Raw genomic sequence first — 45,279 nt, 5'->3', positions numbered from 1 at the left:
TGGACAACTGACACAATTCACCAAAGATTCAACCAAATGAATTTAGATCAAATACGATGTCTAACTCGAACTCGGATTCCTTACCTACCGTTCGTTTCGTTATGTGCAGCTTTAAGCTTTTAAAAAAATAATGAAGAAGCTCATTTTGAAAATGTGGCTCTAATGACTCAAACGTATCTATAATACTGGTTATGCGCTTCTTAAACGTGGATGGATCAATATAAATAGAATCATTTTCTTTTTTATGTTTTAGCGCATCGGTTTCTTCAATCGTTTTTTCCAATTCTTGAATTTGTTTCACATACTGTTTGTTTTTTGCTTCATATATGAATTGGTCAATCGATTTTTTTTCTGCATATTCTTCATATAGGGTAAGACGATGTTGTTTTATTTTCTCGATTCTTTGTTCCAATTGAACGATGAAATCTTCCATTTTATTCGTTTCTTTTTGGTGGTGGGCGTGATGCTCCAGTCGTTCCGATAGAGCATTTGTATCAAGATCTATATGCGTTTTAAGTATTTCCGTTAGCTTTTGCAATACCCGATCATATTTGACGGACCCGTTACAGCAGTGCAAAATGTAGAAGGAATAACAGTTTTTTACACCATCTGATTTTCGAGTGTAATAGCTTTTCGTATGCTTTCTATACATCACCTTTCCGCAAGCACCGCACTTAATAAGTTTTGAAAGAGGATGTGCTCTTCTGTGCGAATCGGTAAGGTAGCTGACCTTATTATCCTGCAGCCTTTCTTGGACTCTATTAAACCTTTCTTCATTAACCAGTGATTCAGTCGATTCCACAATCGTCCATAGTTCTTTGGGCTGGAACTTAACTTTTCCGCCTCTCTTCTTTCTTTTGCCGAAAACCTGCATTCCTATATTTCTCTCATTTGATAAAATTCGTTTTATGGATGCTTTGGCCCACTTTCCCCCTTTAGGGGCTGGAATTTTCCTGCGGTTCAACTCATCAGCGATCTTTTGGAACCCGTACCGCTCTTCAAGATACAAATCATACATCAAGTGAATGACTTTCTTTTGTTCTTCATCCGGAATCAGTGTTTTCGTTTTTTGATCTACCTTCCATCCGTAAGGTATGGGGCCTCCAATATAAAAACCCCGCTCCGCCGCCTGTTGTCTTCCCGAGGTTAAGCGTTTCTTGATCGCTTGAAATTCCTCATGATAAAAAAAGAATTCAAAGCGCAGCATCTGCAGGTCGCTTTCGTTTTTTGGATCATACATGCGTGCAGGCGTTATGATTAATATTTCGTAATCCTCAATTATTTTATATAAAATACCTGCGTCTTGCTGGCTTCCGCGGGATAGGCGCGATATATCTTTAACAATAATGGCGTCGTATTTTTCTTTTTTTATCCCTTCAATGATTCGTTTCATCTCCCTGCGCTTTTCTAGACTTGATCCTGATGCAATTTCTTCAAAAGTGTGGTAAGGAAAGCCGGCCCTGGATAAAAACTTTTTCATAGCCATTCGCTGTGCTTCTAATGTATTTTCTCCAGTTCGCGCTTCAAGTTTAACATCCTGTCTTGATCGTCTCAGGTACAAAGCAGCGAGTTTCACTTTTGGGGTTAATTCCATGTGCCTCATCCTTTTATCGCTAGGTTATTGCATTATATACAGATAAACTGGCGAAAAGAATTTGAGGTAATGGGAATTACTATGAATCTAGGATTTTTTTTTATGTCTTAAAATAGGTTCTTAATCATACATAATATAAAACAGGTTGTATCTCATGGAAAGGAGTGAGACCTTTGATTTACAACTGGAGTTCATTCCAACACATATTGAATGAGTGGTTTGAAGCACATAAAGATATATCATTTGTATGGATTCCATCGAAATATCAAGACGATAAAATCATTTTTACTGTGAATGCACACAAGTTCATTGATGGGACGGAAATGGAAATTGGGGAAGTCCGTTTGGACGTCAGCAAAATGCATGTGAAAGAGACCGTGGCAGGGATGAAAATAACGTTTAGCTAAGGATTTAGCAGGATTGTTCTTCCTTTAGTTTTTCTATCGTTTCCGCTTCTTTTCTAACTTTTTCAGCTTCCTCTTGATCAATAAAATACATTTTTACAATTCTCCTTTAGGTGAGATGATGATGATTAAGGAAATTAAAGTAGTATTAAGCAAAGAGGAATATCAAGCTTTAGAAGAAATGGCAGTGATTATTAATTACTTGACAAGAGAATATGAGTACGGCATCGATGTACACATTCTTGCTCGGCGCGCCGTAACGGAGTATATTCGCATCCATCGCGTCAAGAGCCTCTCGAAGAAATATTCGGAGAGCCCCATAAGAAACAGGCTGGAAGAATTGCTGCGAAAGCGGCAAATCAAAAAAGGGGATTTTGCGAAAGAGATTGGAATCACTTCTGCAACTTTATCCAATATCTTAAGCGAAAAGACGGAGCCTACTCTCGATGTTGCGATGCGCATTGCTGATCGATTGGGATTGAACGTCACGGATATCTTTTATCGACAATAACCATGTTTTGGCATGGTTATTGTTAGTTTTGCGGATCATGTCGTTTTTATGCATGAAAATTGGACATGCAAAAAAGTATGAATTTTTATCGTATAACCAAAAAAACGAGAAGAAGCATAGGGGGATTTCAATCCGATTTGAAATGAAAAGGATTTTATTACAATGCATTTGAAAACTGTTTTATATCAAAAATCCGATTCATAAGCTTGATAAAGCGAAATCAAGCTTTTGTATTTCGCTTTATAGGCATGTACATAAAACTTTAAAGAGGAAGGGGCAAATCAGTAATGACCGCCCCTGTCATGGTTCATAGTCAAAAAGAAAACGCAATGCGGTTTTGGGCAGGAAATCGCAGATTATGCTCCTGGAAGTATACAAAAGCTTCTAATTTAACGGTTTGACTTGGCTCTTGCCTGAAAATCGTTAACTGAAAATGGAGGGATTCGCTTCCTTGGGGAGGAATTTGCATCGTTTCTATAGGTGAAATCCAAAACTCTCCTTTTTCAAGCCCCTTTTCAAGCCAATCTTCCTCGAGGTATTTCCACCCCTTTGATCCACCGGCACTTTGAACGCCCATCCTTTCAACCATATTGGGGGGAACCATCTGTCCTTGCAGCTTCATCCCAGCGGCAGGTGTGGCACGCAAACAAAGTACCGGATTGGAGAGAACTTCATTCCCGGTATTCTTGACGATTAATTTTCCGATTACCATAAATGGCCGGTCTTCTTTTACAGTTGCATGAACGGTATAGTCAAAAAAGGATTCTGCCTGCAGCAGTTGAACGGATGGTTTATTCTGAGGTTGCTCGAATTGTTCGGCTTGCTTTTTTTCTGTTTGCACCCGTTTAGAGGTTTCGGTATTGAATGGATTTAGTGCGCTATGAGGAAAAAAGGAGAGGGGGGAAACTTTTAGAGTCTTTTGGAAATATTCCAGAATGCCCTTAGCAAGAGCGACTCCCATTTTATCCATAAAAGAGAACTCCTGATGTTCCCCTTGTTTCGGAAATTTGCATTCAAGCCGAATAAAATGCTTGGGAAGAACCGATTCAAGGTCATCTTGGGTCTCGCAGTCTATTCCGGAATGATGCAATCCATTGGTTAAACAATGGAAAAGAAGATCATCTTCCGGATGATGCCGAAGGATAAGATGATGCTTTTCAAAAGCTCCGACCGCGAGATCCAGCTGAAGATACAAATCTCCAGCGTAAGGAGGATTGGGTTTCCCTTGAAGCTTTATCAGCTCTGCTCCCGAATCGGAAAGGAACAATTTCAGCTCTGAAAACAGGTCAGACGGATATTCCTCATCCGGCATCCTTTGGACAAAGAAAATCCGTTTCCCCTCCAAAGCTGGAGTCAGATGAACCGCACTCGCTCTATCATCCCATTGGGTTTGCAATCCTATTTCTTCACAATATAGGCGAAAAGCTGGCAATGAGGGATAAGGGATGCTGCTTAAGGCCTGATTCCTGAAATAAATGTTGATATGCACTCAACTCACTCCTTTTTGCCTACGAAATTCTTATTAGTTTATGTGGGCGGGACATAAAAATGAACAATGAAGAAATGATTTGATAGGCTGCAGCCCATTTTGGATGAAATGGGCATTTGCATTAGTCAAGATTCCTTTGCTTTCCATAGGATGTAGAGGTAACTAAATCAAACCAAATGAAAGGAAGGATTCTTATTATGAAAGACATTAAAGTGATCCAGGGTGCTCAAGTATTGCCTACTCCAACACCCGAGGCTTTACAGCCTGAGTGCATCCGTGTGCAAAAAGTTTATGACTGGGTTTATTTGACGAATCGCTACCAAAACAAAATCCAACTCTCCGAGGCGTGTAGACCGATTATAGAAGAAAGATTAGCTCTAGGACATCGTCTAACAGCAAGATGTTCCACGAATCCCGATAATTTTCTTCCTGTCTTCCCGCTGCTTCCTAAGCCTCAGCCAACGCCAACTCCTATCGTTTGTCCCGGTGCCCGTTGCGATTTTGACGTTGATGCAGCTACTGTGGTCAGATGTACGGCTCCTGATGGAAGCATTGTCACTCTCAATGCTATCCCATTCTTGTTCACTGTTTGCGTACGGGTGGACTTAATCGATGAAAATGCCGGCAATGAAGTAATATGCAGCGAAAATGTCTTTGTTCAGTTCGATGAGGAAGTGGCATTGTGCTGGCAGAGAGGATTGAATATCCAATGCCGCATTTTGGATGTTCTCTGTAATGCATCTTTCCGACAATTGGGTGCAGGTGCCTTTATGGAACCAGGCATTTTCCTTACTGTCAATGTCTGTAAGGAAATTCAAGTCGAAGCTGAAGTGAAATTGGAGGTCTTGGCCAGATTCTGTCAGCCTCGCGGTCCAGTGGATTGTGATGTTAATCCAATTGAAGATGTCTGCCCGGCCCTTCCGTCTAACCTCTTCCCTGCCCAATGTCCTGCCATTTTCCCTGGTACTAGATAATTCCAATAAAAAGTATATGGCTCTAGCTGTTGGGGATAACTCAACAGCTTTTTATTTCAATTAAAGGCATATGATTCCGGAATATGTCCATTTGACAATACTGCCTAAGTTTTTGACACCATTCCGTCTGATTTTTAATATGAATAGGATAAGAGATACTCCGGGAGGATTAACATAATGGCGGAAAAGAAACAGAATCATCAGAGGTCCTCCGAAGAAAGGATCAAACTTCTAAAGCGCAAGGTTGAGCAATTTAAAGAAAGGGAGATAGAGTATACCCAGGCCTTGAAACATAAGAATGAAACAATCAAAGGGCATCTAGAAACCGAAACTTTACTTAAGAATGAATTGGAAAAAGCTAAAAATAAATTATCGGATTATTTAGAATCGGAATCCAAGCTCCAAGCATCGTTGTTACAGTTAAACCAAGTAGTTTCAAACTGCCGGAAGAAGGAATCCAATTTAATTAAAGAAATAGCAGAAAAAAATAAGGCAATGGAAGATAGGGAAGCAGAGTTTCATGATACATTGAGCAAAAAGGAAGAAGAGATAGGAAACCTGAGGAAGAAGGAATCACAATCTCAGGAGATCGCAGCTCAGATTAAGGAAAAAAACTCCATTATTCAGACGAATTTGGCCCAAAGGGAGAAGGAAGTTTCGAGTCTCCAGCAGCGGATCCAGAAAATCCAACAGGAATTATCTGAAAAGAAAGATATACTGTCGAGATTAGGAGCTAAGGAACTGGAATTTGAAAAAGTTTTAGCTCAGCAGAAAGAAGAAATTTCAGGGTATCGAGGTGATCTGGCCCGCAAGGAAGAAGAAATCTCGAGTCTTCAAGAGCGAGTTCGGGAATTCCAGCAAGTAATGGCGGAAAAGAATGAGGAAGTGGCAACCCTGGAGGCTAAGGCTTCGGAATCGCATGCAGCTTTAGACAAGAAAACAGAGGAAGCCGCGAATCTTCAAAAACGAATTCAGGAGTTCCAGCAATCATTGGCGGAAAAGGAAGAAGCGATAGCAAGCCTGGAGGCGAAGGCGTCGGAATCGCAGGCAGCTTTAGACAAGAAAACGGAGGAAGCCAGGAGTCTTAAAAAGCGTGTTCAGGAGTTCCAGCATTCGTTGGCGGAAAAGGAAAAAGCGATAGCAAGCCTGGAGACGAATGAAACTGAATTACAGGAAGTCCTGGCCCAGCAGAATAAAGAAATCTCGGGTTACCGTGGAGATTTGGCCCGTAAAGAAGAAGAAGCCTCAAGTCTTCAAAAGCAGATACAGGGGTTCAAGCAATTAGTGGCGGAAAAAGAAGAGGCGCTAGCAAGCCTGGAGGTCAAGGAAACTGAATTACAGGAAGTCCTGACCCAGCAACATAAAGAAATCTCGGGTTACCGTGGAGATTTGGCACGCAAGGAAGAAGAAGTCTCAAGTCTTCAAAAGCAGATCCAGGAGTTTCAGCAATTAGTGGCGGAAAAGGAAAAGGAAGTAGCAAGCCTTGAGGCTAAGGCTTCGGAATCGCAAGCAGCTTTAGACAAGAAAACGGAGGAAGCCGCGAGTCTTCAAAAACGAATTAAGGAGTTCCAGCAATCGTTGGCGGAAAAGGAAAAAGCGATAGCAAGCCTGGAGGCGAAGGAAACGGAGTCCCAGGAAGCCTTGACCCAGCAGCTAAGAGAAACCTCAAGTCTTCAAGAAGGGGTTCGGGAATTCCAACAGGTAATGGCGGAAAAGGAAGAAGCGATAGCAAGCCTGGAGGTCAAGGAAACTGAATTACAGGAAGTCCTGGCCCAGCAGCGAAGAGAAATCTCAAGTCTTCAAGAGCGGGTTCGGGAATTCCAACAGGTAATGGCGGAAAAGAATGAGGAAGTAGCAACAATGGAGGCTAAGGTTTCGGAATCGCAAGCAGCTTTAGACAAGAAAACGGAGGAAGCCAGGAGTCTTAAAAAGCGTGTTCAGGAGTTCCAGCATTCGTTGGCGGAAAAGGAAAAAGCGATAGCAAGCCTGGAGACGAATGAAACTGAATTACAGGAAGTCCTGGCCCAGCAGAATAAAGAAATCTCGGGTTACCGTGGAGATTTGGCCCGTAAAGAAGAAGAAGCCTCAAGTCTTCAAAAGCAGATACAGGGGTTCAAGCAATTAGTGGCGGAAAAAGAAGAGGCGCTAGCAAGCCTGGAGGTCAAGGAAACTGAATTACAGGAAGTCCTGACCCAGCAACATAAAGAAATCTCGGGTTACCGTGGAGATTTGGCACGCAAGGAAGAAGAAGTCTCAAGTCTTCAAAAGCAGATCCAGGAGTTTCAGCAATTAGTGGCGGAAAAGGAAAAGGAAGTAGCAAGCCTTGAGGCTAAGGCTTCGGAATCGCAAGCAGCTTTAGACAAGAAAACGGAGGAAGCCGCGAGTCTTCAAAAACGAATTAAGGAGTTCCAGCAATCGTTGGCGGAAAAGGAAAAAGCGATAGCAAGCCTGGAGGCGAAGGAAACGGAGTCCCAGGAAGCCTTGACCCAGCAGCTAAGAGAAACCTCAAGTCTTCAAGAAGGGGTTCGGGAATTCCAACAGGTAATGGCGGAAAAGGAAGAAGCGATAGCAAGCCTGGAGGTCAAGGAAACTGAATTACAGGAAGTCCTGGCCCAGCAGCGAAGAGAAATCTCAAGTCTTCAAGAGCGGGTTCGGGAATTCCAACAGGTAATGGCGGAAAAGAATGAGGAAGTAGCAACAATGGAGGCTAAGGTTTCGGAATCGCAAGCAGCTTTAGACAAGAAAACGGAGGAAGCCAGGAGTCTTAAAAAGCGTGTTCAGGAATTCAAGCAATCGTTGGCGGAAAAGGAAGAAGTGATAGCAAGCCTGAAGGCGAAGGAAACGGAGTCCCAGGAATCCCTGGCTCAGCAGCGAAGAGAAGTTTCGAGTCTCCAAAAGAGGATCCAGCAGTTCCAGCAGGTATTGGCGGAAAAGGAGGAGGCATTAGCAAGCCTAGAGGCTAAGTCATTGGAATTCCAGGCAGCTTTAGACTTGAAAACGGAGGAAGCCGCGGGTCTTCAAAAGCGTGTTCAGGAGTTCCAGCAATCATTGGACGAAAAGGAAGAAGCGATAGCAAGCCTAAAGGCGAAGGAAACGGAGTCCCAGGCAGCCCTGACCCAGCAGCGTAGAGAATTTTCGAGTCTTCAAAAGCGGGTTAAGGAGTTGGATCAGGTATTAGCAGAAAATGAAGAAACAAGGGCAACCCTTGAGTTTATGGCATCGGAATCCCGGGTTGCTTTAAAAGTAAAAACGGAGGAAGTCTTGAATCTCCAAAAGAGGATCCAGGAGTTCCAGCAAGCATTAGCGGAAAAGGAAGAAGCAGTAGCGATGCTGGAGGTCAAGGAAACGGAGACTCAAGAAGTTGTGGCCCAGCAGCATGCAGAAATCTCAGGTTACCGTGAAGAACTAACTCGCATGAAAGAAGAAATTTCCAGCCTGCAAAATAGGGTTCAGGTAACCCAGTGGGAGTTGAGGGAAAAGGAACAAGAGTTAAGATTCCTGAATGAAAAGAAACGGGAACATCAGCAAGAATTGTTTGAAAAGCAAAAAGCACTTGCAGATTTTCAAATGCAAATAGAAGGGCTACAACAAGCATTAGCCGAGAAGGAAGAGATGATTACAAAGTACAAAGTCATGGAGAGTGAGTATCGGCGAATCCTGGAGGAAAAGGAGAAAGCGATGGAACAGAATCAACTGAAGGAGACTGAATACCAGGAAGCCATTGCACAAAAAGAAGAGATGATTGCAAGTTTCGAATCAAAAGAGATGGAATACAAGCAAGCATTGGCACAGAAAGAGGAAGCAATTTCCCTCCTTCATACAAAGGAAAAGGAATATAGGCAAGCTCTCGCTCAGAAGGAAGAAGCGATTTCCAGTTTCCGAATAAAAGAAATGAAATACCGTGAGGCCATAGCTCAGAAGGAAGAGGCGATTGTGAGTCTTCAAGCCAAGGAAATAGAATACCGGCAAGCCCTGGCCCAGCAGGAACAAGCGCTTCTGACCTACCTGGTTAAAGAAGCCGAGTATCGGCAAGCCTTGCTTCAGAAGGAAAAGATGACAGAGAAAGAGGTCCAACATCTTCAAGAAGACAATAATGATTCCAATGATGAAAAGCAGAAGGGAAAAGATCAGATATTTGAGCATGAAAAAGCATCCTATAGAGTTGTTCAAGCAATGCGCGCCCCTATTGCCCATCGCGGTGAGCCCAAGCAGGTCTTCATTCAGCCAAGTGTAAAGGGGGAAGAGCTTCCTTCATTCTTTAAATTAATGAATAATCCCCCTCAGCAGGAACATAGCCCCGCAAGTACAAGCAATCTGAAAAAAGCACCCGCTCTTGAAGAAAGCTTGCCTAAGAATGGAATCCATCCTGATGCAGGCGAGGAGGAAGAACGGAAGAATAACACAGCCCAAGAGCCCGCGGAACAAAACGAGATATCAAAACATCCGTTTTTGCGGCAGCATCCGGCTCCATTTCAGGCTGCTATTGATAAGAGCAAAAAAGACAAAAGGAATTAGCCCAATCTGGTTCCCTATAGTATCGATCAAGGAGGCAAAGGAATAAAGATAATATGAGTTGAATCCAGAAAGGAGTACGATAAAATGGCAAATGATCCGCAACCCAAAATCTACAAGGTAGAGTCCAAGAAAACAAAACGAAATCAAATGATTAGCCATGTTACTAGTACTACAAACCCCAATGAATTAAAGAGCATATTTCGCACTGGCTCAACGTCGCTGCAATCTAAAACAACAAGAGTCGGATGCTGTGGAAGAGCAAAAAAGCAAGGATAGCGGCGGGTTATTTTTTATTGAACAAAGCATCTGGACTAAGATGATTGCGCATTGTCAAAGCGAACAGCCGATGGAAGCGTGCGGCCTGCTGTCAGGAACAGGCGGCCATGCAGAAACGATATGGATGATGGAAAACGTTGAGAATAGCCCAACAGCCTTTGCTATGGATATGGAGCAGATTCGCCGGGTATTCCGGCAAATCGAGGAGAAAGGGGAACGGCTGGTTGGAATTTATCATTCTCACCCAACCGCTCCACCGGTTCCTTCAAGCCGGGATATCGAATTCGCCAATTATCCGGAAGCAGCCTATATTATTGTTTCGCTGGCTAAACGAATTCCGGAGATCGGCATATACCATATTTTAGAAAAACGGGTGACTCCTATTCTTTTTTATATCGTTTGATCGAATGAGTATATTCGGTAGCCTAAACGCCACGGAAAATCCGTGGTGCTTCTTTTGCCCTCAAGTTCGGATTGCCCGGAAAAACATAGGCACTAAGCAAGGGCATAAACATAGAATAAAAATGAGGGGGAAGGAAGTTTGATGGAGAAAGTCAGTGTCATTATACCGGTATATAACCATGAAAAGTTCATTGCGGAGACAATCGACAGCGTACTTGACCAGTCACACCGCAATACTGAAATCATTGTCGTAAACGATGGATCGACGGATGGAACTAAAGAGGTCTTGCATGGATATAAGGACAAAATTCTCATGATTGAGCAAGCAAATGCCGGTCCTTCCGCTGCAAGAAACCATGGATTGAGGAAGGCAACCGGTAAGTTTATTTGTTTTCTTGATTCTGATGACAAGTTCTATCCCTCCAAATTGGAGCGCCAGCTGCAGGTTTTTAGGCGAGTGCAAAAGGTTGGCCTTGTTCATGCAGGGGCAACTGTTACTAAAACAAACAACCAATTTTGGTACCGATATATTCCCAGGCCATTCCACTCCCATAAGCAGCAGATTGTCGAACTTCTCAGGTCCAATCATATTGTATGCTCTACAGTTATGGTTAGGAGAGAGCTGTTTTCAAGGGTTGGATACTTCAATGAAAGCTATCCTCGGCATCAGGATTATGACATGTGGCTAAGGCTGCTTGCGCATTGCCCATTCGGTTCCGTTCCGGAAGCGCTAATTCTGTATCGCTGGCATGAGCAGAATATCAGCAGGGAAACCGATAAAGCCGCTTTGCGCATAATGAAGGAAGAAGCGGCCAAGCGCTTCAGAGAACTAGGGAAGGAGTGAACGTATGGAGCAAAGCACCTCTCTCGTAACCTTGATTTTCCCGGCTAAAAATGAAGGGAAGTATGTTCGGACAACAATTGAATCTGCCCTCCGCGCCAAAACGGATCATCCATTTGAAATGATTGTTGTTGACGATGGCTCCACAGATCAAAGTTGTGATTTTATCGATACTTACGAGTGCGGCAAGCCGATCAAAAGACTCCGGACAGAAGGAGTGGGTTTAGCCAAGGCCAAAAATTTGGGAGCTGAGCATGCGCAGGGTGATTATCTGATCTTCTGCGACGCTCATTTATTTTTTGAGGATTTTTGGTTAGACCGCTTAATAGAGCCGATCCAGAAAGGATTGGCTGATGGCACGACTCCCGGGATTGCGTCAACCAACTCCCCGCAAATTATTGGGTACGGCCAGACGCTGAATCAAAATTTGGGTGTACAATGGAATGTCTGGAAAAGATTTGTCCCATCAGCTGTGCTTCCAGGCGGATGCTATGCCGTTTCCAAAAGCGTCTTCTCTGATATTGGGGGATTTGATCAGGAGTTCCGGGTTTGGGGGTACGAAGATGTGGAGATCTCGATTAAAATGTGGCTGTTCGGTTACCGTTGCTATGCCCAGCCAACAGTCAAGATCCTTCATTTGTTCAGGCAGGAGCACCCCTATACCGTCAGTTATGAGTATTTTTATTACAACATGATGCGCATGGCATACAGTCACTTTAACGAGGAGCGAATCGAAAAAAGCAAAAACATGATCAAGCATGCAGATCCGGAGCAAATCGTTGCCGCCGTGCTGGAAGACGGAGCATTGAAGCAGCGGGAGAAGTATAGGGCACGCAGAAAATATGATGACGACTGGTACATGAAGAAGTTTAGAATTCCTTTCTAAAAGAAGCAGCCAATACAATGAAGTGTATTGGCTGTTTTTTTCTACATAATGTTAAGAGAGATTCTGCTGCCATTTCTGCCGCACTCAGGCCCCTTGGTTTCGTTCGGGCTACAGTTCGGCTTGCAAAGGCATTCGGATTGGCCTCCCCTAGAAGGACGGCAGCAGTAATATAAGACGGTTTTAGTTAGGGTCTTGTTTTTTTTGGCTTTTTTGGAGGCAGCTCTCCATTGGGAACAAAAACATCCCATTTTGTGTTCACGCTCCTTTCTATCATTCCTAATATCACACTATTCATAGAGAAGCTAACTTGCTAGTATGATTGGCCTGATTCAATTATACAAAATTTATATAACGTACCCTTTGGAGCGGGGAGAAAGTCCAATCACGACCGGTGCTCGGATCATACAATATGGGAAAGATGACTGTGGAGGGGAGGAAGCACTTGAAAATACTTGTGATTTGGAAGCTGTTGACAGTAGGGGGAGTCAATGCTGGGTGGCGGAATCGTGCGATCCATTTTTCCAAAAGCAACGTGACCACGGATTTTCTTTATCTGCATGATAAGGGCGGCCTCCATATGCTGCAGGATGTCGCACGGGTATACCTTACACGGGATCCAAATCAAATCATCAAGATCCTCAAAAAAAATAAATATGACCTCATAGTCGTAGTAGATTCTTCGGAGGTCTATCCTTTAATCAAAAAGGCGAAGTTCAATGGCAAGCTAATCGTTGAAGCAAGGTCACCGAATAAGGAGAAAATTGCTCCCCACCTGCAGGATTTCAAAGGGCTGAATCCCGATGCCATTGTTGTCCCTTCTATATTCCAGAAGAGGGTAGTCTCCTCCATTCTAAATAAGAGAGTACCGATTAGAATCGTATACAATCCGATAGATACCGATTGTTTCAAACCTATCCCGAGCGGCAGAGACATGGACAGAGCCGGCGCTATATTGCCTCAAAACCAAAAAATCATCGGCTGGATCGGGCGCTTGGATGTACGGAAGAACTGGAGATTTCTCCTTGAGATTGCCAGGCATATAATACAGATCAGAAAAGATGTTCAGTTTTGGGTAATCGGAGGCAAGGCAAGCAGAGAAAGAGAGATTTTCTCCAAACAAATAAAAGAGTATAAATTGAAGGATTATATCCGTTGGTTTCCCGTAGTCCCTTATCAGATGATGCCTGAGTTCTACAGCCAAATTGCCGATTCAGGCGGCTGCACACTGTCTACTACGCTCATGGAATCCTTCGGGAATACCTTCATTGAGTCGATGGCATGCGGGTGCCCTGTCGTGGCGCCAGGCATATCATCCCTGCCGGAGATCATCGAACATGACCGGACGGGGAAGCTCTATCGGCCGGCTTCCTTAATGAAAGCCTTGAAGCATTTGAATAATATGCTGGATCATCATCAGCTTCGGGAAGAAATCAGGAAGAACGCCTTGAAAGAAGTAAAAGCAAGGTTTGCAATAGAAGTCTGCGCCGAACAATACCTTCAGATTATACGCGATATGGTTCCAGAATCCATAGCAACGGATGACAAGGTACTTCAGGCAAACGATTTTCAAGTACAGCCGGAACTGATGGTTGAGCCCTACAAGCATATTGCCTGGCCAACGGGACAAATCCAAAGCCAGCAAGCACCAATCATCCGTAATACTTTTCATAGAATAGAAAAAAGGCTCGGCAGAACGGAACTTTTTCATTCGAAACGGAATTTCTTGTAATCATCAATAGACCCCACGAAACATAAATCCGTGTTCAGGAGAGGTGGAGTTATGGAGCAGAAGCTTTACCCGGTGCGATTCGTAAAATCGCTCACGGGAAAATCCCGGCCCCAGCTCATTCTTTTTAGTGACGGATTTGAATATGTTGTCAAATTCAAGAATAACCGCCAGGGCACAAGGGTGCTCGTAAACGAGTTTGTGGTAGGACATTTAGCCCAATTGGTCGATCTTCCGATTATTCCCTTTAAGATTGCAGTGATACCGGAAGATTTCATCCGAGAAAACAAGAAGCTTCAACAACGGCAATTTGAACCTGGACATCAGTTTGCCAGCTTGTATTTGGACAACTGCAGGGGACTTTCGGAGGAATTTTCCCCCTCGAAAAGTGAAATTGCTAACGTACGCCAGCTCATGAACCTCATTGCCTTTGATCACTGGGTAAGCAATACGGACCGGGGAAAAAACAATATTCTGCTGGAGTGCTTTCCTCAGAGTCCACGGCAGGTTTATATCATTGATCACGCCAATTGCTTTCCGGGAGGTTTCAAGTGGACTGCGGAAACTTTAAAAGGCTCGAGCAAAAAAGTCCTGGACCGGTTCGTTCATCAATGGTGCTTCAAACTGATGGGGGATCCTGAAGAACTATTTCTATCCATTTATAAGATACTAGCCTTATCCGATCATGCCATATCCTCAGTCATTAATTCTGTCCCCGAGGATTGGGAGGTCTCAAAGGAAGAGAAGGAAGGACTGTTTTTCCATTTAATAGAAGCGAAGAAACGGCTGCCTGAGCTGATGGCAAAATATTTCATCAAACACTATATGACAAAGCACTATTTGATAAAACCCATAAAGAACTCTAAAAACAGGGGAGCCAAGGAGGGAATATGATATCGAATCTCGATCTCCAGATTATTGAAGAAATAAAAAAGCTGCGGGTTTACCACAGAAAACATGCGGATGTTAAAGTCACAAAAGCCTGCCCCTTCCCCATGATGGGAAGGGGCAGGCAAGGCGCAGTTTTCCAACTTGCAGAGGATAAGTGCGTCAAGGTTTACGCCCGGGAAAAGGATTGCGATAGGGAATATGAAGCATTGTTTCGCGGACAGCCTTTTCCCCTTTTTCCAAGGGTCTTCCTTAAAGGGCCCAACTATATCGTAATGGAGAGAATTCAAGGCATAACATTGAAGAAATTCCTGAAGAAAAATAAGCTAACAAAGGACATTTCCAGGAGTTTGCTTCACATGCTGAACGTGTTTAAAGACATTCAGTATGAGAGAATAGATCACCATGCAAAGCATATATTCATTCAACCGGAAGGCCGGTTAAGGGTTATTGATGTGGCTCGGATGGTTGGCCGGAAAACCCCTTATTCTTATCCATATCCCCATAAATTGCTTAAGAGTCTTGGAACCAGGAATCGGAAGATCTTTTTTAGCCATCTCAAAGAGTTGGACCCGGATTTATATGAAGGATGGGTAAAATTTGAAAAATAGAGCTCTTTCATTTCAAAAGCTAGAGATGGAAAAGGACTGCTTCGGACAGTCCTTTTCTAATTCTTTTAGGGCTTGACACTGTGCACACCCCATTAATACCAAACAACCCACGTTAGGTTAACGTGAGTTGTTTGGGAATATCCTGGGACATTGAGCAGGGAAAAGGTTACTTGGAAGTGGTGGGCAAACGTCTGTGAATGGCGTTCCCTCACACTCAACAGGTCTGCGGGGCTGGCAGAAACGCGCCGGAAGTTCCAGCTTCACTTCTGCTTCTACTTGGATTTCCTTACAGACATGGACGGTGAGAAAAATCCCAGGTTCAGCGAAGGCACCCAACTGTCGGAAAGAAGCGTTACAAATGACGTCAAGAATACGGCATTGAATGTTGAGTCCTCTCTCCCAGCACAGAGCCACCTCTTCACGGAACTGGACAAATACATCCTCACTGCAAATGACCTCATCACCTGCATTCGTATCGACCAGATCTATCCTTATGCAAACGGTGAACAAAAACGGAATGGCCTGTAGGGTCACGATCGTGCCGTCCGGTACCGTACATCTTACAGGTGCAGCGGCATCTAATTCAAAATCGCACCGTGCACCCGGGCAACCGATCGGAGTCAATGTTGGCTGGGGCTTCGGTAGCAACGGAAAGACGGGCAGGAATGCATCGGGGTTTGTTATGCATCTAGCGGAAAGCCGGTGCCCCAGCGCCAGCCGCTCTTCGATGATCGGCCGGCAAGCCTCGGAGAGCTGGATTTTATTTTGATAGCGATTCGTCAGATAGACCCAGTCAAACACCTTTTGCACCCGGATGCATTCGGGCTGCAAGGGTTCTATGGTTGGCCCAGGAGCGGGAGTAGGAGCGGGAGTAGGAGTAGGAGGAGGGGATGGAATCTGCAATATCTTCAATACAAATGCATCAAAATTTCCGGCGAGGGCTTCCTGAAAAGGGTTCTGCGTGGGGAAGTCGGGGGAGGCGGTTTGCCCTGTGACATAGGCGGCCCCGCTGCTGTCCACGGCGATGCCAGAGCCTATATCAGTGAGGCTTCCCCCAAGGTAGGTGGAATAAACCAGAGTATCCCCTGCAGGACTTAACTTGGTGACAAAGACATCGGATCCGCCCGCACGATCTGCCAGAATAGGATCCATTGTGGGGAAGTTGTCGGAGATGGTTTGCCCTGTGACATAGGCGGCCCCGTTGCTGTCCACGGCAATGCCAAAGCCTATATCTATATTGCTTCCCCCGAGGTAGGTGGAATAGACGAGTGAAGTGCCAGTGGGATCCAGCTTTGTAATAAAGGCATCGGAATTGCCGGCAAGGGCTCCCTGAAAAGGGTTCTGCATAGGGAAGTTCAACGAGGAAGTTTCCCCTGTGACATAGGCGGCCCCGCTGCTGTCCACGGCAATGCCAAAGCCTCTATCAAAGTTGCTTCCCCCGAGGTAAGTGGAATAGACGAGCGAAGTGCCGGTGGGATCCAGCTTTGTAATAAAGGCATCAGAATTGCCGGTAAGAGCTCCCTGAAAAGGGCTTTGCATGGGAAAGTCGAGAGAAGCCGTTTGCCCCGTGACATAGGCAGCCCCGCTGTTGTCCACGGCAATTGCGAATCCAAAATCAAAGTTGCTTCCCCCGAGGTAGGTAGAGTAGACGAGCAAAGTGCCGGTAGGATCCAGCTTTGCCACAAAGGCATCGGTGTCTCCGCCAAAATTCCCTTGAACAGGGATCTGCGTGGGGAAGTCGTCAGAGGATGCGGTTTCCCCCGTGACATAGGCGGCCCCGCTGCTGTCTACGGCGATGCCGTACCCTGCATCGAATTCACTTCCCCCGAGGTAGGTGGAGTAGATCAGGGTGTTTCCCGCTGGACTCAACTTCGTGACAAAGGCATCGGTGTCTCCTCCCAAATCCGCTTGAAAAGGGTTTTCCCTGGGGAAGTCAGGGGAGTTGGTTTGCCCCGTGACGTAGGCAGCCCCGCTGCTGTCCACATCGATGCCCAAGCCTTGATCGCTGCCGCTTCCCCCGAGGTAGGTTGAGTAGACAAGTGAAGTACCAGTGGGATCCAGCTTTGCTACAAAGGCATCCAAGACCCCGTTCAAAGCCACCTGAAAAGGGTTTTGCGTAGGGAAGATGGGGGAGTTAGTTATTCCTGTGACATAGGCGGCTCCGCTGCTGTCCACGGCAATGCCCGCGCCTGAATCAAAGCCGCTTCCCCCGAGGTAGGTGGAGTAGGCAAGAAGGGTAGGATCAATAATCAGCGGATAGCCGGGATCATACTCTTCTCCGATTTGAAAACCGTATACCCATTCCCCATTTGCATCCTCCATTACCTTAAAGGAACTGGCTACCGCTATCCGCTGGCCCTTCTTCTCTTGGTAACTGACAGGCCGTTCTTCCAGAAGGACCCCGATAGGAGTATGAATCTGGAGGTTTCCATTTTCATCTAACGATAGGCGTTCTGCCCCCTGGTATGAAAGCCGGATCAATGAAATCGGGGCACCCGGCTGAAGAATCAGCTCATATTTGCACGATCCCTGGTCTCCGCGAAAAAGAAGATCCACCCCCGGCCACAATTCGCGATAGACCACCTCATGGTAGGTAGGGAGATCGGTGAACCACTTCTCAGGGTGATTTCCGAGAAAGTAATTGACCTTTCCCGTCCCTTCCTTTCGCCCCTCCAATTGAACGGAGGGATTGGCGTGAAGAAAGCGCAATGATAAGGTGAAATCTTCCCGATCCAAAGCCGTAGGCCTCCTTTCTTCATCGGTTAGCGAGGGAAAGGATAGGCCTTGTGGAGAAAATCTTGAGTTTACCGGTTTTTGCCTAAATGCAAATACCGCTTCCCCGGGGGTGAAGTAGATCCCATAGCCCGATCTTTGCACATAATATTGTGCCTTTTCATACACCTGCCCTGCATTAGGGACAAACGCAAGGGGGAGCTTGGCATAGTTCTCCCACACTTTTTTATGGGTTTCCATTGTAATTGCCATAGATTTTGGTTCCTTCCTTTCTTAGTTCTTAAGCCAATACATTATGTTATGTTCGCGGATTTCCAATTGTATAGGCAGAAGGAGTAAGTGATGAAATAATTGGTGGAAATTGTAAGGGTTTGAATTCTTAGTTCGATTAAATCCTGCAAATGCAGCAAAAGTAAAACGGATAATAAAGCAATAATGAAAAATGCAGCTAGCCTCCTAGGGGGAGACAGCTGCATTTTTTGGAATTTATAATGAAAATTCGTTCTAAATCCTTTAGAGAACCTTAAAGGGCTGAAAAAACACTATTTTTATAGGGTTCGTTGATTAAACGGATTTTCAGAACGAATTGAAAGAATAGATGGAACCAATTTTTACACTCACAGGTTGATTGAAAAATCGTTGATGACCCTTTTATTTTGAAGCAAGATATAAAGCGTATTCCAGAGGCCTGATCCAAGAATAGTCCTGCTGCGGCGGATTCAACGTAAAAGGAAAGGGGAGCGGGTTTACTTCGAAAATCCACACATGGCCGTTTTCATCTACACCTAAATCAATCCCCAGATCCCCCATATGATATCCAAGCTTATCAAAAATGTAACAAATCCTATTACCTATGTTAGAGATTGACATTTCGCTTATCTTAAAATCGGGGTATGCCTTCCTTAAATCATTTATGGGGAAAACCATAACATCTACTGGTATGATATGACTGGAATTCGATGCAATCCGGAACAGCAAATTTGAAACTTCCCATTTACCTAGTCTGTTCTTACTCATATTAAGCCGTATATCAGTCGCTTTTCCACCGCATTTTACAGTTTGAATACCTTTCTGCAGAATATATTTATTAGGGATGAAAAATTGATCCTGCACTTCCCGGAAGGATTGAAATTGCTGATTTTTCATTTCTGATCCTTGCCGATAGAACATTTGAATACTTCCATCCTTCTGCAGCTGAACCCTAAAAATGCCTTGACTGCTATGCCCATGCAAAGAGGACATGGGTTTAATAAAAATATCCCGGTGACTATTTAAAAATATAGGGAAATCTGTTTTATTGATTAATCTTTGCGTAGCAGGAAGGTGATCGCGAAGCGGGATATCTTTAGAAAGGATTTCCCATCCCTTCCATTTATCAAAAATGAGATTATTAAAAACCTTCCTGCCTATAACACGCTCTAATTTTTTAATGACTTCAAGTTCAACGTGGCATTGGAGGTAAATTGAATCAGGTAAGGGGAAAAAACCTTGATCCTCATATATTACCCCCTTTTTTTTCTGGTAATGGTGAGCTTTTACACGCAAATTATTAAAATTCATATCCTTGATATGGAATTTAATGAGTCTAGCGTCGTTGGGGTATTTTTCCAATCGATTTTTTACAATTCCTCCAAGGCATGGTTTATCGTTAGAAACACATATACCTATGATAGGATGCGGTTTCTGAAACAAGTTCATATCCCCCTCACCTTCTAAAAAAATCACCTCTTGAAGAGGTGAATAGATAAACGAAGATCTCTTTTGGTGGGGCTATTCAGAGCTTACTGTCAAATCAACGGATACTACCCCCGCTATATCTTCATCTACGATGATATCGTCAAATGGGCAGGTACGAGTAAATGTCCCGATCGCAGCCCTTAATTGATCTATTACAGCTTGCGGAATTTGCGGGAAAAAGGTAGCAAGAATCGAGGCAACATCGATCGTAACTACACCGTTAGTTATTGGCAAATCAACACACACATCCGCAACTGTTATGGGTTCTAATCCCGTTACCGTAACAGTCCCATTTAAGCAAACGCGGCAAAATCCTATTCCTCCCAAAGTAATTCCTCCTTAAATTCCTAATATTAACTTTCTACACCCCCATTATATGGGCATTGGTTAATTGTGTTACTCAATATAAGGTTATTCATGCTAATCGATTAAAGCTTATCAAACGAACTAGGAAAAAGACTCGGACATTGAGGTGGGAAAAGATTGCTTGGAAGCGGCGGACAATCGTCTATGAACGGAGTTGCCGTACACTCTACTGGTCCGCGAGGTTGGCAGAAACGCGCCGGCAGTTCCAGCTTCACTTCTGCTACTACTTGGATTTCTTTGCATATATTTACAGTTAGAAAAATGCCAGGTTCAGCGAAGGCACCCAACTGTCGGAAAGAAGCGTTACAGATGACGTCAAGTGTGCGGCATTGAATGTTAAGTCCTCTCTCCCAACAAAGGGCCACTTCTTCATCGAACTGGACAAATACATTATCGGTGCAGATTACGTCATTTGCATTTATATCAATCAAGTCAACCCTTACGCATACCGTAAACAAGAAAGGAATAGCTTGGAGATTGACCGTCGTTCCATCTTGAGCAATACATCTGACTGGTGTAGCGGTGTCCGGTCCAAAATCGCAACGGGCACCAGGGCATATAAACGGGGTGGGAGCAGGCTGAAGCTGGGGAAGCAGAGGGAAAATCGGGAGAACATGATCGGGATTTGTCGTACATCTGGCAGTCAGACGGTGCCCTTGAGCCAGCCTTTCTTCAATGATCGGGCTGCATGCCTCGGGGAGTTGGATTTTGTTTCGGTAGCGGTTCGTTAGATAGACCCAGTCAAAAACTTTTTGAACGCGGATGCATTCGTTTTGGAATGGCTCCGGAGTTGGAGCGGGAGAGGGGGCCCCGATAACCGTAACAGTAAAAGAGCAGGCATTGGCGTTTCCGGAGTCGTCTCTTGCCGTGCAAGTAACAGTTGTAGTTCCTAAAGGAAAGAAAGAGCCGGATGGCGGGTTGCAGGAAACAGTAAACCCAGGGCAGTCGCTGACCGCAGGATCCGGATAATTTACAATGGCTCCGTTTTCGCCTGGATCCGCAAGGACGGTGATGTCGGCTGAGCAGGTAATGGACGGAGTCACCGTTATAGTGAACGAGCAGCTCGTTTGATGTCCAGCCGCGTCCGTCGCCGTACAATTGACGGTGGAAGGTCCCATAGGAAAAGCGGATCCGGGGGGCGGATCGCAAACTAAGGTCACCCCGGGACAATTGTCCGATACCGTGACATCGTATTCGCTGACCACGGCTGAACATTGTCCCGGATCGGCCGGTACGGTCATGTCGTTACAAGTGAGCTGCGGCGGTTCGGTATCATTCACCGTCACCGCAAAGGAGCATTCAGCTGTATCCCCACTCGCATTCGTAGCTGTGCATGTCACCGTATGAGATCCAACAGGGAACGATTGGACCTCAGTAATCGAAACGGATTGCTCCGGAGGGAAAAAAGTATGGGTTCCACCTGGATCGCAGGCAATCTCTATAATCCCGCAGTCAAAACTAGTAGCCTCAATAGTATAGGAAACGGTTCCCGAACATTGACCCGGGTCATTTTCCGTTGTGATATCTCCGGGACAAATAATGCTAGGGTTGCACACCGGGGCCGGAGCCTCTAAAAATGGAATAAAATCTACATTCCCCATAATAGATCCAGGCGACGGGCCAGAAGGACTTCCCCACCAGTTATTCTCAGCATTTAAAACCGGTACAGAATTGTAAAATAGTTGACCTTCCGGGTTATCAAAAAGATTGTTATTGTTCACGACGACATTCGATGGACGCAGAGTTCCCCCTCCAATTCGAATGCCAAATGTAGTTCGCCCATCCCCTGGGACTCCGTTATCATGAATGCAATTATTTTGGATGACAATATTATTGACATTAAAGCTTACATGGAGGGCACCATTCCGACTTCTGCTCCTGTATATTTCGTTGCCGTCTATAATGGTATTGCTTGTATAAACAGTAATGCCATCCTGATTGGTATCGTGAACTATATTATGGCGGATGACTCCTCCGGTTCGATTGACATCGAAACCATCGCTTCTTCCGCGCTTAATGCCGTCATTATTAACGACGTTATAGACCAGGTTTCCTTCAATATCCACATTGGTTGACTCGTATACGTAGATCGCTGCATCGGTTGAACGAATATCATGCACCTCATTGAAGCTAATCGTACTGTTTATAGTTCCACAACAAAAGTTGATGCCGTCACCTAATGTATTGTAAACATGATTGAAACTGATTGATCCGTTTGAAACATTGCGTAGCTGAACTCCTTCGTCTCCAGATGAGTCATGAATAATATTATACAAGATCCTCGTGCGCTCTTTGACTGGTGCCGCCGCTAAGGATTCAATTAAGTCCCCGGTCCCGTTTCTTATTTCCAAACCATTTATCGTGACATCATTTGCCTGAATTCGAAAAATGACAGCTACAGTAAAAAGGCCATCGACAATAGCTTCTGTAGTGGGATCTCCGGGAGTGCGGGAGGTAAAACAATTAGGGCGAGGATCCACATTCGCTTGCGGGCCAACAATGGTGACAGGCTTATCGACAGTAATGGTTGAAGGGGTCGGATATAATCCTGGTGCTACGTGGACTGTTCCTCCAGGATCTACCGCATTGATTCCGGCTTGAATAGTAGGAGCAAGAACACTAGGTACAAAAACCTCAGAAGGCAAATGTATTCTCCTTTCATGACAAGTTAAAAACAGGCTAGGCTAAAATCTGATAACTCCAATCCCATTCGGGGGATCAGGATTTTCATAGAAAACTATTCTTAATTCAATTCAGATCACTACCATTCATATGTTAAAAATAATGTGTTGGGTTTAGGTGAATATACATTTTTGAAGGAAGAGGGACGAACGAAAGTTTTTGGCGCTTTGGGCTTTGGCATGGGTTGGATGGATAAACCACCCGGATGCAATGAGAATAGCCGAGTTAATGAAATTAACCAGATCAATAAGTTTCAAAGCTCATATAACATAAATATAGACAATATCTAATATTGAACAGGAGGATTTATTGTGGGGGAATTAGGGTTTAATATCCCCTTGTCAAGTTAGATAACAAAAAAAGGAACGGCTTCATCAGCGTTCCTTTTCATATTTCACTGCAAGCAGTCTTGTCGATAGTAACTTACCTTGTATCTATTATTCCATTCCGGGACTTACCGTACTGTCATATTACTGTAATGGTTAGCGACCATCCGCCTGCGATAGTGCCGGAGTCCATAGGCTTATCGTCGAATACGAAAAGATTCCATGTACCGTTTGGATTTGTCCCGTTGAATACGCTTAATGCAGACCCATAAGGCGGCGATGGAGCTGGTGCTGGGAAATTATCACCGCCTCCCATATTTGTCGGACGGAAAGTACCTGAGACGATTGGCGTTGGTACTTGCGTCGAGGCATCGTCGTCAAATGTTAGCGTCACACCGACAATATCTTGGTTTCCCCCTACATCTGACAGAAGCAGGACATTTTGTCCCAGTGGTCCAACAAGTAGGATATCAAGGTCTGCCGGGAACGTGTGGGAAATATTGCTTAATGTCACTGTCACCTTAACAATGGTACCAGTCAATCCCGCCACGTTAATAGTTGAGGGATATGGTGTAGCCGGTCCTTGTACATTGATTATGATTGGGGCAGGGTTTGCAAAGGATTGCGTCAGTTGTACCGTAGTGGTTTCCGTGGCCGTATCGTTGGATGAATCGGGATCGAACTCATTGCCTGTAACGGTTGCGGTGTTGGTGATGATCCCATTAGCTGTCGGCGTTCCCGTAATCGTAACAGTCGCGCTAGCTCCATTGACTAAGGTGCCTAGGCTGCATGTCACGATATTTCCAGGTTCGGGAGTGCAAGTACCCTGGGTGGGAACCGCCGACATAAAGACGAAGCTTGCTGGCAGTGTATCGGTCAATGTGACGTTTGTTGCAGTGGAAGGGCCGTTATTGGCGACGGTAAGAGTATAGGTTAAAGTGGATCCTGCGGATACCGGATCCGGTTCGTCAACTTTGGTTACGGATAAGTCAGCTTCCGAAGGTATTGGAGGTGTAACTCCCATAAATAGCACTTCCCTTATTCATATATGACTAATGTATGTGCCCCAATATTTTGAGGTGATAACTTCAAAGGACTACAATTTTTTACTGACTCCGTAGATGAAAAGGCGAAACACGGACTTTAATAAGACTCTGTCTTTAGCCTACGAAATGTTTTTGAGAGGAATGCGAGGACTTGAAGGGTTATTGACAATTCCTTGTAATATGGACTGGGAATGAGGTGCTGTGATGTGGAAGCTTGTCTTTGTACAGGTATATCCAAATAATGTGAATGAACAGAATCTTTCTTATAAAGAAACACCTCTAATAGGAATCTGTGTATCCGATACCAAACCAGAATTTCGATCAGTAGCAGTAAAAAGGCTACAATCCTTTCCTCATAACACTACCATTGTTATTTTCCGTATTCAGAACTTAAATATAGCACAGCTCACTGTGATAGGGGATATTCTGGAGAAGAAAGCCGGAAAAATTAGCAAGAAAAAAGGCACATTGCCTTTGCCTGATGTCATCTATATTCAATGTCTTATTGATCCCATTTTAGTGAACAAGATCGAGAAGCAAATTGGTCGCATGATATTTAATAATTTCATATTTGATAAATGGCAGGGCTGGGAACTGCTTGCAGGTGATTGTATACTGCGTGACCATCTTCCGAACACATGGAAAATAGAAAGGGAAGAGGATCTGCTGCAACCTTTGAACAGCTATAAGGATATTTTTTTAAAACCGATCGATCCCATTTATGGCCATAGCGGAAGAGGAATTTTCCGGGTGAAGTTGCAAAACGAAGGAAGACTAGAAGTTTTCTATTGGAAAGAAGGTGAAATGCGAAAAGAAAAATTCAAATCTTTCACCATATTTTGGAGTATGTTTTCTCGAGGATTGTTGGCTGAGAAATATATCGTCCAACAAAGTATTCAAACTGTGAATGTTGACAAAAAGGTAACTGATATACGCCTTCACATGAATAAAAACAGTTTAGGCAAATGGGAAGTTTCTACTTTGTTATGTCGCGTTGCGACCAATGATAGTCATATCAGCCACGAACTTCACAAGATTGCCCGGATTAAGTTATTGGAAAACCTGCTGGATAGCCAGATAGCAAATCATGATGATTGGGAAAGAGCTATTGTTAATCTAGGGTTTCAGATTTGTAACGTTTTCGATCGATTGGGATACCATATGGCAGATCTAGGAATGGATTTTGGCGTGGATCAAAATGGACATTTGTGGATTTTTGAAGTTAATCCACTTCCATACCCGTATCAACTTCCGAATCAACAAAATGCATTCTGTAAACCCATTGAATATGCTCTTTATCTTGCGTTAAAATCGGGATTTGACAATTAAATCCACACGGAAGTCCTAACTAAAAGCACAGGGTGACCCAAAAGTGGCCTGGCACTTTGGGTCACCTCTTTTTCCATCTAATGTCATGTGATTTTCTAATTTGGAATAAGAAAAATGATTGTAGAATGTCACCCCAATTAGGCCGTTTGTTCAGATACAAGTGTACAGGGCGCGAATACCATAATAAGGTAGTAAAATAGCAGGAATGATGAGACTCTTTGATGAATCATGGAGTGGAAATCATTCAGGCATGATCGTCAAGGGAAGGAGAGTATATATGGCTGAAAAAAAGCCCTTTTCTTGGGGGATGAACAATGAAGGTCAGTTGGGGGACGGCACGAGAATAAGCAAAAATGTACCTGTGCGGGTAGCAACCCCACCTGGTCCCGCAATTCCGACTGCAGAAAAAGGGGTTGCTGCCGGAAGGAGACATAGCCTTTTTCTTGAGGAAAGATCGGTATTCGCTTCAGGGGATAACTCGAGGGGCCAGCTGGGCAACGGTACTTTCACTGACGCGGTCATCCCTACTCCCGTGGAGGGACTCACCGATCCGATCGGCATTGCAGCCGGAGATTTGTTTAGCGCTGCCATGACTCTAACAGAACAAGTCTTTACCTGGGGAGATAACTCAAACGGTCAGCTGGGAGGCGGTACATTCGGCGGCAGCAGGCCTATTCCGGCTCCAGTGCTCGGTCTCGCCGGCGTAAGAGAAATTGCGGCTGGCGGCAATCATATCTTGGCCCGGATGCGGGATAACACCGTGAGAGCATGGGGACAAAACGACAAAGGTCAGTTGGGGGACGGTACCAACGTGGATAAGCCACTTCCTGTGCCTGTGCAAAATGTACCGGAAGAACCCGAAGAACCAGAAGAACAAGAGCTTGCCAGCGTCATTGCGGCTGTTAACGGTCTGACTGATGTTGTTGCCATCGCTGCAGGAAAGAATCACAGCCTGGCCCTGCTCAGGAGCGGAGAAGTGGTGGCTTGGGGAGATAACTCGAGGGGGCAGTTGGGAGTGGCTGCACCGACGCCAGACAGTAATCTTCCTTTGGCGGTTGAGGGAATAGAAGACGCTATTGCGATTGCAGCCGGGGATTTCCATAGTTTTGCTATCCTTAGGGATGGCACAGTAAGGTCTTGGGGAGCGAACGGTAAAGGTCAGTTGGGGGACGGTTCGACAATGGATCGTTTTGCTCCCGTGAAAGTGGCTGGGATCTCCAATGTTAAAAGGATCGCAGGCGGGGGAGCCCACAGCATTGCCACCCTAGATAACGGTACTTTTATGTCCTGGGGGGCCAACGAAAATGGCCAGCTGGGCAACGGAACGAACAGGGATAGCGCTGTTCCCGTGAGAGTGGCTGGCATCGTTGACGATCCGGTGATTGCAGCGGGGGAAGCCCATAGTTTGGCTATAGCCATATCCATCTCGGAGCTTCCCGGACCGGAATGCATCCGGGTGCAGAAAGTATATGACTGGGTCTACCTGACGAATCGCTACCAAAATAAAATCCAACTCTCCGAGGCGTGCCGGCCGATCATTGAAGAAAGGCTGGCGCTGGGACACCGACTGACTGCCAGATGCACGACAAATCCGGATCAATTCCTTCCTGTCTTTCCTCTTCTTCCCAAGCCTCAGCCAACTCCGACCCCGATGGTTTGTACCGGTGCACGCTGTGATTTTGATGTGGATGCAGCTATGCGCGTCAGCTGTACAGCTCCGGATGGAACCCTCGTTCGGCTAAATGCCATTCCATTTTTGTTTACTGTTTGCGTAAGAGTTGACCTGGTGGATACCGATGCCGATGGTGAAGTGATCTGCAGCGAGAATGTCTTCGTTCAGTTTGATGAAGAAGTCGCTTTGTGCTGGGAAAGAGGATTAAATATCCAATGCCGGATTCTGGATGTCTTATGCAACGCTTCTTTCCGCCAAATGGGTGCAGGTGCCTTTATGGAACCCGGAATTTTCCTAACGGTTAATGTATGTAAAGAAATACAGGTTGAAGCCGAAGTTAAGCTGGAGCTTTTGGCTCGTTTCTTCCAACCCCGCGGTCCGGTGGAATGCGAGGCGGCTCCTGTCGAGGCCGTATGCCCGCCCCTTCCAAGCAATCTATTCCCCGCTCAGTGTCCGAGCATATTCCCAAACAACGGTTGACCTAACCTAAGGTGAATTGCGAAAGAGATCCAGCGAACAAATGTAAAATCGATTTTTCATTAGAAAGGAGTATGTTAGTGGATATCATTCAACATGTGAGGAAGGCAAACTTAACCTATCTTAGTCATTCGGCTTTAAGCGAACTAAGGGAGGCTGTAAGGGAAATCGAAAGGGAAGGAAGAAAAGGGGTTATTATTGAAGCAGGTTGTGCATTAGGAGGGTCCGCTTTAGTTATTGCAGCATCCAAATCTTTTGATAGGCCATTTTATGTATATGATGTTTTTGGCATGATTCCTTCTCCATCTTCAAAAGATGGAACCGATGTGCATGAAAGGTACAAATCAATAATATCAGGCAAGTCAAAAGGCATAGGCAGCAGACCGTACTATGGGTATATGGACCAGCTAGATGATTTTGTAAAGAATAATTTCAAGAGTTTTGGCTTTCCAATCGATAAAAATAATATTCACTTGATCAAAGGCCTTTTTCAGGACACATTAATATTAAATGATCCTGTGGTTCTTGCCCATCTTGATTGTGACTGGTATGATTCAGTATCAGTCTGTTTAGAACGAATTGTCCCCTTATTAGTCAAGGGCGGTAAATTAATCATTGATGACTATTATACTTGGTCTGGGTGTTATAAGGCAGTTAATGAATTCTTCTCCGATAAAAAAGAAAACTATAAATTTATTGATGGTAAAACCCGTTTGCACATTCAACGTGTAAAGTAATTTTTTTTATTCTCAAGCTTTATTACTGAAAAACGTAAAACCAAAAGATTCAAAGAACAAGGGCTGAGCTCTTAGTATGTTACATACTATAGGTCCTCAGCCCTTGCTGCAATTCATTTACTTTTATTAATAGGTTTAAATTGGTCTTTCCACCTCTGAATTGCAGGTTCACGCAACTTTATTTGGGTCACGAACGGGTTGTTGGTCCATTGCTTAATAGCATCCAGATTTGTTCTTTCCAATACAGGAAGATTTGTATCCTTAGCTATTTCGGAAGCCCTATTGTCAACAGATAAAATTAGCGTTCTTCTTTTATGCTGTAAAGCTCGAATTCCGCCGTGTAGCCTTGTTCCTACATAATCTATTTTGGTTGATGACAGCAATTGGTCAAATGATCTTAAAGTTGGCGCAACATAGGTGACGTTGCCTCCAGCAATTGAATTCATATAATCATAATCAAGAGCTTGTTGAGTCCAGAAATAGACTTTTTCATATTGGTCTTTTAGAATCTCATATAGCTTTCTATCGAAGTGGAAATTTTTTCTCCCCTCAGTTAGTGTCATGACGACATTTTGTGAGCGAGATTTTGGAATGTCATTGCAATGGCTGCTTGTTAGCTCCCACATTGAGGGACAACCAGTATTTATTACATTTGTAATGCCAATCGATCTTAATTGTTTTTCTGTATACGAATCTCGCACGCTATGGAGATATCTCTTGGATAAAATCTTGCGGTAAAGTTTAGTTGTATATAGATTCGGCTTGTTTTGGTAATTCCACCATCCTACGCCCATCAATATTACATTTTCCAGGTATGGAACATTATTTTGATTGATCTTCCATTGGTTGAATCGATCCATATTTGATGAAAGGAGGTTCGTTCCCCCAACTATTTTAAATTGACTTTGCTTTAATATATTGTGGGAAACTTTCGATATTACATCATGGGTTTGGATTTTTGTGAAAAAAGACCCGTGGAGAAGTTCTAACAGTACTTTTTCAACCGCTTCCATGATAACCTGATCACCAAGGTTTGTACTTGCAATAGAAGTATCTAATAGAGAGACAAATTTCATAGCAGGTAAAGCACCTCTTTTCCAGTAGTAATTTCCGCTCATTCTTATATTTAAAATATGGTGGTTTTTTATTTTAGCTACTGCGTTCGACCAATCATAGCGCACATTTAAAGAAGGGAGACTCATTTTCTATACGATTTAACTATTGAGTTATAAAAAAAAATGCATAGTATAAATTGCGAGGATATCAGGAAAGGAAAATTATGAAGGCAAATCAATAGGAGGGAAGTCATGGGAGATATAAAAGACTTGACGGTTAGTGTAGTTATACCATGTTTTAATTATGGAAAATATTTAGAAGAAGCAATAGATTCTTGTTTGAATTCCACTTTCCGAGATATTGAAATTATTGTAGTTAATGATGGTTCTACGGATCCTGATACAATATCAGTTCTGGAAAATTTGCAAAAACCAAAGACCCGTGTTATACACCAGGAAAACAAGGGCCTGCCATGTGCTCGCAATACAGGTATTGCCGCTGCAAAAGGGAAGTATATTTTACCTTTGGATGCAGATGACACAATTGAACCAACTTATATAGAAAAAGCGGTAGCCGTTTTGGAATCCAAACCTGGAATCGGATTCGTATCAGCAGGAATCAGACATTTTGGCGATTATAACAAAGAAATTCTTTTTCCGCCCATAAATTTTTATAGCCTCCTTTTCAAAAATGAGGTGACCGTTTGCTCCATGTTCAGAAAAAAAGCTTGGAGTGATGTTGGCGGGTATAATGAACTCATGAGACAAGGCTTTGAGGATTGGGATTTTTGGATTTCCTTGATGAAACGTGGATGGTTAGGATACAGAATTCCTGAAGTTCTCTTTAACTATCGTAGGCATGGAAAAACAATGCTTCATTATTCGAATAAAATTAGAAAGCAACTCTTTAGACAAATACAAAACAATCATCCTGAGTTATACCGGAAGGAGCGGCTGGAGCAATTAAAAAAGCAGTGGGTAATGTCTCAGGGAAAAAAAACCAAACCGGTGGAAAAAAAACAAACAAAGCATAAAAAACGAGTAAATGTAACATCTTGGACGGTTCATGTAAAAAGGAAATAACATCATAGGTTTCCTTTATACAAGTCGCTTTATAAGGATTGGCTTATGTTACAAGTGTTTTTAAAAATTAGACCCAACGTGAGGTGATGTTAATTGAAAATTAAATTATTAATTGCAGCACACAGTTTCAGTTTTATGAATGAGATCATCGATGCTTTTGAAAAACATCCTCTTTTTGCAGTCAAGGTAGATAAATGGATGGGTCATAACCTGCATAATGAAAAACGAAGCAGAGAACTTCTGAAGTGGGCTGATGTCATCATAGCGGAGTGGTGTTTAGGAAATGCAGTCTGGTATTCCAATAACAAGCTCCCACATCAAAAATTGTTCATCCGACTGCAAAGATGGGAAGTTACTACAGTTTATCCTAAACGCCTTAATTTGCAGAATGTAGACAAAATCATATTTCCGCCACCTCTCTTCCAAGAGAAAACAGAAAAAATGATTCAATTGCCAAAAGAAAAATCCATCATAATTCCAAATGCCGTAGATGTGGACCGATATCGATCAGAAAAGACAGATAATTCTAAATTTAATATTGGGATGTTAGGCTATAATAGAAAATTAAAAAGGCTGGATAAAGCTGTCACCATTCTGGAAAAGCTCAAGGTATATGATGACAGATTTACTCTTTTCATTAAGGGAGAGCCACCGGAGAAAGTTCGATGGATTTGGAGAAAAAAGGATGAAAAAAGATATTTTACCGATCAATACCATCGGATTCAGAGATCCCCGCATAAGCGTTCCATTATTTTTGAAGGTTGGGGTAGAGATGTCCCTCGTTGGTTTCAGAAGATAGGATTCATTTTATCAACTAGTGATGTTGAGGGGACACACCAAGCTGTTGCGGAAGGTATGGCGTCGGGGAGCATACCGATGATAAACGGATGGCAGGGAGCGGAACTTATATACCCTGAAGAATTCATTAAAAGTGACATCAATGAAATCGTAGAATCGATTGTGTCTTTTACTCAGGATCATAAATCTTTTGCTAGGAAGCAGTCAGAGGTCAGAGCATATTGTTATGATCATTTCCATTTGGATCATATTGTTAACAAATGGATTGATATGATAGTAGAGACTAAGCCATCAGCATGGTTCCCTGTTCCTCAACAAGAAACCGAACCAAAAAAAATAACCTCCCAGCAGCCTAAGTCCAAACCTCAACCCACCCCCAAATCCACCCCCAAACCCACCCCCAAACCCACCCCCAAACCCACCCCCAAACCCACCCCTAAACCCAAACGGAAAAGAATTATTAGTAAAACGAATGGTAGAAGAATTTTCCCCTATGGCAAGTGAAAAAATCCATTATTCTAGGAAACTATCCCCAACTTTTTCTGCTGTTCAATCTCTCATAATCTAAAAATGAAGAAAGTGCCCTCTACCATTAGTCCACGCAGCTATTTTTTCCTTAACATAGAATAAACGTAAGACTACTATATGGAAGATTCCTTTGTTGATAAGGAAGGAGGCCAATGATGAGCAAACCTGTCCAGAAATTAAAGTTTGCCCTCGTAGGTTGCGGGCGAATTGCCAAAAAACATATAGAAGCGATGAGAGATTTGGAGCAAGCGGAGCTGGTTGCGGTTTCCGATATCCAAGCTGGGAGAGCTCAATTTTGGGGAGAAAAATTAGGTATTCCCTATTATGACGACTACAATAAAATGCTCAGCATGCATAATGATATTGATGTAGTGAATATCCTGACTCCCAGTGGTCTTCATGCGAAGCATGCGATAGATATAGCAAAAAAGTATAGGAAGCATATCGTATGCGAAAAACCAGCGGCCCTTAGATTGAACGATGCTGATGAAATCATAAAAGCTTGCAAAGAAGCGGGCGTACATTTTTTTGTCATGATGCAGAACCGATATAATTTAGCCGTGCAGAAGCTCAAGCAAGCCCTTGACGAGGGCCGATTCGGAAAAATCATCTTGGGCACAGTGAGGGTAAGATGGGCCCGATCACAGGAATATTATGATGCAGATGAATGGAGAGGGACATGGGACATGGATGGGGGTTGCCTCACAAATCAAGCTTCCCATCACATTGATCTGTTAACTTGGCTACTCGGGGAGCCGGTAGAGGTTACGGCCAAGACGGCTACAAGACTATTGGATATAGAAGTGGAAGATACCGGGGCTGCCATTGTAAAATTTGCCAATGGCGCATTGGGGATTGTGGAAGCCACAACGGCTACCCGGCCTAAGGATTTGGAAGGTTCGGTGTCGATTCTCGGCGAGAAGGGAACGGTAGAGATCGGGGGCTTTGCCGTCAATCAGATAAAAACATGGCTGTTTGAAGATCAGAGGGAAGAAGACAAGGAAGTCATTAACCTATTTAATGAAGCTCCGCCCAATGTGTATGGATTTGGACATCAAAGATATTTGGCAGAGGTCATTGACTGCATTCTAAACGGGAAAAAGGTACCTGTAGATGGTATAGAGGGTAGAAAGTCGCTGGAATTAATCCATGCCATCTATGAGTCTGCTGAAACGGGAGAAACGGTAAGAATCCCGTTTGAGCCGAAGAAATGCCGTCTGGGCGGGATCGATCATGAATAATTCCATCGTCTATCCCAATGTGGTGTTAGGAAAGAATGTTGTGATTGAAGATTACGCCATCATTGGTGTGCCCCCGCAAGGAACAGCAGCTGGTGAATTGATGACGGTCATTGGGGATCATGCGATCATACGGAGCCACACGGTAATCTATGCCGGAAATAGGATTGGAGACCACTTTCAAACTGGACATCAGGTGACCATAAGGGAACATAATAAAATCGGCAGTTATGTCAGCATAGGGACGGGTACCTGCATCGAGCATCATATTACTATCGAAAACAATGTAAGGATCCATTCTCAAGCTTTCATCCCCGAATATGCGCTTCTTCAAGAAGGCTGCTGGATTGGACCGAATGTCGTATTAACCAATGCTAAATATCCAAGGTCAGCCAATGTAAAGGCGAGCTTACAGGGGCCTATTATCGGCCAGAATGCCAAGATCGGCGCCAATTCAACCATACTTCCCGGCATCGCAATCGGAGCTAACTCGCTAGTCGGGGCAGGGACGGTTGTGGTATCCAATGTGCCGGATGACAAGGTGGTCATCGGTAATCCAGGGAGAATCCTGAAGGGTATAGATCAACTGGATGTTTATCTAAAGGGGGAGAACTGATGGGAAAGATTCCTTTCATGGATTTATCCGGATGCTACAAAGAGATCTATGATGAGGTGCTGGAAAAAATAAAATGGATGATTGATCATACGGAATTCATTGGGGGTGAAGAGGTTCGCCGGTTCGAAGAGGAATTTGCCCAGTTTTGCCGAGTACGGTACGCGATTGGGTGCGGAAACGGCACAGATGCTTTATTCCTGGCTTTAAAGGCGATGGGGATCGGCAAAGGAGATATAGTGCTCACCGTCCCGAATACTTTCATTGCTACTGCGGAAGCTATCACGGCTGCAGGCGCTCAAGTGGATTTTATAGATATAGAAGAAGATACGTATACGATGTCCCCTCAAAAATTAAGAGACTACCTGGCACGCTGCAATCATCCGAATCTAATCAAAGCGATAATACCCGTTCATTTGTATGGGCAAATGGCAGATATGGACGGCTTGATGAAAATCGCAAAAGAATATGGCTTGAAAGTGATTGAGGATGCTGCCCAGGCCCATGGAGCGGCATGGAACTCCAAAGGACCTGGAGAATATGGGAATGCGGCCACATTCTCGTTTTTTCCGGGCAAAAATCTGGGGGCATTTGGCGATGCCGGTACAGTCGTTACGAATGATCCCGAGCTGGCATTAAAAATCAAGAAACTATCCAATCATGGCAGGATTGACAAATACCGGCATGAGTTAGAAGGATTCAATAGCCGCCTGGATGCCATACAAGCTGCAGTGTTGAGAGTAAAGCTGAAATATTTGAGTTCTTGGACGGACAGGCGAATAGAAAATGCCATTCGATATAATCAGCTATTGAAAGAAAAAGGCGTTCTATTGCCTACTGCAAGAGTTCAAGCGAAACATGTCTACCATCTTTACGTGATCAGGACGAAAAACAGGGATCGCTTAATGGTGGAATTGGCCGCCAAAGGGATTTCTGCTGGAATACACTATCCGGTTCCTTTGCATCTCCAGCCGGCATACAGATATTTGGGATATCGGGAAGGGGACTTTCCTGTTGCTGAATTGGCGAGTAAAGAAATCCTTAGTTTACCGATGTGGCCGGAAATGGGAGATGAGCGGATTCAAAGGATCTGCAGAGAGATTCATGGATAAGAATGGAGGGGCGTGATGAAGAGACTGAAGCTTCTATTCCTGGTCAAACCCTTTGGATCAAAATATCCCAAGCATAAGGCGAAATATGATTTTCTCAGGGCCATCGAAGAGTTCGCCGAAGTGAAATACTGGAATAATGACGGAGATATTCGTGAAATATTGAAAAAGTTAAATTACAGCCCGGATTTCATTTTTCATTACGATGTGGGCTGGAATTTTACGTATGCCCCAAAAATCAAAGGCCTGGAAAAATTGACAATACCTGTAGGGAGCTATGTCATTGATGTCCATAGCCCCAAAGAACAGAGATTAAGATATTTTAAGGAGAGCAAAGTGGATTTGATTTTCTCCGTGACCAAACATCCTTTTCTCAAGGCCTTTCCCCAATATAAGTCCAAATTCCGTTTTCTCCCTTTTTCCATAAATCCAGATGTCATAAAAAATTGGAAAGAACCAAAGGATATCGATTTTCTACTGATGGGTCTGATATCTTCAAGGCAGCGCTATCCATTGAGAGAAGCGGTATTAAAGAAGATGTCGGGAATGGCCGGTTTTGTCCATATCCCTCATCCTGGACATTTCGCCGCTCCTCGAAAAGATTTAATCGTTAATGAGAACTATGCAAGAACATTAAATCGTTCGAAAATTTTCTTCACGTGCGGAGGGTTGCTAAAGTATCCCGTCATGAAATTTTTTGAAGCGCCCGGTTGCGGAACCCTTCTGTTTGCGGAGCCCAATCCGGATATTACAGAGTTGGGATTCAAGGACGGGGTCAACTATGTTGCTTGCCATCCATCCAATTTTTACGAGAAAGCATTATATTATTTGGAAAATGAGGATGAGCGGGAGAGAATTAGTAAGAACGGTTATGATTTTATTCATGCACACCATACCAACCGTGTCCGCGCGAAGGAATTTATCCGATATGTAGAAGATTACTTGCAGAAGTCCCCTAAAAAACGAGCATCCGCAGCGCCGCGTCGTTCTCCGCAAAAAAGCAGGGCTAATGCTTCTCATTGGATAGCTGGAGGAGCAAGGAATACGGGTAACAAGGGAGATTCTCATGTTTTTATTGTCAACCGGAACCATCACGGAAAAAAATGAAGGGAAGGGTGGGTAAGGTTTGGGGAAGTTAAAAATATTGATACTTGTCAAGCCGTTTGGCAAGATGTATCCAAAGCATCGGCCGAAATATGATTTTTTGGAAGCCGTAGCAAAATATGCTCAAGTTAAGTTTTGGCATGAGGATGGCGATATTCGGAATATCTTGAAGAAAATTGGGTTTACACCTGATTTTGTTTACCATTACGATATGTCTTATAATTATTCGCTGTCTCCCCGCATTACTGGTCTTAATCTGATAGATATACCAAAGGGAGCTTACATTTACGATGCCCATTGGAACGTCTCGCAAAGAATGAGTTATTTGAATCAAAATAAAATAGATTTAATCTTTTCGGCAACCAAATATCCTTTTCTGAAGAGATTTCCAAAATACAAATCCAAGTACCGGTTTTTGCCGTTTTCCGTTAATCCTAAAGTAATGAAAGATTGGAACATGCCAAAGGACAGGGATTTTCTTTTGATAGGCTCTTCGCCGATAGAATGGTATCCGTTCCGGAACGAGGTCTATAAAAAAATGAAAAATGTGAAGGGATTTGTGTTTCTCCCGCATCCGGGACATAAGACGGGACCGAAAAAAGATCTGGTGGTCAATGACAGGTATGCACATGAATTGAACCGGGCAAAAATATTTTTCACTTGCGGCGGCATATTCCATTATCCTGTTCTGAAGTTTTTTGAAGTTCCTGCCTGCAAAACCTTGCTACTGGCAGAGCCCAATCCGGATATTCTGGATTTAGGCTTTAAGGATGGAGTTCATTTTGTAGCCTGCAACAAATCCAACTTTTTCGAGAAAGCCATGTTTTATTTGGAAAATGAGGAAAAGCGGGAAGAGCTCACCCAAAATGGATATGATTTTATCCATGCCCATCACACCCATGACGTTCGGGCGAAGCAGTTTATCAACTTTATTCAGGAATTCCTCAAGACATTTTCGAAACGCCCCGCAAGGAGCCCTGCCCGAAGAATGCAAAGAAGAACGAATGCCACACATTGGACGTCTAGCCGGTCTTCGTCCAATGCCTCAGCGAACAGCTTCCAGCGATTTTGGATTGATCGGGATAAGCGATGAAACCTGGGAATCGGAAAGCCGAATAGGAGGAAGAAGGTGAGATGCGACCTTGAGTAAAAGAATAATAGTTAAAATCACATTTAATTCCTGGAGAATACAACGGTCCAAGTCTGATCAGCAGTTAAGCAAATCATGGATTCATAATAGAATGTCGATCTTTATGAAGTTCACCGCACAGAGCTTGAAGAATCAAACGAATAAAAACTTCATCGCTCTAGTTCAGTACGCAGATCAGACAGAACATATAATAAGGCAAACTTTGAAAAAGTATCCTAAACTTCCAGGGAATATCAGGTTCATTAAAGGAACGGACTTTGAGCAAGAAGTAGCGAGGTATATTGCAGGATCCGAATCCCTTTATATGGCTCGACTGGATTCTGACGATATGTATCATAAGACCTTTATACAACAGTTGCATGATTATAAGCCCAAGAAAGATACACAAGTACTGATTAACCAGAAAGGCTATATCTATAACTCCCTTAACCATACGTTGTCTACGTATACCCGCTCCTCACCTCCTTTTTTCACCTTCATCTACGATACGGAAAAATACTTGGCTGGAAAAAGATATAAAATCAACGGTCATAATGATGCCATAAAACTCCCGCACGAAGTCTTAAAACCTCTCAATTTTATCGTAGTCATACACAATGCAAATACCATGAGTAAATTTACAAGAGAGAATATGGTGACGGATTCCGCAAAGATCAAGCAAATTCTGCAACAGTTTATGGGCAGTCGTACCCCTGCACTGCCCAAAAAGCCAGCTAACTTTAAGCGACGGGTCAATGCGGCTCATTGGAATGGAAATACTGCCAGAGGAACAAACCATGGTAACCTTAGGAATAGTCATGGAATATGGGTCAATAAGAATCATCCTTTTGCTTAAGGAAATTCATCTTAAGCGGATGGAAACCCCCTGCACACCATGTTGGCATGCAGGGGTTTTGCTATGCGGATTTTATGGATTGCCGTGTCCATTGCGCTCGATGAAATAGTGGTTTCCGTTATGGCTGGTATGGTTAGTTATCCTGGAGTTTAATGTCCAGTGACGTGCCGTTCCTTTTCTTTCCGCTGGAGACAAAGGCGGTGAAGGTAGTCTGGCAGGAGATCCCTTGCTTAGATCCGCTGAACAAGGAATTCGGATGGCTCCCTTCGCTACGCGGGATATCCCCTGGCCGATATCAATAGCGACTTTTCCATAACGCTCGGCAATTTGCTGGCTCAGCACGATTGCTCCTACTCCAGCTCCGAGGAAGGCAACATCAAACTCCAAAGACTCCAATTGCGCTAACACCTTGGAAATTTCATAGTAATTGTTGACCGGAATAGTTTCTGCAATCTGAAAATCCCAATGGGATGATGCTTGAAGAGAACTTCGTTTAAATAGCTCCCCCCATTTTGAAATGACTGCGATACGCTGGCCTTTCATGATACGCCAAAATGATGGATTGGAAAGGATCCCCCGGAATACATAAGCATCAAAGGTAGCTTTAGGATAAAAGCGGTAATGGTGAAAGACTTTTTCGGTCAGGGGTCTTTTATATTTTTCCGGAGCTTGGATTCTTTTGTCGTTGTACGGAAGAATACCGACCAGATCTATTCTCTTTAGCGAAGCGAGCACTTCATCCCTTGCCTTCTTGTCCGGAAGCTTGATTCCTGCGGGATGGTAAGGCCACTGAGTGGCAACTGCCGTCCTTAGGATCTCACGCTCAGGCAAGATTCCATACTGAGCCAGGACAATATTTTCTCCATCTCCGACTCTCGCAACGCTGAAAGGGCGTTTTTCCTTGATGGCATCTCCTATGGCCTGCAGGAGATGCATGGTGTTTAGAGATTTGGTTTGGCTGATGGGTGACCCTCCTTTCAAGAGGATGGTGAATTGGAATTGATTGATAACCAGTATATGTATTCCGCTTGATTTAGGGTTGGGCAAACGGCTGAGTTAGTGTGTGGAAGAATCGTAAGATGATTCCAAGTCCAATCCATTTTCCAATCCAAGAATATAATAGCAACAGGCAGATTGTGCAGGAAAGGAGCTGGTACCAATGACCAAATTATGTTTCGCCGTACTTGTTCATGAAAAAAAAGAAGTGGTAAGGGAAATGCTCGCTAACATCCGCCATTTTTGCCCGAGTAGCCATATTGTGCTATATAATGGCGGTCATGATGAGAGCTTATGCGAGGGATTGAGTTACCCGGTATGTCCGGCCAGCCATAAGCTAAGCTACGGAAAGACCACGATCTATATGCTGCAAGTCATGAAATGGCTGCATCAGATGCGGCTGGATTATGATTACTTGATTAATTTGGATTCGGATGCCCTGTTTGCGAGAAAGGGTTTCGAAGATTTCATTGCTGAAGAGATGGGTCATGCAGATTATATGGGCGTACGCGTCAGGGTGCCGGAGAAGGAATGGTACCCAGGGATAAGCATTAAAAGAGAATGGGCAAAATGGAGACCCCTTTTTGGAACGGATCCATTCCTCGGCTGCTTTAATGTCGGGCAGATATACAGCAAGCGGCTGGTGCAGCGGATTATTCATTTCGAGCAAATTCAGCAGGTAGAAAGGAACTTGGCTCAAACAACTGCATTCGGTACGGATGAAACCGTCTATGTCAATCTAGTAAAAAGCCTCGGTTTTAAACCAAAACGCTATCCTGATGACGTCAGTTGTTCGATTCGGTTCCGACCTCATTTTACAGAGGCGGAATTGAAGAGATTTCTAGCGAATTGTCCTCGCACTTTCTTATTTCATCCGATTTCCAGGGAATGGAGCAATCCTGCCAGAAGTTATATTAGAAGTTTAGTGACTGGGAAGAGAGAGGATCATCCGGTTGCCGAGAACATTTCCCGTAAGGCTCCCCATCCTGTAAAGACGGGCGAAGGTCTTAAAAGAGGAGTAAAAGTGATTCAAATATCCAATCGCTTATAAGGCAAGAAGAGCGCACCCTTTCAGGTGCGCCATTTTTATGGATTGAAACCTATCGATTATTCAACTATTTCTAGGAAAAGTAGTTCAATCAACTATACGAGAATACAAGAAGATTCATATGATATGTTAGCCAACTCAAGAAATATGATCCATAGGGAGTGATAAAGTATGACCCTGCGCAAGATTGGAGTGATCGGCTTAGGGTATGTAGGTTTGCCGCTTTCCTTTTTGCTTGTAAAGAAGGGATTTGATGTCCTCGGAATTGATATTGACCGGAAAAAAATTAATCATCTCAAGCAAGGGGTGAGCTACCTTACCGATGTGAGCGATCAGGAAGTTCAAGAGGCGTTCGCTGCTTGCCGATTCAGTGTCACCGATCATTATGATGCCCTTTCCGCTGTTGACGTCATCATCGTTTGCGTCCCTACGCCGCTGGGATCGGACCATGCGCCGGATACGAGCTTCTTGGAGCATGCAGGAGCAGAAATCGCCAAAAGAGTCCGTCATGGCCAACTGGTCATATTGGAAAGCTCGACTTATCCGGGAACCACGAGAGACGTATTAAAGCCTTTGCTGGAGGGGAACGGACTGAATGTAGGGAAAGATATCTTCCTATGCTATTCTCCTGAGCGAATCGACCCGGGCAATAAAGAGTACCCGCTTGAAAGAATACCTAAGCTGCTTGGTGGAGTTACAGATGAATGTATACGAAGGGGCTGCGACATGTATAGCCAAGTGTTTGATGAAGTGATCCTAGTTTCGTCCCCAGAGGTAGCTGAATTGGCAAAGCTGATGGAAAACAGTTATCGTTTCGTCAATATTTCATTTGTTAATGAACTGACTCGAATTTGTGATGTGCTGAAGATCAACCTGTGGGAAGTCATTGACGCAGCGAAGACGAAGCCGTATGGCTTCACCCCTTTTTTTCCTGGCCCGGGAATCGGGGGACATTGTATTCCGGTAGATCCGCTTTACCTGCAATGGAAGACGAAGCAATATGGCTTAAGGAGCCAGTTTATTGAACTGTCAGACCAAATCAACCGGGAGATGCCTGAATATTTAGTGGATCGCATCAAAATGTTATCTCGCCCGAAAGATCTCCGGGAAGTTCAAGTCTTGCTTTATGGAGCGGCTTATAAGCGGGATATCAATGATGTCAGGGAATCAAGCATTTTTGAGTTGATTAGGCTATTGAAACAAGAAGGAGCAAAGGTTTACTATCATGATCCTTTCGTGCCTTCGATCTTCGTTGAAGAGGATCGCATGGATAGTGTAGACATTACAGAAGAATTGTTAAGCCAAATGGATTGCACTGTGATTTATACCGACCACACGCAGATCCCTCTCCAACAGATTCTTGATCATTCAAGGATGGTATTTGATACGCGCAATGCAACCAAGGGAATGCAGGGAAAAGCCAAAATCTATCGATTGGGAGGAGGAGACCTGTGAACATTCTGGTCACTGGCGGTGCAGGCTTTATTGGATCTCATTTGGTTGAGGCTTTGGCTCAGCAAGGCCATCATGTAACCGTAATTGATGATCTGTCGGCAGGGAAGCGTTCATTCGTGGCAAGAGCGGAGAAGCAATTTGCTATAAGGTTTGTGCAAGGATCTACTTTGGACCGGGCGATATTAAAAGAACTGATAGATGATACCGATCTCATCTTTCATATGGCTGCCGTGCTTGGGGTCAAAAATACGGTAGAAGATCCGTTGAAGGTCATTGAAGGAAATATAGATGGAACCCGAAATGTATTGGAATTGGCATCATCCCGAAACGATAAAGTGATTTTTGCATCTACTTCTGAAGTGTATGGAAAAAACAACCAGCTTCCTTTTACTGAGGAATCCAGCAGGGTGCTGGGCCCTACGACCACCCATCGGTGGTGTTATGCCGCAGCGAAAGCCTTGGATGAGCATATGTGTTTCGCCTATGCGGATAAAGGATTACCGGTAACCGTTGTCCGCTATTTCAATATCTTTGGCCCTCGTGCTATAGCTACTCAATACGGAGGGGTCATTCCCAATTTCATTTCAGCCGCTATTAGCGGGAAACCTATTAGGGTTTTCGGGACGGGGGAACAAACCCGTTGCTTCACTTTCATTTCGGATGCCATTAACGGAACTTTAGCCTGCATGGACAGGAAATATGACGGTCATGCGTTTAATATAGGAACAGAACATGAGATATCGATCAATAAGCTGGCTGAAAAAATAAAAAAATTAACCGGAAGCTCATCGGAGATCATCCATATACCTTATGAAAAAGCTTATGGCAAGGGCTATGAAGATACACCCAACAGAGTTCCTGATCTCAGCAAAGCGAGGGCACTTCTGCAATATCAGCCTTCCATTGACATAGATGAGGGCTTGCGGCATACGATTGAATGGTTCCGAAACGAAGCGGGCGGAAGGCATGCAGAGGGCTGAGGAAGACCAAAAGAACAGGAGAGGTTAAAGATGCGAGAAGGCGACATGCGGCATAAGCATTCGAAAGTCACCGTCATCATTCCGACGTATAATCGGGCGAACGAGATTGGGCGTGCGATCATGAGTGTTATGAACCAGAGTTATCCTCATTGGAAACTGCTGGTGATCGATGATGGCTCAACCGATGATACGGAAGCGAAAATGAGAGAATGGTCTAGGAAGGACGAGCGGATCAGTTATTATAGGATGCCTGGAAATAAAGGGGTTTGCCACGCCCTTAACCAGGCGCTGAAACTGGTCGATACGGAATTCATGGTTCAAGTGGACAGCGATGATTGGCTAGAGCCTTCCGCCTTGGAAGTCCTGATAAAGGAGATGGATCTGGCTCCTGAAACAACGGCGCTCGCATACGGAAACCATGTTCAATGGACCGGTTCGTCAAGAAGCCCCGTCATGAGGCGGCGTTCGTACCGTTCGGATCAGAGATACGATCTTATTGCCTGGACGTCTTCCATGTACCCCCGGTTTTATAGGACCTCTAGTCTGCGGGAAGTAGGCGGGTGGGAAACCAGTGATAAATATGGCGGGCGATACATGGAGGATCGGCGCATCATGTTCAAGCTAATTGAACGCTATGATTTCCGGTGGATCGATCGTCATCTGTACAATCTGACAAGGGAGCAACATACGGGTCGTCTTACATTGCAAGAGAACAAGCATAAATACAACGAAATTCAAAAGGAAATGATTACGCGCTACTTGAAAAAATGGGGGGATCACTATTATCCGTGGTTCTATTTGAGCTCAGGGTGGCTTCAAGTGCAGCTGATTCCCAGAAATAAATTTTCTTCTTCTCCTCCACCTCCCCAAAAACCTTCCTCCCTTCGCCATTCTCCCACGGCCATTCATTGGACGGGAAGCGGAATGGGCCATTCAAACCCCACTCCGGGAAACTGCCGGATCCTCAGAAATAATGGCTAAGCCGGGCTGACGGTTTTACTCCGACTCTTTAAAATAGAAAGGATGGTGAAAAGCAGATGAACAAAAACAAGAAAATAGTCAAGAAAATAATCATAAGAAAAAGCGTCGGAAGCTGCGGGAAAGCGCATGCCAGGGCATGCGAGTTTTTTTGCGGCAGTTCGGCGCCTAATGATAAAAACTGCAAGAGTGTCTGTATCTCCTTCTTTTGCCGTAGGGAGCTTGCCGGAATAAAGAAAAAGAGCAAGACGAAGACCGGAAACAAAAGGAAGTCAATGGATGTACGGATGGAACGAATGGAACGAATGGAACGAATGGAAGGGAAAAGCGGTAAGAAAAAAGACAAGAAAAGCAAAAAGAGCATGGGGCAAAGAGTCAAGACGAAATATATCGGGAGACAAACGTGCATTTAATCTTAATCGACTGCCCATTTTCACGGATTGGTGTAGCTGCCCCTCTAGATTATGAATAAATTACCAGTAGCTCAGCCAGTGACCCTGAAAAGAAGGTGAACCACAAATCATGAAGATTCTTGTAACAGGAGGGGCCGGGTTTATCGGTTCTCACCTGGTAGACCGTTATGTTGGCCTTGGGTGCGAGGTCATCGCTGTCGACAACCTTTCCACCGGTGATAGGAAAAATGTTCATCCCCAAGCCCGATTTGTCCACTTGGGTCTATCTGATCAACGTTTGGAGAAATTGATCCTGGAGGAAAAGCCGGATCTGATTAATCATCACGCAGCCCAGGTGAATGTTCGAACCTCTGTCAGCGAACCGATAACCGATCTTGAAATTAACCTCCGGGATACCATTAGGCTTCTTGATGCATCAGGGAAAGCGGGAATTAAGAAATTCATTTTTGCTTCTTCCGGAGGGGCGGTCTATGGAGAATGCACGGATCCCCCAACGGAGGCTGCTGCCCCAAATCCAATATCCCCGTATGGAATCAACAAATGGGCTGCAGAGCGCTATGTTGCTTTTTATGCCCAATCGTATGGGTTTGATTGGACCATTTTGAGGTATGCCAACGTCTATGGTCCCCGCCAGGTTCCTCACAGCGAGTCAGGGGTGATTGCCATCTTCATTGACCATCTGCTCAAAGGGATACCGCCGACGATCTATGGGAATGGGGAGCAGATTCGGGATTTTATCCATGTGCATGATGTGGTGGAGGCAAATATGAGGTTTAGCAGGCTGAATGAATCGATCAATGATGTATTCAATGTAGGTACAGGAAGAGGGACTTCTTTGAACGAATTGGTTTCTATACTTAACCGAACCCTGTATCAACCGATTCCAGCGGTTTATACCCGACCCAAATTTGGAGATTTAGTCCGTAGTATTCTTTCCATTGGGAAAATTGAAAAATGGGGCTGGACCCCTAGGATTGATTTGGAAGATGGGCTTAAAGAGCTTTTTACCAGAGGAGGATGAAAGTTGATTACAAGGGGGATTGTATGTGGTTGAACTAGTGAATATCACTTGGCTTCACTTGGCCATCTTGATCCTGGCCTCTTTTCGCTTGACTCATTTGGTTGTGTATGATGAGATCACTTCATTTCTCAGAGCTCCATTCATGTCTGAATCCTATGAAATGGACGATAATGGGGAGATGATCCGTAAGGTCGAGATAAAGGGTTCAGGCCTTCGGTACTGGATCGGGAGCCTATTGAGCTGCCATTGGTGTGTAGGTATATGGTCTTCTTTAGCCTTAGTTCTGCTGTACTGGTTTCTGCCGTTAACCTTTGTCGCGATCATCATTCTTTCCGTCTCCGGAGGTGCGGCAATCCTTTCGTCACGTGTTTAGGGCATCTCTAATTATTTCATCTCTAATACTGCGAATCAGGACAATCTGCTGAAGCATATAGTAAGGCAGAGGTGAAGCGCATGATTCAAAAGAGTAAGGAATCAGCAATCGAAAATGTGCGTATCCAATTTTCAGACGAAGGTAAATCAAAGGAAGAATTCCACGATTTTCTCGCTAAATTGATTATAAAGAATGAAGAGTATAAATCAAAGAACCTCTCGAAGTAAGAGGTTTTTATTTTTGTCCAATCATTCCATAGTGATTGGTATCGAACTATTGG

Annotated in this window: 37 protein-coding genes; 28 read left to right on the top strand and 9 right to left on the bottom strand. The window is 44.1% G+C overall.

Annotated elements, in window-relative coordinates; translation table 11 throughout:
* Nucleotides 1-28: 28 nt before the first annotated feature.
* Nucleotides 29-1,594 (bottom strand): recombinase family protein, encoded by a 1,566-nt coding sequence (locus EIZ58_RS31455; protein WP_167578087.1) that lies wholly within the window; start codon nucleotides 1,592-1,594, stop codon nucleotides 29-31.
* A 173-nt stretch (nucleotides 1,595-1,767) separates the two neighbouring features.
* Here EIZ58_RS31455 and EIZ58_RS31450 point away from each other — a divergent pair, with 173 nt between their 5' ends.
* On the top strand, nucleotides 1,768-2,001 hold the full coding sequence (locus EIZ58_RS31450; protein WP_134704990.1) for a hypothetical protein: 234 nt from the start codon (nucleotides 1,768-1,770) through the stop codon (nucleotides 1,999-2,001).
* A 121-nt stretch (nucleotides 2,002-2,122) separates the two neighbouring features.
* Nucleotides 2,123-2,509 (top strand): helix-turn-helix transcriptional regulator, encoded by a 387-nt coding sequence (locus EIZ58_RS34650; RefSeq protein WP_240689482.1) that lies wholly within the window; start codon nucleotides 2,123-2,125, stop codon nucleotides 2,507-2,509.
* Nucleotides 2,510-2,822: 313 nt separating this feature from the next.
* Here EIZ58_RS34650 and EIZ58_RS31440 read toward each other — a convergent pair whose 3' ends face one another.
* Complete coding sequence (locus EIZ58_RS31440) at nucleotides 2,823-3,998, bottom strand: hypothetical protein (protein ID WP_134704989.1); 1,176 nt, start codon at nucleotides 3,996-3,998, stop codon at nucleotides 2,823-2,825.
* A 197-nt stretch (nucleotides 3,999-4,195) separates the two neighbouring features.
* Here EIZ58_RS31440 and EIZ58_RS31435 point away from each other — a divergent pair, with 197 nt between their 5' ends.
* The 8 genes from EIZ58_RS31435 (at nucleotide 4,196) to EIZ58_RS31400 (ending at nucleotide 15,117) form a co-directional block, all read left to right on the top strand.
* A complete protein-coding gene (locus EIZ58_RS31435) occupies nucleotides 4,196-4,972 on the top strand; it encodes a BMQ_0737 family morphogenetic spore coat protein (RefSeq protein WP_134704988.1) in 777 nt (258 codons plus the stop codon).
* A gap of 177 nt (nucleotides 4,973-5,149) precedes the next feature.
* Complete coding sequence (locus EIZ58_RS31430; RefSeq protein ID WP_134704987.1) at nucleotides 5,150-9,487, top strand: hypothetical protein; 4,338 nt, start codon at nucleotides 5,150-5,152, stop codon at nucleotides 9,485-9,487.
* Nucleotides 9,488-9,737: 250 nt separating this feature from the next.
* Complete coding sequence (locus EIZ58_RS31425; protein WP_240689481.1) at nucleotides 9,738-10,166, top strand: M67 family metallopeptidase; 429 nt, start codon at nucleotides 9,738-9,740, stop codon at nucleotides 10,164-10,166.
* A 141-nt stretch (nucleotides 10,167-10,307) separates the two neighbouring features.
* Nucleotides 10,308-11,009, top strand: coding sequence for a glycosyltransferase (locus tag EIZ58_RS31420; protein ID WP_134704986.1), 702 nt, complete (start codon nucleotides 10,308-10,310; stop codon nucleotides 11,007-11,009).
* A 4-nt stretch (nucleotides 11,010-11,013) separates the two neighbouring features.
* The gene (locus EIZ58_RS31415; RefSeq protein ID WP_134704985.1) at nucleotides 11,014-11,892 is read left to right on the top strand and encodes a glycosyltransferase family 2 protein; all 879 of its coding nucleotides are present in this window, start codon (nucleotides 11,014-11,016) and stop codon (nucleotides 11,890-11,892) included.
* A 409-nt stretch (nucleotides 11,893-12,301) separates the two neighbouring features.
* Nucleotides 12,302-13,621 (top strand): glycosyltransferase family 4 protein, encoded by a 1,320-nt coding sequence (locus EIZ58_RS31410; protein WP_240689480.1) that lies wholly within the window; start codon nucleotides 12,302-12,304, stop codon nucleotides 13,619-13,621.
* Between the two features lie 51 nt (nucleotides 13,622-13,672).
* Nucleotides 13,673-14,512: a HipA family kinase gene (locus EIZ58_RS31405; RefSeq protein ID WP_134704983.1), complete on the top strand. Its 840-nt coding sequence runs from the start codon at nucleotides 13,673-13,675 to the stop codon at nucleotides 14,510-14,512.
* Nucleotides 14,509-15,117: a hypothetical protein gene (locus EIZ58_RS31400; RefSeq protein WP_134704982.1), complete on the top strand. Its 609-nt coding sequence runs from the start codon at nucleotides 14,509-14,511 to the stop codon at nucleotides 15,115-15,117. Before EIZ58_RS31405 ends, EIZ58_RS31400 begins: the two co-directional genes overlap by 4 nt.
* A gap of 117 nt (nucleotides 15,118-15,234) precedes the next feature.
* Here the strand turns inward: EIZ58_RS31400 and EIZ58_RS31395 are convergent, their stop codons facing one another.
* The 5 genes from EIZ58_RS31395 to EIZ58_RS31375 all read right to left on the bottom strand — a co-directional run bounded on the left by EIZ58_RS31395 (nucleotide 15,235) and on the right by EIZ58_RS31375 (nucleotide 23,985).
* Nucleotides 15,235-18,102, bottom strand: coding sequence for a BMQ_0737 family morphogenetic spore coat protein (locus tag EIZ58_RS31395; protein WP_134704981.1), 2,868 nt, complete (start codon nucleotides 18,100-18,102; stop codon nucleotides 15,235-15,237).
* Nucleotides 18,103-18,501: 399 nt separating this feature from the next.
* Entirely contained in the window at nucleotides 18,502-19,542 is a 1,041-nt protein-coding gene (locus EIZ58_RS31390) for a YheC/YheD family protein (protein ID WP_167578086.1), read from the bottom strand.
* Nucleotides 19,543-19,620: 78 nt separating this feature from the next.
* A complete protein-coding gene (locus tag EIZ58_RS31385) occupies nucleotides 19,621-19,914 on the bottom strand; it encodes a hypothetical protein (protein ID WP_134704979.1) in 294 nt (97 codons plus the stop codon).
* Nucleotides 19,915-20,015: 101 nt separating this feature from the next.
* The gene (locus EIZ58_RS31380) at nucleotides 20,016-22,598 is read right to left on the bottom strand and encodes a BMQ_0737 family morphogenetic spore coat protein (protein ID WP_134704978.1); all 2,583 of its coding nucleotides are present in this window, start codon (nucleotides 22,596-22,598) and stop codon (nucleotides 20,016-20,018) included.
* A 502-nt stretch (nucleotides 22,599-23,100) separates the two neighbouring features.
* Nucleotides 23,101-23,985, bottom strand: coding sequence for a DUF11 domain-containing protein (locus EIZ58_RS31375; protein WP_134704977.1), 885 nt, complete (start codon nucleotides 23,983-23,985; stop codon nucleotides 23,101-23,103).
* Between the two features lie 226 nt (nucleotides 23,986-24,211).
* Between EIZ58_RS31375 and EIZ58_RS31370 the strand changes: the two genes are divergently transcribed.
* From EIZ58_RS31370 to EIZ58_RS31360, 3 genes are all read left to right on the top strand, one after another.
* Nucleotides 24,212-25,336, top strand: a complete 1,125-nt coding sequence (locus tag EIZ58_RS31370) for a YheC/YheD family protein (protein ID WP_134704976.1) — start codon at nucleotides 24,212-24,214, stop codon at nucleotides 25,334-25,336.
* 277 nt (nucleotides 25,337-25,613) lie between these two features.
* Nucleotides 25,614-27,488 (top strand): BMQ_0737 family morphogenetic spore coat protein, encoded by a 1,875-nt coding sequence (locus EIZ58_RS31365; RefSeq protein WP_167578085.1) that lies wholly within the window; start codon nucleotides 25,614-25,616, stop codon nucleotides 27,486-27,488.
* A 77-nt stretch (nucleotides 27,489-27,565) separates the two neighbouring features.
* Entirely contained in the window at nucleotides 27,566-28,222 is a 657-nt protein-coding gene (locus EIZ58_RS31360; RefSeq protein WP_205672438.1) for a TylF/MycF/NovP-related O-methyltransferase, read from the top strand.
* A 113-nt stretch (nucleotides 28,223-28,335) separates the two neighbouring features.
* On the opposite strand, the gene EIZ58_RS31355 is transcribed toward EIZ58_RS31360, so the two are convergent.
* Nucleotides 28,336-29,403, bottom strand: a complete 1,068-nt coding sequence (locus tag EIZ58_RS31355) for a polysaccharide pyruvyl transferase family protein (RefSeq protein ID WP_205672436.1) — start codon at nucleotides 29,401-29,403, stop codon at nucleotides 28,336-28,338.
* Nucleotides 29,404-29,529: 126 nt separating this feature from the next.
* Between EIZ58_RS31355 and EIZ58_RS31350 the strand changes: the two genes are divergently transcribed.
* The 8 genes from EIZ58_RS31350 to EIZ58_RS31315 all read left to right on the top strand — a co-directional run bounded on the left by EIZ58_RS31350 (nucleotide 29,530) and on the right by EIZ58_RS31315 (nucleotide 37,735).
* Nucleotides 29,530-30,360: a glycosyltransferase family 2 protein gene (locus EIZ58_RS31350; protein WP_134704972.1), complete on the top strand. Its 831-nt coding sequence runs from the start codon at nucleotides 29,530-29,532 to the stop codon at nucleotides 30,358-30,360.
* A gap of 93 nt (nucleotides 30,361-30,453) precedes the next feature.
* Nucleotides 30,454-31,662, top strand: coding sequence for a glycosyltransferase family protein (locus EIZ58_RS31345; RefSeq protein WP_134704971.1), 1,209 nt, complete (start codon nucleotides 30,454-30,456; stop codon nucleotides 31,660-31,662).
* A gap of 179 nt (nucleotides 31,663-31,841) precedes the next feature.
* A complete protein-coding gene (locus EIZ58_RS31340) occupies nucleotides 31,842-32,927 on the top strand; it encodes a Gfo/Idh/MocA family protein (RefSeq protein WP_134704970.1) in 1,086 nt (361 codons plus the stop codon).
* Complete coding sequence (locus EIZ58_RS31335; protein ID WP_134704969.1) at nucleotides 32,920-33,540, top strand: acyltransferase; 621 nt, start codon at nucleotides 32,920-32,922, stop codon at nucleotides 33,538-33,540. Before EIZ58_RS31340 ends, EIZ58_RS31335 begins: the two co-directional genes overlap by 8 nt.
* Nucleotides 33,540-34,649 (top strand): DegT/DnrJ/EryC1/StrS family aminotransferase, encoded by a 1,110-nt coding sequence (locus EIZ58_RS31330; RefSeq protein WP_134704968.1) that lies wholly within the window; start codon nucleotides 33,540-33,542, stop codon nucleotides 34,647-34,649. The genes EIZ58_RS31335 and EIZ58_RS31330 overlap by 1 nt, the downstream gene beginning before the upstream one ends.
* A 15-nt stretch (nucleotides 34,650-34,664) precedes the next feature.
* Nucleotides 34,665-35,753, top strand: coding sequence for a glycosyltransferase family protein (locus EIZ58_RS31325; RefSeq protein ID WP_134704967.1), 1,089 nt, complete (start codon nucleotides 34,665-34,667; stop codon nucleotides 35,751-35,753).
* A 19-nt stretch (nucleotides 35,754-35,772) separates the two neighbouring features.
* Nucleotides 35,773-36,843 (top strand): glycosyltransferase family protein, encoded by a 1,071-nt coding sequence (locus EIZ58_RS31320; protein WP_240689479.1) that lies wholly within the window; start codon nucleotides 35,773-35,775, stop codon nucleotides 36,841-36,843.
* A gap of 148 nt (nucleotides 36,844-36,991) precedes the next feature.
* A complete protein-coding gene (locus EIZ58_RS31315; protein ID WP_167578084.1) occupies nucleotides 36,992-37,735 on the top strand; it encodes a glycosyltransferase family A protein in 744 nt (247 codons plus the stop codon).
* A gap of 72 nt (nucleotides 37,736-37,807) precedes the next feature.
* On the opposite strand, the gene EIZ58_RS31310 is transcribed toward EIZ58_RS31315, so the two are convergent.
* Entirely contained in the window at nucleotides 37,808-38,671 is an 864-nt protein-coding gene (locus EIZ58_RS31310; protein ID WP_167578083.1) for a GT-D fold domain-containing glycosyltransferase, read from the bottom strand.
* A 223-nt stretch (nucleotides 38,672-38,894) separates the two neighbouring features.
* Between EIZ58_RS31310 and EIZ58_RS31305 the strand changes: the two genes are divergently transcribed.
* From EIZ58_RS31305 to EIZ58_RS31275, 7 genes are all read left to right on the top strand, one after another.
* Nucleotides 38,895-39,782, top strand: coding sequence for a hypothetical protein (locus EIZ58_RS31305; protein ID WP_134704964.1), 888 nt, complete (start codon nucleotides 38,895-38,897; stop codon nucleotides 39,780-39,782).
* A gap of 168 nt (nucleotides 39,783-39,950) precedes the next feature.
* Nucleotides 39,951-41,234 carry a nucleotide sugar dehydrogenase gene (locus tag EIZ58_RS31300; protein ID WP_134704963.1) on the top strand — a complete coding sequence of 428 codons (1,284 nt, stop codon included), beginning with the start codon at nucleotides 39,951-39,953 and terminating at the stop codon, nucleotides 41,232-41,234.
* A complete protein-coding gene (locus tag EIZ58_RS31295) occupies nucleotides 41,231-42,214 on the top strand; it encodes an NAD-dependent epimerase/dehydratase family protein (RefSeq protein ID WP_134704962.1) in 984 nt (327 codons plus the stop codon). The genes EIZ58_RS31300 and EIZ58_RS31295 overlap by 4 nt, the downstream gene beginning before the upstream one ends.
* Nucleotides 42,215-42,244: 30 nt before the next feature.
* Entirely contained in the window at nucleotides 42,245-43,195 is a 951-nt protein-coding gene (locus tag EIZ58_RS31290) for a glycosyltransferase family 2 protein (RefSeq protein WP_134704961.1), read from the top strand.
* Between the two features lie 56 nt (nucleotides 43,196-43,251).
* Complete coding sequence (locus EIZ58_RS31285) at nucleotides 43,252-43,605, top strand: hypothetical protein (protein ID WP_134704960.1); 354 nt, start codon at nucleotides 43,252-43,254, stop codon at nucleotides 43,603-43,605.
* 109 nt (nucleotides 43,606-43,714) lie between these two features.
* Nucleotides 43,715-44,626 carry an NAD-dependent epimerase/dehydratase family protein gene (locus EIZ58_RS31280; RefSeq protein WP_134704959.1) on the top strand — a complete coding sequence of 304 codons (912 nt, stop codon included), beginning with the start codon at nucleotides 43,715-43,717 and terminating at the stop codon, nucleotides 44,624-44,626.
* 25 nt (nucleotides 44,627-44,651) lie between these two features.
* Nucleotides 44,652-44,999: a DUF1360 domain-containing protein gene (locus EIZ58_RS31275; RefSeq protein WP_134704958.1), complete on the top strand. Its 348-nt coding sequence runs from the start codon at nucleotides 44,652-44,654 to the stop codon at nucleotides 44,997-44,999.
* Nucleotides 45,000-45,279 lie beyond the last annotated feature (280 nt).

Source organism: Ammoniphilus sp. YIM 78166, assembly GCF_004522215.1.
Taxonomy (GTDB): Bacteria; Bacillota; Bacilli; order Aneurinibacillales; family RAOX-1; genus YIM-78166.
This window is presented reverse-complemented; position numbering and strand designations above follow the sequence as displayed.

Excerpts from the sequence above, each read along its gene's own strand:
- EIZ58_RS31455 (WP_167578087.1), bottom strand. The coding sequence starts at position 1,594 with ATGGAATTAACCCCAAAAGTGAAACTCGCTGCTTTGTACCTGAGACGA.
- EIZ58_RS34650 (WP_240689482.1), top strand. The coding sequence starts at position 2,123 with ATGATTAAGGAAATTAAAGTAGTATTAAGCAAAGAGGAATATCAAGCT.
- EIZ58_RS31435 (WP_134704988.1), top strand. The coding sequence starts at position 4,196 with ATGAAAGACATTAAAGTGATCCAGGGTGCTCAAGTATTGCCTACTCCA.
- EIZ58_RS31430 (WP_134704987.1), top strand. The coding sequence starts at position 5,150 with ATGGCGGAAAAGAAACAGAATCATCAGAGGTCCTCCGAAGAAAGGATC.
- EIZ58_RS31420 (WP_134704986.1), top strand. The coding sequence starts at position 10,308 with ATGGAGAAAGTCAGTGTCATTATACCGGTATATAACCATGAAAAGTTC.
- EIZ58_RS31415 (WP_134704985.1), top strand. The coding sequence starts at position 11,014 with ATGGAGCAAAGCACCTCTCTCGTAACCTTGATTTTCCCGGCTAAAAAT.
- EIZ58_RS31410 (WP_240689480.1), top strand. The coding sequence starts at position 12,302 with ATGGGAAAGATGACTGTGGAGGGGAGGAAGCACTTGAAAATACTTGTG.
- EIZ58_RS31405 (WP_134704983.1), top strand. The coding sequence starts at position 13,673 with ATGGAGCAGAAGCTTTACCCGGTGCGATTCGTAAAATCGCTCACGGGA.
- EIZ58_RS31400 (WP_134704982.1), top strand. The coding sequence starts at position 14,509 with ATGATATCGAATCTCGATCTCCAGATTATTGAAGAAATAAAAAAGCTG.
- EIZ58_RS31395 (WP_134704981.1), bottom strand. The coding sequence starts at position 18,102 with ATGGCAATTACAATGGAAACCCATAAAAAAGTGTGGGAGAACTATGCC.
- EIZ58_RS31375 (WP_134704977.1), bottom strand. The coding sequence starts at position 23,985 with ATGGGAGTTACACCTCCAATACCTTCGGAAGCTGACTTATCCGTAACC.
- EIZ58_RS31370 (WP_134704976.1), top strand. The coding sequence starts at position 24,212 with ATGTGGAAGCTTGTCTTTGTACAGGTATATCCAAATAATGTGAATGAA.
- EIZ58_RS31365 (WP_167578085.1), top strand. The coding sequence starts at position 25,614 with ATGGCTGAAAAAAAGCCCTTTTCTTGGGGGATGAACAATGAAGGTCAG.
- EIZ58_RS31350 (WP_134704972.1), top strand. The coding sequence starts at position 29,530 with ATGGGAGATATAAAAGACTTGACGGTTAGTGTAGTTATACCATGTTTT.
- EIZ58_RS31340 (WP_134704970.1), top strand. The coding sequence starts at position 31,842 with ATGAGCAAACCTGTCCAGAAATTAAAGTTTGCCCTCGTAGGTTGCGGG.
- EIZ58_RS31335 (WP_134704969.1), top strand. The coding sequence starts at position 32,920 with ATGAATAATTCCATCGTCTATCCCAATGTGGTGTTAGGAAAGAATGTT.
- EIZ58_RS31330 (WP_134704968.1), top strand. The coding sequence starts at position 33,540 with ATGGGAAAGATTCCTTTCATGGATTTATCCGGATGCTACAAAGAGATC.
- EIZ58_RS31325 (WP_134704967.1), top strand. The coding sequence starts at position 34,665 with ATGAAGAGACTGAAGCTTCTATTCCTGGTCAAACCCTTTGGATCAAAA.
- EIZ58_RS31315 (WP_167578084.1), top strand. The coding sequence starts at position 36,992 with ATGTCGATCTTTATGAAGTTCACCGCACAGAGCTTGAAGAATCAAACG.
- EIZ58_RS31310 (WP_167578083.1), bottom strand. The coding sequence starts at position 38,671 with ATGCATCTCCTGCAGGCCATAGGAGATGCCATCAAGGAAAAACGCCCT.
- EIZ58_RS31305 (WP_134704964.1), top strand. The coding sequence starts at position 38,895 with ATGACCAAATTATGTTTCGCCGTACTTGTTCATGAAAAAAAAGAAGTG.
- EIZ58_RS31300 (WP_134704963.1), top strand. The coding sequence starts at position 39,951 with ATGACCCTGCGCAAGATTGGAGTGATCGGCTTAGGGTATGTAGGTTTG.
- EIZ58_RS31290 (WP_134704961.1), top strand. The coding sequence starts at position 42,245 with ATGCGAGAAGGCGACATGCGGCATAAGCATTCGAAAGTCACCGTCATC.
- EIZ58_RS31285 (WP_134704960.1), top strand. The coding sequence starts at position 43,252 with ATGAACAAAAACAAGAAAATAGTCAAGAAAATAATCATAAGAAAAAGC.
- EIZ58_RS31280 (WP_134704959.1), top strand. The coding sequence starts at position 43,715 with ATGAAGATTCTTGTAACAGGAGGGGCCGGGTTTATCGGTTCTCACCTG.